A 56,195-nucleotide genomic window follows, 5' to 3' on the forward strand; every position below is an offset into this window, starting at 1 on the left:
ATGGAAGCGGTGGAAGAGGGCGGCTTCTTCAGCCGGATGTGGGATTTCGTGATGATGAAATTCCACGGGTGGTTTGGCAGCTGGTTTAGCTAAGTTTTTTGCCGGGTGACGCTGCGCTTACCCGGCCTACGTTTTTTCTCCCTCTCCTGTGGGAGAGGGGCGGGGTGCGGGCATCAGACCGCACCCTCTTAATACATTAACTTCACCTGCTGCGCCTTCGCGTGGGCCACGATCTCGTCGTCCGGGCGGCAGTCGCTGACGATGGCATCGAACTGCGCCAGCTCGCCCATTCTTGCCGAACGCACCTTGCCAAACTTGCTGTGATCGACCACCAGCACATGATACTGCGCCGCGCTTAACGCCCAGTGCTTCACCGGTAATTCTTCCAGGTTAAAGCAGGTCGCACCCTGACGCACGTTGACGCCTGCGGCGGAATAAAACGCGATATCCGGGCAGAGATTGCTGAGCGTGTCCTGCAGGTTGAGCGGCTTAAAGATGGCGTTGCTGGCGTGAAACTCGCCGCCGCAGAGGATCACCCGGCACTCCGGTTTCTCCTGAAGCGCCAGAAAGGTGTTCAGGGAGTAGCACACGGCGGTAAAAGGGATGCTGCTGTCGATGGCTTCGATAATCCACGGCGTGGTGGTTCCGCAGTCAAAAAACAGCGTCTGGTGCGGCTGTACCAGTGAGGCCGCAAGCCGGGCGGCTTTGCGTTTCTCTTCCACCAGGCGCGTCTTCTGGTCGCTGATCAGATAATGGCTGGCGCTACGCGGCTCAAGCACAATATATCCGCCGAGCAGCACGACGGGCGCGCTTTCGCTGTTCAGATCCCGACGAATGGTCATCTCTGAGACGCCGAGGAGGTTGGCGGCTTCCTTAAGATGCAGCTTATCGCTGCGCTTCAGCGCCTGTAGCAGCTGAGCAATGCGGTCATCGCGACGTGTTTCCATAGTTCCTCGGGATAAAAAAGTGAACCCCCGCAGGGCGGGGGTTCAAGTGTAACCTGTCAGGTTGGGGTTAGTCACGTATCCAGCCTTTGCGGATCGGGATAGCGAAAATGGCGCGATAAAGCGAAGACAGCGTGCGGTAGAGCGCTTCACCGAAGAGGCTCCACAGGATAGCCGCGCTCACGCAGCCAATCAGCCCCACCAGGAAACCGCCCACCATATCCAGCGGCCAGTGAACGCCCAGGTAAACGCGAGACCAGGCGATAGCCAGGGCTGCCACCATCAGGACCGCACCGGACCACAGGCGATGCCAGAACAGGAAAGCCAGCGCGAAGGTAAAGATCACCGTTCCGTGATCGCTCGGGAACGAGTCATCCGGCGCGTGGTGCAGGAAGGTATAGCCGACGCGATCGACAAAAGGACGATCGTGCGGGAACGCATGGCCGAGAATGTAGCTGACCAGGACGCTTACCCCGAGCGCCATCGCGACTTTAATCACCAGCTGGCGCTGCGCCTTCACCTGGCTGCGGGGACCCCACAGCCAGAGAATCGCAGCCAGTGCAGGCACGATACTGATCAGATCTTTTGCCAGAAAGGTGGCAAAATCGATCGACCACTCAGGCGAGGCTGGCGTGGCGTTGATCAGATAAAACAGCTGATAATTCAGATTCTCTAACATAGCGTTATCACTCTTTAGCAAACCGGGTGGAAATAAGTCCGTAGACCACCACCTGGGAAAACCAGACCCACCACCCGGCCCACAGGTTGTGAGAGAAAAAATGCGCCCCGCGCATGACCTGGCCGTAGCCCATCGCCAGACCTAACACCACGCCCAGCGCGACGAAGCACCAGGCGAGACGTGGACGCTCGCGCCAGAAGGCAAAAAACAGCCCCATCACCATAAAGCCGCTGGAGGCATGACCGCCGGGAAAACAGCGCCCCGGACCGCTGTCAGCAGGGACGGCGCTGAACAGGGGATAAGACATAGCCTTACCGCCATATTCCACCAGATCCCACGGGCAGCTGTGATGGCTCACGCTTTTCAGCACGCCTACCACCAGCGCGCCAACGCCCATCAGCAGCGCCGCCGTCACCAGCCTTGCGTTGCGCTTGTAGGCGCCGTAAAACAGCGCCACGGCACCTAAGCCGATGGCGATGTACTTCGCCAGGCGGTGGTTCAGCAGATCCAGCAGGTGGTCCTTCTGCAGCGGAAAGCTCTGCGTTGCCGCGTCATACCAAAAGCCGGTGATCCACCTGTCGAGCGCTTCACTGCGCGATAGCCACGTAAAGACCACGGCAAGGGCAATCAGTACGAAAAGCTGATAACCATAAAAGCGGGTCGGCAAGCGGTAAAGTCGTTTTGTCTTATTTGTCTGTAAGTTAGACAATTCTGAACGGCTGGAGGTGAGTGCCATAATTTGGGATCGTTGACGAGTAATCGCGCTATCATAAAAGTGTCAACTTAAGGAAACCTTAAACGAAGACGATATGTGCTTTATTTCTGTTTATCCTCGATAAATCACTATCTCGGGCTGCGGCATTTCATTAAACTCGTCGCGATTTTGTCATTATAAAGAGATTGCATGTTAAACCGTTCTTCTTCTGGTTCACGTCTGGGTCGTCAGGCGTTGCTTTTCCCTCTGTGTCTGGTGCTCTACGAATTCTCTACCTATATCGGCAACGATATGATCCAGCCCGGTATGCTGGCCGTTGTGGCGCAGTACAACGCGGGTATTGAGTGGGTGCCGACCTCCATGACCGCCTATCTGGCCGGCGGCATGTTTTTACAGTGGCTGTTAGGCCCGCTGTCGGATCGTATTGGCCGTCGTCCGGTAATGCTGACGGGCGTGGTGTGGTTTATCGTCACCTGTCTCGCCACGCTGCTGGCGCAAAACATTGAACAATTTACCCTGCTGCGTTTCCTGCAGGGGGTGAGCCTGTGCTTTATCGGCGCCGTGGGGTATGCCGCCATTCAGGAGTCGTTTGAAGAGGCTGTGTGTATCAAAATTACCGCGCTGATGGCGAACGTGGCGCTGATCGCCCCCTTACTCGGGCCGCTGGTGGGTGCCGCGTGGGTGCACGTTGCGCCGTGGGAAGGGATGTTTGTGCTCTTTGCGCTTCTCGCCGCCTTCGCGTTCTTTGGCCTGCACCGGGCGATGCCAGAAACCGCTACCCGCATCGGCGAGAAACTCTCGCTGAAAGAGCTGGGTCGGGATTACAAAGAAGTGCTGAAGAACGGCCGCTTTGTGGCGGGCGCGCTGGCGACCGGGTTCGTTAGCCTGCCGCTGCTGGCGTGGATCGCGCAGTCGCCGGTCATTATCATCAGCGGTGAAAAGCTCAGCAGCTACGAGTATGGCCTGCTGCAGGTGCCGATCTTTGGCGCGCTGATTATCGGTAACCTGGTGCTGGCACGCCTGACGTCACGCCGCACCGTGCGTTCACTGATTATCATGGGCGGCTGGCCGATTGCGGCAGGGCTGATTCTGGCTGCGGTGGCGACCGTCGCGTCATCCCACGCCTACCTGTGGATGACGGCCGGGCTCAGCCTCTATGCCTTCGGAATTGGCGTGGCCAACGCCGGGCTGGTACGCCTGACGCTGTTTGCCAGCGAGATGAGTAAAGGCACGGTGTCAGCGGCGATGGGAATGCTGCAGATGCTGATTTTTACCGGCGGTATTGAAGTGAGCAAGCATGCCTACGCGATGGGCGGCAACGGGCTGTTCAGCCTGTTTAACCTCGCCAACGGCGCGCTGTGGGTCGGCCTGATGGTGGTGTTCCTGAAAGATAAACGCGTCGGGAACGCCCTGCAACCTTAATTCTTATTCCCTCTCCCTGTTAGTGAGCACGGAACAGCCCCTCTCGATCTGGGTGAGCACGGAACAAGTCCCCTCTCCCTGTGGGAGAGGGCTAGGGTGAGGGCACCAGACCGCACGCGGTCAATTAAACGGTGCCTCCCCGTTCAACACCTTCTCAATCACGTTTAAAACGCCTTCATCGTTATTGTGTGGCGCTTCAAAACGCGCCGCCTCTTTGATGTGCGGTCTGGCATTCGCCATCGCAAAGCTGAACCCGGACTGGCGCAGCATCTCCACGTCGTTGCCGCTGTCGCCGAAGGCCACCACTTCGCTATCGTCTATGCCCCAGCGCTTTTGCAGGATCCGCAGACCGTTAGCTTTGTGCACGCCGGGGATGATGAGGTCGATACTGCCGTGACCGGTGGTGACGGGCACCATGATGTCGCTCAGCTTTTCATGCAGCAGCGCCTGAATTCGCGGAATTTCATCGTCAGACACGTTAAGCCCGAACTTAAAGAAAATATCGTTCAGATTGTCGAAATCGCTGACCATTTCGAGGCGGTGGTAATACTTCGCCGCGATATCCTTAAAGCCCTCGTCATAGCATTTCAGCGTGTACGCGCTGCTTTTCCCGCAGGCGATGATCTCAATGCCCGGAACCTCGTTTAACACGTTCGCGACGGTCTCGAAATGGGCTTTCGACAGTTCACCGTTAAAGACATCTTCACCTTCGCTCACGACCCAGCCGCCGTTTTCGGCGACGAACGCGATTTCATGCGCTATCTCCGGGAAAAAGGAGATCAGCTGGTAATACTGGTTGCCGCTGGCGACCACGAAGCGAATGCCTTGCGCCTTCATGCGGGCGTACTGCGCCAGAAAGCGCGGCCGATTGTAGGTCTTGGCATCGCTCAGAAAAGTACCATCCATGTCGACGGCGATCAGTTTAACGCTCATATCCCTTCTCCAGTGTCGTTTGATTCGTTTCCGGCTTTGCCACCGCGCGCGCCACCAGCGCCGCGATGATGACTAACCCTAACACCACCAGCATGGCGCTGCGCAGCCCGTAGTGCTCGCCGAGGAAGCCGAGCAGCGGCGGCCCGACCAGGAAGGCGAGATAGCCCGTGGTTGCCACCACGCTGACGCGCGTCGGGGCATCCGGGCCGGTGTCGCTGGCGGCTGAAATGGTCAGCGGGAAGCCGAGCGACGCGCCCAGTCCCCAGAGGATCACCGAGACGCCGGCAATCCAGTCCACATCCACAAAGATGATCATCGCGATACCCAGGCCGCCCAGCAGGGCGCTGGCGCGCACCACCGCCACGCGGCTGTAGCGGTCGATAAACCAGCAGCCGGTGAAGCGACCTACGGTCATCCCCAGCGTAAACCCGGCGTAAATCAGCGAGCCGGAGGTCGGGCTAAAGCCGTGACCGTCCACCATCAGCAGCGGCAGCCAGTCGTTGGCGGAGCCTTCGGCGAACGCCATCGCCAGCACCACCACGCCGATCAGCATCAGCTGGAAGTCGCGGTAGAAGGGCAGCCCTTTTTCGGCCGAGTGCTGTTCGTCAGCGGAGTTTTTACCGGTGCCGTCCGGGATGGCCCGGATGCCGGTCAGGATCGGAATGATGCACACCAGCGCCGCCAGCAGGATATGCAGATTCGCGCTTACGCCGGTGGCCGTCAGCGCCATCCCCACGCCCGCACCGGCCAGCGTGCCAAGGCTGTAAAAACCGTGCATCATCGGCAGCACGGTTTTATTCATCTCACGTTCGACCGCCGCCCCTTCCACGTTGATGGCAACTTCCGCCGAACCGAAGCTGCCGCCAAATACCGTCAGGCCCAGGGCGAACAGCACCGGCGAGGCAAACCACAGCGCCACGCTCAATATGCCCATCCCGAACACGGCAAAGCACATGGTGGTGCGGATCACCGCCCGAGTACCGAAGCGTTTTACCAGCCACGCGGAGCAGAGAATGCCGCTCATGGAGCCTATCGACAGGCCGAACAGCACGATGCCCATCTCGGCGGTAGAAACGGACAAAATATCGCGAATGGCGGGGGTGCGCGTGGCCCAGGAGGCCATCAGCAGGCCGGGAATGAAGAAGAACATAAACAGCGCCCACAGGCGTCGCTGCAGGGCTTTACGGGGAGAGGTCAGCGTCATTGGGGTAGCACCAGCAGTACAACAATAGCGACAACACTAGCAAGTTTGTGTACATTTGTACACAAACCACGTGAGGAATTTATGAGCAGACCACCGAACGATCCGCATCGCCGGGAGAAGATCCTGCAGGCAGCGCTCGATACCATCGCCGAACACGGCATTCACGCCGTCACGCACCGTAAAATCGCCACCTGCGCGGGCGTGCCGCTGGGGTCGATGACCTACTATTTCGACGGCATGGAGCCGCTGCTGGAGGAGGCCTTCACGTGGTTTACCCGGCAGATGTCGCAGCAGTACCGGGATTTCTTTGCGGGCGTCACCGGGCCGGAAATGGCGTGCGAATCCATCACCACCCTGATCCACAGCTCGCAGGTGACCACGCCGCACAACATGGCGCTGATGTATCAGCTCTACGCCTTTATGCACCGCAGCGCGGCGCTCAAAACGGTGATGCAGGACTGGATGAAAATGAGCCAGACCACGCTGGAGCAGTGGTTCGACCCGGTTACCACCCGCGCGCTGGACGCGTTTATCGAAGGGATGACGCTGCACTATGTCACCGACCGGGCGCCGTTAACCCGGGAGGAGATCCGGGCGATGGTGGGGAGAATTGCGGGCGAGGGTGGCCGCTAGGTTGCGCCCGCGGTCATATTGACGGTGGTTCCCGTCATAGCGCCTGCCGCATCTGAGGCCAGAAACGTAATCGTGTCTGCCACCTGTGCCAGCGTCGGCAGGCGACGCGTCAGGGTGCTTTGCGCGGCACCGCTGAGAAACTGCTCAACCGTAATCCCCATCGTCTGCGCCCTGGCGGCGAAAATGGCTCCCACATACGAACCCGCCTGCACCGCGTCGGCTATCGCGTGCGAACGCACGCACAGTACGCGAATATTGTGTGTCCCAAGTTCCGCCGCCAGCGCCCGGGTCAAGGCTTCCGTTCCCGCGCAGCCGACGATATGCCCGAGGTGGCCCGCGATCGTCATGTTCGCGGCAGGCGCGACGACGGTAATAATGACTCCACCATGCTCGCCGCCCATGCGGGGCGACACGGCTTTCGCAATGTTAAAGTAGGCGGCCAGGAAGGGATCAAAACCCTGCCTGAACTCATCGAGCGTTAACGCCTCAAGGCGTTTGCCCTGATCGTGCATAAAGCCCGTGGCGTTGACGACGATATCAATGCGGGCAAGGTCCGGGAGCTGCGAGGACTCCTCGAGCGCATCGAAAACAAACGTGCTGGCAGACCCTCCGGCGGCGCGAATACGGCTGGCGACCTGCTCCAGCCTGGCGTGGTCGCGTGCGGCGAGGTACACATCCGCCCCTTCACGCGCCAGAGCGTGCGCCACTGAACTGCCGATGGCGCCGCTGCCGCCGAAGATGACGGCGGTTTTGTTCTTAAAGCCCATAGCTGCATACCCTCACCAGGATTAACCCTCAGAAGTATGTGCCGGGTTTCGGCTGATGCAACCTGGCAGATGGGTGGGGTATGCGGCTGGAAGGCCTTACTGCGCCATTATCAACGGGTTACTTTGGCGAGATTTTTTTGCCGCTGGCGTCCACGACGGCTTCACCATCCTCTTTCGTAAACGCCCCTTTCTGCACATCCGGCAGGATGTCGAGGACGACTTCAGACGGTCGGCACAGGCGGGTGCCCAGCGGCGTCACCACGATCGGACGGTTAATCAGGATCGGGTGCTGCAGCATAAAATCAATAAGCTGGTCGTCGGTGAACTTATCGTCGGCAAGGCCGAGCTGTTCATAGGGCTCCACGTTTTTACGCAGCAGATCCCGCACTGAAATGCCCATCTTGGCAATCAGGGTGGTCAGCTTATCGCGCGACGGCGGGGTTTCCAGATAAAGGATAATCTCTGGCTCCGTGCCGCTGTTGCGGATCATCTCCAGCGTGTTGCGCGAGGTTCCGCAGGCCGGGTTGTGATAAATGGTGATGTGGCTCATATCAGTGGCTCATTACAGTGTGAAGGAGAGACGTAGCGCCAGCGCGGCGAGCGTCACAAACAGGACCGGCAGCGTCATAACGATGCCCGTCCGGAAATAGTAGCCCCAGGTGATCGTCATGTTTTTCTGCGCCAGCACGTGGAGCCAGAGCAGGGTGGCGAGGCTGCCGATAGGCGTGATTTTCGGTCCCAGATCGCAGCCAATCACGTTGGCGTAAATCATCGCTTCCTTGATCAGTCCTGTCGCCGTACTGCCCTCGATGGAGAGCGCGCCAATCAGCACCGTGGGCATATTGTTCATTATGGATGACAGAAACGCGGTGATGAACCCGGTTCCCAGCGTGGTGGCCCACAGCCCGTGTCCGGCCAGGCTATCCAGTACGCCTGTGAGAGAGTCCGTCAGCCCGGCATTGCGCAGGCCGTACACCACCAGATACATCCCCAGCGAAAAGATAACGATCTGCCACGGCGCGCCGCGCAGCACTTTTCCGGTGTTTATCGCATGTCCACGTTTTGCGACAGCGAATAAAATCAGCGCGCCGACGGTCGCGATGGCGCTGACCGGAATGCCGAGAGGTTCAAGCACAAAGAAACCGACGAGCAGAAGGAGCAGGACGATCCAGCCCGTTCTGAACGTCGGGAGGTCGTGAATGGCCCGCGCGGGCTCGCGGAGTTTTGCCAGGTCATATTCAGGGGGGATTTCCTTGCGAAAGAACAGATGCAGCATCACCAGCGTTGCGGCAATCGCGGCGATATCTACCGGGATCATCACCGAGGCGTACTCGCTGAACCCCAGCTTAAAGAAGTCTGCCGACACGATGTTGACCAGGTTGGACACAATCAGCGGCAGGCTGGCGGTATCGGCGATAAAGCCCGCCGCCATCACAAACGCCAGCGTGGCCTGCTTGCTGAACCCCAGCGCCAGCAGCATGGCGATCACGATAGGGGTCAGGATCAGCGCCGCACCGTCATTGGCAAACAGCGCCGCCACGGCTGCGCCCAGCAGCACGATATACGTAAACAGCAATCGCCCGCGACCGTTCCCCCAGCGGGCAACGTGCAGCGCCGCCCACTCGAAAAAGCCGGACTCATCCAGCAGCAGGCTGATGATGATGACGGCAATGAACGTTGCCGTGGCGTTCCAGACGATATTCCACACGACCGGAATATCGTTAATGTGAATCACGCCGCTGGCCAGCGCCAGTACGGCGCCGATAGTCGCGCTCCAGCCGATACTGAGCCCTTTGGGCTGCCAGATGACCAGTACCAGCGTAAACAGAAAAATAGCCCCTGCCAGAAACATCTTCTACTCCGTTATATCTGTTTTTGTGAATGTGTTTTGCCTAGCACGAGCCTGAAAGTCGGTTTTTCAGCTTCATGCGCGTCTCTTCCCGCAGGCAGTTCCAGCTGTTGTCGATAACGGTTGCCGCCCATGCAGGCATGTTGGGAGACAAACGGTAATGGACCCATTTCCCCTCGCGACGGTCGATAACCAGCCCGGACTCGCGCAGCAACGCCATGTGGCGCGAGACCTTAGGCTGCGACTCGGTGGTTGCGGAGCAGAGATCGCAGACGCACAGCTCGCCCGCTTCGCGGAGCAGCATGACGATGGCGAGCCGCGTTTTGTCGGAGAGGGTTTTAAAGAGCTGGAGTGGGTGGAGCATGGGCGTTCCTGCAGGTGGAATGATTTATATATGTTTAATCATATATGTTTTGATTGCAGGATAGAAGCGGAGATGAGAGGTACGGAAATTTCAGGCAACAAAAAACCCATCAACCTTGAACCAAAACGGCGGGGTTGATGGGCTCCACAAATTGGGGACATCAAAGAAAAGCAGTGGCACTAGTTATGACTGCCCCCTGATAAAAAAGTTCTGCGCGTAACGAAAATAATTTTCCCCGCGCGCAAACTTAGGAGTTATCCGAGTCCAGGCCAGATGATGATGATCAGCGTACCCGCGAGCGTCAGCAGCACGTTAGCGATAGCGTACGTGCCCGCATAACCCAGCGCCGGGATGTTGCTGCGCGCGGTATCGCTGATGATTTCCATGGCCGGCGCACAGGTACGCGCGCCCATCATCGCCCCGAACAGCAGGGCGCGGTTCATGCGCAGCACGTAGGCGCCGAACAGGAAGCAGATCACCACCGGCACCAGGCTGACGATAAGTCCGGAAACCAGCATCTGCCAGCCGACGGCGCCCAGGCTGTGGCCGATACCGCTTCCCGCGCTTAAGCCCACGCCTGCCATAAAGACCATCAGACCGAACTCTTTCACCATGTTCAGCGCGCCCTGCGGAATGTAGCCGAAGGTCGGGTGGTTGGCTCGCAGGAAGCCCAGCATGATCCCGGCAAACAGCAGCCCGGCGGCGTTACCGATGCCAAAACTGAAGTTGCTGAACTGGAAGGTGATCATCCCGATCATCAGGCCAACGATAAAGAAGGCGCAGAAGGCCAGCAGGTCGGTGACCTGGCTGTGAATGGAGATAAAGCCGATGCGGTCGGCAACGGTTTTCACGCGTCGCGCGTCGCCGCTGACCTGCAAAACATCGCCTTTGTTGAGCACGACGTTATCGTCGATCGGCATCTCAATCTGGCTGCGGATCACGCGGTTGAGGAAGCAGCCGTGGTCGGTCAGCTTCAGCTGCGCCAGACGGCGGCCCACGGCGTTATGGTTTTTCACCACGATCTCTTCGGTAACGATACGCATGTCGAGCAGATCGCGGTCGAACACCTCTTTGCCGTTACGGAAGCTCGGGTCGAGACGGGCGTGGGCGTCCGGATAACCCACCAGCGCGATGTCGTCGCCCATCTGCAGCACCGCGTCGCCGTCCGGGTTCGCCAGAATGCCGTTGCGGCGGATACGTTCGATATAGCAGCCCGTCTGGCGGTAAATCCCCAGCTCGCGCAGGTTTTTTCCGTCAGCCCATGCCACCAGCTCTGGACCGACGCGATAGGCGCGGATCACCGGGAGATAGACTTTACGTTTGGAATCGGTATCGAGACCGCGCTCGCGCGCGATTTGCTGGGCGCTGGTTTGCAGATCCTGGTGCTGAAGTTTTGGCAGGTAGCGCGCGCCGACGATCAGGCTCACCAGACCAATCAGATAGGTCAGGGCATAACCCAGGCTCAGGTGGTCGAGGGCGGTAGAAAGCTGCGCGCCGGCCATGCCGGAATGGCGCAGGGTATCACCGGCACCCACGAGCACGGGGGTGGAGGTCATGGAGCCTGCCAGCATACCGGCCGTTAACCCGATATCCCAGCCAAACAGTTTACCCAACCCTAACGCGATCAGCAGCGCGCTGCCGACCATCACCAGCGCCAGCATCAGATAATTTTTGCCGTCGCGGAAGAAAATTGAAAAAAAGTTCGGTCCCGCTTCCACGCCAACACAAAAAATAAACAGCATAAAGCCTAAGTTGAGCGCGTCCGTGTTAATGCTGAAGTGCTGCTGGCCTAATAATAAGGAGACGACTAAAACGCCAATGGAATTACCAAGTTGAACTGAACCCAGGCGCAATTTACCCAGGCAGAGGCCCAGCGCCAGTACCACAAATAATAACAGGATGTAATTCCCATTTAACAAGTCTGCGACGTTTATATTCACGGAGGCTAACTTCTTGTTTACCAGTAAGTTGTTGAATGAAAGGACTATTTGGGCTACTGTTTTCTGAGCCAGGGAACGCGTTCAACCCTCCCTGTTACCTAATTTATTCCCTAAAACATTAGCTGGCCGATAGTTTAATCGTATTAGCTACTGACAGCTACCTATTATCGCATCACCCTGTGCGTACTTTGGCAAGGATTGCCGCATTGCTTTATCTGACTGGGCGTCTACCCGACGAAGGTGTATTTGATAGAGATAAGTCAGGAGGATAGTTTGAACATTAAACGAAACTGGGCGGGGGTGATCAGCTGCTTTTTGCTGTTTACCGTCGTGTGCATGTCGCTCGCTTTTAATGTGAAGGGAGCATTCAGGGCTGCCGGACACCCGGAGCTGGGGCTGCTTTTTTTTACCCTGCCGGGAGCGGCAGCCAGTTTTCTTTCCCGTAAAGGGGAGGTGGTCAAGCCGCTTATTGGCGCAATGCTGGCGGCACCGCTGTGTCTGCTGCTGATGCGCATGCTGTATGTGTCAACGCGAAGTTTCTGGCAGGAGATGGCGTGGTTGCTGAGCGGCGTCTTCTGGTGCGCCCTCGGCGCGCTGTGCTATTTGTTTGTGTGCAGCCTGATTAAGCATCGACGGCACCACAAATAAAAACGCCCTCCGGGTGAGGGCGTCTTCGCATTACTGGGCGGCAAACAGGCCCAGATGCTCTTTGGCGTAAGCTTCAAAGTCAGTGCAACCGCCGATGTGTTTCTGATCGAGGAAGATCTGCGGTACGGTTTCAACCGGCTTGCCGACGGTTTTTTCGAGATCCGCTTTGGTGATGCCTTCCGCGTGGATGTCCACGTAGCGGAAGTTGAAGTCATCGCGCTCTTCGGTCAGTTTCTCAGCCAGCTCTTTCGCGCGCACACAGTAAGGGCACCCTGGACGACCAAAAATTACTGCAAACATTTCTCTCTCCTCAAAAAACAAGCCTGACGGCGAATAGGACATATAGTGCCCGATAACCTGCCGCCATTAAAGAAGGTTTCGCCTGTCGCTTTGATACAGTAAGGCTATGTTTCGCCAATTACACCGCGCAAATCATTGCCTATACTGGCTGCCATACGGTTTAAGCAAGACAAAGAGAGACAAGATGACGCCAACCATAGACCTGCTCACATCCCACCGTTCCATTCGCCACTTCACCGACGAGCCGATTACCGAGGCGCAGCGCGAAGCGATTATTAACAGCGCCAGGGCGACCTCCAGCTCCAGCTTTCTGCAGTGCAGCTCGATTATCCGCATTACCGACCCGGCCATGCGTGAACAGCTGGTCGCGCTGACCGGCGGGCAGAAGCATGTGGCCCAGGCCGCGGAGTTCTGGGTGTTCTGCGCCGACTTTAACCGCCACCTGCAGATCTGCCCTGAGGCCGAGCTGGGACTGGCCGAACAGCTGCTGCTGGGCGTGGTGGATACCGCGCTGATGGCGCAAAACGCCTTTACGGCGGCGGAGTCGCTGGGATTAGGTGGCGTCTACATCGGCGGCCTGCGTAACAACATTGAAAGCGTGACCGAGCTGCTGAAGCTGCCAAAACACGTCCTGCCGCTGTTCGGCCTGTGCCTCGGCTGGCCTGCGGATAACCCGGATCTGAAGCCGCGCATTCCTGCCGCGATGCTGGTGCACGAAAACCACTACCAGCCGGTCGATCAGGACGTTCTGAATCAATATGATGAAGAGCTGGCGAACTACTACCTGACGCGCGGCAGCAATAACCGTCGGGATACCTGGACTGACCATATTCGTCGCACCATCATTAAAGAAAACCGACCGTTTATTCTTGATTACCTGCACAAACAGGGCTGGGCGACGCGATAGTCCATTCCGCCTGCGCCTGCCTGCGTATATGATATGCAGGCTTTTTCCATGTCTTCAGAGAGGTGCAGGGTGAAAATTGCCATATTGTCCCGGGATGGAACGCTCTATTCATGTAAGCGCCTGCGAGACGCGGCGGCGAAACGCGGGCATCAGGTTGAGATCCTCGACCCGATGTCCTGCTATATGAACATTGACCCGGCCGCCTCGTCGATTCACTACAAAGGCCGCAAGCTGCCGCACTTTGATGCCGTGATCCCGCGCATCGGCTCCCAGATCACCTATTACGGCACCGCCGCGTTGCGCCAGTTCGAGATGCTGGGCAGCTATCCGCTCAATGAATCCGTCGCCATTTCGCGCGCCCGCGACAAGCTGCGCTCGCTGCAGCTCCTCGCCCGTCAGGGGATCGATCTCCCCGTCACGGGGATTGCCCATTCACCTGACGACACCAGCGATCTCATCGACATGGTGGGCGGCGCGCCTTTGGTCATCAAGCTGGTGGAAGGCACGCAGGGCATTGGCGTGGTGCTGGCGGAAACGCGTCAGGCGGCGGAGAGCGTGATTGACGCCTTTAGGGGCCTCAATGCCCACATCCTGGTGCAGGAGTACATCGAAGAGGCGAAAGGGCGCGATATTCGCTGCTTCGTGGTCGGCAATGAGGTGGTGGCAGCTATTGAGCGCCAGGCGAAAGAGGGCGATTTCCGCTCTAACCTTCACCGCGGCGGCGTGGCGCGGGTAGCTGATATTAGCGATCGCGAACGGGAAATTGCCGTCAAAGCGGCGCAAACCCTGGGGCTGGACGTGGCGGGCGTAGACCTTCTGCGGGCGACGCGCGGGCCGCTGGTCATGGAGGTGAACGCCTCGCCGGGGCTGGAAGGCGTAGAAAAAACCACAGGTGTCGATATTGCGGGTAAAATGATCGCATGGATCGAGCGTCATGCCACGCCGGGCTACTGTCTGAAAACGGGCGGTTAAATGGTATTGAACGCACTTTTTGCGTAATCTATACCCTAAATAATTCGAGTTGCAGGAAGGCGGCAAGGGAGTGAATCCCCTGGAGCTTACATTAGTAAGTGACTGGGGTGAACGAGCGCAGCCAACGCACATGCAACTTGAAGTATGACGGGTATATGCGAAGTTTTTAATTAAGAGGCTGCACAGCGATGGATTTACAGGTCGTACCTACACTGGATACGTTACGTCAATGGCTTGATGATGCCGGAATTACGTTCTTCGAATGCGATTCCTGCCAGGCGCTGCATCTGCCTCATATGCAGAATTTCGACGGCATTTTCGATGCCAAAATCGATCTCATTAACGACGTGATCCTTTTCTCCGCGCTGGCCGAAGTGAAGCCCTCCGCGCTGCTGGCGCTGGCCTCCGACCTGTCAGCGATCAACGCCAGTTCTTTGACGGTGAAAGCATTTCTCGACATACAGGATGATAATCTGCCAAAACTGGTCGTTTGCCAGTCTTTATTCTCCGGTGCCGGGCTGTCGTTCAAGCAGTTCTCCTGGTTTATGCGCTTGAGCGAAGAGCAAATTTCCATGGTCATGATGGAAGCCAATGCACACCATCTGCTGTATAGCGCGGAAGATGATGCAGAGAATAATGATGCATCTCCCAATTTTCTTCACTGAACCTGTCTGACTTTTGCGCAGTCGCTGCCATAGCGGCTGCAGAAAGCCATTTTTTCTGCTGCTTTTAACCTTTCTTTAAAGAATTTTTCACCTCCCTGAAGGCCGTTTCGGCTTATCACATAGACATAACCTGCATAAAAAATTGATAAAAGGCGTTTTTTCGTCTGGGCTATAGCCGGAGACACGGGCTACAGTTATTCTTGCGATGCTTAAAAAAGCGAGCGGAAGCTGCCGGGTAAAGAGGTTTCTTTTTATTTTGGGCAGAGCGACAAACTATGCATGATTATTGCATATCTTCAGATTGCACAGTTTTAGTTCGTTTGTTAACGAGCTTTCAGAAGGAATAAAGATATGATCGCCTTGAATAAAAAATGGTTATCGGGTCTGGTTGCGGGTGCTCTGATGGCCGTCTCTGCCGGCACGCTCGCTGCGGAACAAAAAACGCTGCACGTTTACAACTGGTCTGACTATATCGCGCCGGACACGGTGGCGAATTTTGAAAAAGAGACCGGCATTAAAGTAGTCTACGACGTATTCGATTCCAACGAAGTGCTGGAAGGAAAGCTGATGGCGGGCAGCACCGGGTTTGATCTCGTGGTGCCTTCCGCAAGCTTCCTCGAGCGCCAGCTGACGGCAGGCGTCTTCCAGCCGCTGGACAAGAGCAAGTTACCGAACTGGAAAAACCTCGATCCGGAAGTGCTGAAGCTGGTGGCGAAGCATGACCCGGACAACAAATACGCCATGCCTTACCTGTGGGCGACCACCGGTATCGGCTACAACGTGGATAAAGTCAAAGCGGTGCTGGGCCCGGACGTCAAGCTGGACAGCTGGGACGTGGTGCTGAAGCCGGAAAACCTTGAGAAGCTGAAAAGCTGCGGCGTCTCCTTCCTCGATGCGCCGGAAGAGATTTTCGCCACCGTGCTGAACTACCTGGGCAAAGACCCGAACAGCAGTAAAGCCGATGATTACACCGGCCCGGCGACCGATCTGCTGCTGAAGCTGCGTCCAAACATTCGTTACTTCCACTCGTCTCAGTACATTAACGACCTGGCGAACGGCGATATCTGCGTCGCGATCGGCTGGGCAGGGGACGTGTGGCAGGCGGCTAACCGCGCGAAAGAGGCGAAAAACGGCGTGAACGTCTCTTACTTCATTCCGAAAGAGGGGGCGCTGGCCTTCTTCGACGTCTTCGCGATGCCGGCTGATGCGAAGAACAAAGACGAAGCCTATCAGTTCCTCAACTACCTGATGCGTCCTGAGGTGATCGCCCACATCAGCGACCACGTTTACTACGCGAACGGTAACAAGGCCTCCGTGCCGCTGGTAAGCGAAGAAATCCGTAACAACCCGGCTATCTATCCGCCAGCGGATGTGTTCGCCAAGCTCTTCACCCTGAAAGTTCAGGATCCAAAAATTGACCGCGTGCGTACCCGCGCGTGGACCAAGGTGAAAAGCGGTAAATAACGGCGTTGGGTATTGTTGCCCGGTGGCGCTGTCGCCTACCGGGCCTGTACAACCCGTAGGCCGGGCAAGCGTTAGCGCCGCCCGGCGATGCGCACCCTGACGGTGCGTTTGCACCAGTACTGATCTATGCCGGAGAACACCCCGTGAATGACGCGATCCCCCGCCCGCAGGCGAAAGTCCGTAAAGCGCTGACCCCGCTTCTTGAAATTCGTAACCTCACCAAATCTTTCGATGGCCAGCATGCCGTGGATGACGTCAGCCTGACTATCTATAAAGGCGAGATTTTTGCCCTTCTGGGGGCTTCTGGCTGCGGAAAATCGACCCTGCTGCGTATGCTGGCCGGTTTTGAACAGCCCACCGCCGGGCAAATCATGCTTGATGGCGTGGATCTCTCCAGCGTGCCGCCGTACCAGCGCCCGATTAACATGATGTTCCAGTCCTACGCGCTGTTCCCGCACATGACGGTGGAGCAGAACATCGCCTTTGGCCTGAAGCAGGACAAGCTGCCGAAGGCCGAAATTACCGCGCGCGTGGCCGAGATGCTGAGCCTGGTGCACATGCAGGAGTTCGCGAAGCGTAAGCCGCACCAGCTCTCCGGCGGCCAGCGCCAGCGCGTGGCCCTGGCCCGCAGTCTGGCAAAACGCCCGAAATTATTGCTGCTCGATGAGCCGATGGGGGCGCTGGATAAAAAACTGCGCGACCGTATGCAGCTCGAAGTGGTGGATATCCTCGAGCGCGTGGGGGTGACCTGCGTGATGGTAACCCACGACCAGGAAGAAGCGATGACCATGGCCGGACGCATCGCGATCATGAACCGCGGGAAGTTCGTGCAGATTGGCGAGCCGGAAGAGATTTATGAGCACCCGACCACCCGCTACAGCGCGGAGTTTATCGGCTCGGTCAACGTCTTCGAAGGGCTGCTGAAAGATCGTCAGGAGGATGGCCTGGTCATCGAATCGCCGGGGCTGCAGCATCCGCTTAAGGTCGATCCGGATAACTCCGTGGTGGATAACGTGCCGGTCTACGTCGCGCTGCGTCCGGAGAAGATCATGCTCTGTGAGGATCCGCCTGCCGATGGCTATAACTTTGCCGTGGGCGAAGTGGTGCACATTGCCTACCTGGGCGATCTGTCTATCTACCACGTGCGGCTGAAAAGCGGGCAGATGCTCAGCGCGCAGCTACAGAACGAACATCGCTACCGCAAGGGGCAGCCAACATGGGGTGACGAAGTGCGCCTGTGCTGGGATGCTGACAGTTGCGTCGTGCTGACGGTATAAGGAGCTGCAAATGAGTGCACTTGAACCTCCAGCTCGCGCAGAAAAGCCGGGCGGTTTTGCCCAGTGGCTAACGCGCTTGCAGATGAACCACGGCCGCAAGCTGGTGATTGCCATGCCGTATGTGTGGCTGATCCTGCTGTTCCTGCTGCCGTTTCTGATTGTTTTCAAGATAAGCCTGGCGGAAATGGCGCGGGCGATCCCGCCCTATACCAACCTGCTGGACTGGGCCGACGGGCAGCTGACGCTGACGCTTAATCTCGGCAACTTCATGCAGCTCACCGACGATCCGCTCTATTTCGAAGCGTATCTGCAGTCGCTGCAGGTGGCGGCGATTTCGACGCTCTGCTGTCTGGTGATGGGCTACCCGCTGGCGTGGGCGGTGGCGCACAGCAAGCCGTCGACGCGCAATATCCTGCTGCTGCTGGTGATCCTGCCGTCGTGGACCTCGTTCCTGATCCGCGTTTACGCCTGGATGGGGATCCTGAAAAACAACGGCGTGCTGAATAACTTCCTGATGTGGCTCGGGGTTATCGATCAGCCGCTGACGATCCTGCACACCAACCTCGCGGTCTATATCGGCATTGTTTACGCCTATCTGCCGTTTATGGTTCTGCCGATCTACACGGCCCTGACGCGTATTGATTACTCGCTGGTGGAAGCGTCGCTCGATCTCGGCGCCCGTCCGTTAAAAACCTTCTTCAGCGTGATTGTCCCGCTGACCAAAGGCGGCATTATCGCCGGGTCAATGCTGGTCTTTATCCCGGCGGTAGGGGAGTTTGTGATCCCTGAACTGCTCGGCGGCCCGGACAGCATCATGATTGGCCGCGTGCTGTGGCAGGAGTTCTTCAATAACCGCGACTGGCCGGTGGCCTCGGCGGTAGCGATTGTTATGCTCCTGCTGCTGATCGTGCCGATCATGTGGTTCCACAAGCATCAGCAGAAACAGATGGGAGACCACGGATGAACAACTTACCGGTAGTGCGCTCCCCGTGGCGAATTGCGATTCTCGTTATCGGCTTTACCTTCCTGTATGCGCCGATGCTGATGCTGGTGATCTACTCCTTCAACAGCTCTAAGCTGGTAACGGTCTGGGCGGGCTGGTCGACGCGCTGGTACAGCGAGCTGTTCCACGACGATGCGATGATGAGCGCGGTGGGGCTGAGCCTGACCATTGCAGCCCTTGCGGCGACAATGGCGTCGGTGCTGGGCACGATCGCCGCGCTGGTGATGGTACGCTTCGGGCGTTTTCGTGGCTCAAACGGGTTCGCGTTTATGATCACCGCGCCGCTGGTCATGCCGGACGTGATCACCGGTCTCGCGCTGCTGCTGCTGTTCGTGGCCCTGGCGCACGCCATCGGCTGGCCGGCGGATCGCGGCATGCTCACCATCTGGCTGGCGCACGTCACCTTCTGTACGGCCTACGTGGCGGTTGTGATCTCCTCGCGCATGCGCGAGCTGGATCGCTCCATTGAAGAGGCGGCGATGGATCTTGGCGCGACGCCGCTGAAGGTCTTTTTCATCATTACCCTGCCGATGATTATGCCGGCGGTGATCTCCGGCTGGCTGCTGGCGTTTACGCTGTCGCTGGACGATCTGGTTATCGCCAGCTTTGTCTCCGGACCGGGCGCGACGACGCTGCCTATGCTGGTCTTCTCCAGCGTGCGCATGGGAGTCAACCCGGAGATCAACGCCCTGGCTTCCATCATCCTCGGCGTGGTCGGAATTGTCGGATTTATCGCCTGGTATTTGATGGCGCGCGCGGAAAAACAGCGCGTGCGCGATATCCAGCGTGCAAGACGCGGCTGAAGGATTTAAAATTTCCAGTGAAGTGCCGCGCATGACGCGGCACTGTTTTTCAGGGAAGTAAAACATTGGGATTATTAAAAAAATCACGTACTACGCACGCGCGTCCTAACGTACCTGCTCTGGTTCAGGTGGCGGCGCTCGCCATTATTATGATCCGCTGCCTGGACGTGCTGATGATTCTGAACACCCTGGGCGTGCGCGGCATCGGTGAATTCATTCACCGCAGCGTGCAGACGTGGAATCTGACGCTGGTCTTTTTGAGCAGCCTGGTGCTGGTGTTTATCGAGATCTACTGCGCGTTTTCGCTGGTCAAAGGGCGCAACTGGGCGCGCTGGGTCTATCTGCTGACGCAAATTACCGCCGCCAGCTATCTGTGGGCCGCCTCGCTGGGATACGGTTACCCGGAGCTGTTCAGCATTGCCGGGGAATCCAAACGCGAGATCCTGCGCGCGCTGTTTATGCAAAAATTGCCGGATATGCTGGTGCTCTGTCTACTCTTCGTTCCGGCCTCAAGCCGGCGGTTCTTCCGCCTGCAATAATGTGTATAATCGCAGCCCTCGTGATTCTTAAGGTTTTCATATGCAGTGCGCACTCTATGACGCCGGACGCTGCCGCTCCTGTCAGTGGATAGAACAGCCGGTCTCTCAACAACTCACCGCCAAAATGGCCGACCTGCAACAGCTGCTGGCAGCACACGCGGTGGGCGAGTGGTGCGCACCCGTCAGCGGCCCGGAGCAGGGCTTTCGTAATAAGGCCAAAATGGTGGTCAGCGGCAGCGTTGAAAAACCGCTGCTGGGAATGCTGCACCGAGACGGCACGCCGGAAGATCTGACCGGCTGCCCGCTGTATCCCGCCTCGTTTGAACCCGTCTTTGCCGCGCTGAAACCGTTTATCGCGCGTGCAGGATTAACGCCTTACAGCGTCGCCCGCAGGCGCGGTGAGCTGAAATACCTTCTGCTGACGGAAAGCCAACTCGACGGCGGCATGATGCTGCGCTTCGTGCTGCGTTCGGAAGCCAAGCTGGAGCAGCTGCGCGCGGCGCTGCCGTGGCTGCAGGAACAGCTGCCGCAGCTGAAGGTCATTACCGCAAATATTCAGCCGGTGCATATGGCGATCATGGAAGGGGAGAAAGAGATTTTCTTCACCGACCAGCACGCGCTGGCCGAAAGCTTCAACGGCGTGCCGCTGTGGATCCGCCCGCAAAGCTTCTTCCAGACCAACCCGACCGTGGCAAGCAGCCTGTACGCCACCGCCCGCGACTGGGTTCGTGCGTTAAACGTCCATCATATGTGGGATCTCTTCTGCGGCGTGGGCGGCTTTGGTCTGCACTGCGCCACGCCAGAGATGCAGCTCACCGGCATTGAGATCTCTGCCGAAGCGATTGCCTGCGCGAAACAGTCCGCCGCCGGGCTGGGGTTAACGAATCTGCACTTCCAGGCGCTGGATTCCACGCAGTTTGCGACCGGCCAGGGCAACGTGCCGGAGCTGGTGCTGGTCAACCCGCCGCGCCGCGGCATCGGCAAGGCGCTGTGCGACTACCTGAGCCAGATGGCACCCGAGTACATCGTCTATTCCAGCTGTAACGCCCAGACCATGGCGAAAGACATCGCCAGCCTGCCGGGCTACCGCATTGAACGCGTTCAGCTTTTCGATATGTTCCCGCATACCGCGCATTACGAAGTGCTGACGTTGCTCGTGAAATCTTAAACAAAATGTGAACTCTTCCCCCGCTCGAAATCAGGTAAGCTTACGTCATAAGAGATGAATAAAGGCTTACCCATGAAGCAGATCCTGCTGGTGGAAGACGACCACGATATCGCGGCGCTTCTGCGACTCAATTTAGAAGACGAAGGCTACGCCATCACCCACGAGCCCGACGGGGGCAAGGCCTTACTGCGTCTTGAAAAACAGCCGTGGGATGCGGTGATCCTCGACCTGATGCTGCCCAGCGTTGACGGTCTGGAGATTTGCCGCCGCATCCGTCAGATGACGCGCTACCTGCCGGTGATCATCATCAGCGCCCGCAGCAGCGAGACCGACCGCATTACCGGGCTGGAAACCGGCGCCGATGATTATCTGGCGAAGCCATTCTCGGTGCAGGAACTCATTGCGCGCATCAAAGCGCTGTTCCGCCGCCAGCAGGCGATGGGGCAGGCGCAAACCGACGGTCAAATTCAGGCCCACGGTCTGACCATCGATCCGCTGGCGCGCAGCGTGCTGCTTCACGGCCAGGTGGTGGATCTCACCCCGCGCGAATTCGAGCTGCTGTACTTCTTTGCCCGTCATCCTGGCGAGGTCTTTTCGCGTCTGGCGCTGCTGGAGCAGGTCTGGGGCTATCAGCACGAAGGCTATGAGCACACTGTTAACACCCATATCAACCGCCTGCGCATCAAGATTGAGAAGGACGCCGCCGAGCCGGAGATTATTCGCACCGTCTGGGGCAAGGGCTATAAATTTGCGGAGCCAAATCATGATGCGCCGCTTTAGCCTGGGCCAGCGACTGACGCTGCTGTTTATCCTGCTGATGATGCTCTGCGCCACCGTCGCCTGTGCGGTACAACTCTACACCAGTACGCAGTACGGCAACGCGATGGTGCAGCGGCTGTCGGGCGGGCTGGCACAGCAGATAGTCCTGCGTGAACCGATTCTGGACGCGCAGGGCAGGGTCGACCGAACGGCGCTCAAGCCGCTGTTCGATCGGCTGATGACCTTTAATCCGAGCGTTGAGCTGTACGTTGTCTCCCCGGACGGCGATATCCTGGCCGATGCCGCACCGCCGGGCCACATTCAGCGGCAAAAAATCGATCTGGCCCCGGTTCAGACCTTCCTGAGCGGTACCGCCATACCGGTTCTGGGCGACGATCCTCGCAGTCAAAATAAAAAGGTCTTTAGCGCCACGCCGCTGCGGCAGGACGGCGAGCTAAAAGGCTATCTGTACATTATTTTGCAGGGCGAAGAGTCAAACGCCCTGGCTGAAATGGCCTGGCATAAGGCGCTGTGGAGCACGGTACTGTGGTCATTGCTGTGGGTCGCGCTGTTTGGCCTGCTGGCAGGTTTACTGGTCTGGTACTGGGTCACGCGCCCGGTAAAACAGCTGACGGTGGAGGTCGCCGGGCTGGAGCAGGACAGCATCAGCGCTATCAGACAGCTGGCGGCGCAGCCGTTGGACGCGGCGGCCAGGGATGAAGTGGCGATCCTGCGCAACAGCTTTATCGAGCTGGCACGCAAAATCACCCGCCAGTGGGACCAGCTGGCCGACAGCGATCGCCAGCGCCGGGAGTTTATCGCCAACATTTCGCACGATCTCCGTACGCCGCTGACCTCGCTGCTGGGCTATCTGGAAACCCTGTCGCTAAAATCCGCCACGCTGACGCCGCAGGAGCACCAGCAGTATCTCGCCACCGCGCTGCGTCAGGGGCAAAAAGTCCGTCATCTATCGCAGCAGCTGTTCGAGCTGGCGCGCCTTGAGCACGGCGGCATTAAGCCGCAGCGCGAGCGTTTCGCGATGGGGGAGTTGATTTCCGACGTGGCGCAGAAGTTTGAGCTCACCGCCCGCACGCGCGAAGTGAATCTGCATATTGACGTGCCGGGACCGCTGCCGCTGATTAACGCCGACGTGTCGATGATCGAACGCGTGGTGACCAACCTGCTCGATAATGCGATGCGCCATACGCCATCTGGCGGGGAAATTCGTCTGGCGGTCTGGCAGGAGAATGAACGGCTTCAGGTCGAAGTGGCTGACAGCGGAACGGGCGTGGATGCCTCGCTGCGCGACGATCTGTTCCAGCGGCCATCGGCGTTGAACACCCAGGCATCGCGGGAGAATCGCGGCGGGCTGGGGCTGTTAATCGTGAAACGTATGCTGGAGCTGCACGGGGGTGGGATCAGGCTGATGGAGTCGGTGAGCGGGGCGCGGTTCAGGTTCTTTGTGCCGTTGTGAGAGAGTGCCGGGTGGCGGCTTCGCCTTACCCGGCCTACAGACTACCACCCCCGTAGGCCGGGCCACCCGGCAAAAAAATCTTACTGCGGGAACCACTGCTCGCTGATTTTCTGATACGTACCGTCAGCTTTAATCGCTTTCAGCGCGCCGTTCAGTTTTTCCAGCAGGGCCTTGTTATCCGGACGTACCGCGATGCCCAGACCCGTGCCGAAGTACTGCGGATCGGTCACTTTCTCGGTTGCGGTGCCCAGCTGCGGATTGGTTTTCAGCCATTCGTTCACCACGGCGGTATCGCCGAACACGCCGTCGATGCGGCCATTTTTCAGGTCGATAATCGCGTTCTGGTAGCTGTCATAAGCCACGGTTTTTACTTCAGGATGTTTGTCCTGGAGGTATTTCTGGTGCGTGGTGCCGTTTTCCATCCCGATGCGTTTGCCTTTCAGCTGATCGAAAGAGGTATAGGCGCCTTTCTTCGCAATCACGACCGCCGAGTTGGCGTAGTACGGGTCGGTGAACGCAACCTGTTTGCTGCGCTCAGGCGTGATGTCCATCCCGGAGATCACCGCGTCGTATTTTTTGAATTTCAGCGACGGGATCAGGCTGTCGAAGGCATGGTTGGTAAAGGTGCAGTCGGCCTGCATTTGTTTGCACAGCGCTTTTGCCAGGTCAATGTCGAAGCCCACGATCTGGTTGCTGGCATCCAGCGATTCAAACGGCGGATAGGTGGCGGACACGCCAAAATTGATTTTATCAGCTGCGGATGCGCCAGCGGCGAAGGTGGCGAGTAATGCGGCCAGAACTAACTTTTTCATTGTAATACTCCCGTCTGTCTTATTTATGCGCCGTGTCTGCGGCATGGATGTACAATGCCATTTAATGAATTTATATGCAATAAAAATGATTAAGTATTATTTTTATGGCAAAAAAAAGCGGATAACCAGAAAGTTACCCGCTTTGATTAATCACATTTATGCACTTCTTGCCGGGCAGCGCTGCGCTTACCCGGCCTACGATCTGCGCTCAAACGCCAGCGCTTTACGCTCGATCAGGCGCATCATCAGCGTCAACAGGCCGTTAACCACCAGGTAAACCACGCCTGCCGCACCGAACACCATCACGTCATAGGTGCGCCCGTACAGCAGCTGTCCGTGACCCATCACCTCCATCAGGGTGATGGTGTAGGCCAGAGAGGTACTTTTGAACACCAGCACCACTTCGTTGGAGTAAGAGGAAAGCGCGCGCTTAAAGGCGTACGGCAGCAGGATCGCCAGCGTGTCCTTCTTGCTCATGCCCAGCGCTCCGCAGGACTGCCATTGTCCTTCCGGAATGGCGCGGATCGCGCCGTAGAACAGCTGGGTGGTATAGGCCGCACTGTTCAGCGAAAGGGCTATCAGGGCACACAGCCACGGTTCAGAAAGCAGATGCCAGATAACCGGATACTCCTGCAGCGACGGGAACTGGCCCGGGCCATAGTAAATCAGGAAGATCTGCACCAGCAGCGGCGTACCGGTAAACAGGGTGATGTAGCCGCGCACAATCCACACCAGCACCGGCGTTTTCAGCGTCAGGATGATGGTGAAGATAAGGGCCAGGATCAGCGCCACGATAATGGACGCCACGGTCAGCGTCAGGCTGGTGTGCAGCCCTTTCATCAGCTCGGGGAAATATTCAAGCATCAGCCTGGTCTCCGTTCAAAGCGCGTCGCACGCAGGTCAATACGCTTGAGGATGTACTGACTGAGCAACGTGATCACCAGGTAGATAGCCGCCGCCACAATGTACCAGGTAAAAGGCTCCTGGGTGCGGGTGGCGATGCTTTTGGTTTGCAGCATCAAATCGTTAACGCTGATCAGGCTCACCAGCGCGGTATCTTTCAGCAGCACCAGCCACTGGTTGCCGAGGCCCGGCAGGGCATGGCGCCACATCTGCGGCATGACCAGACGGAAGAAGATCGCTGATTTCGACAGACCTAACGCCTGACCCGACTCCCATTGACCCTGCGGCACGGCTTTCAGCGCACCGCGCAGGGTTTGCGACGCGTACGCGGAGTAGAGCAGGGAGAGGGCAATCACGCCGCACAGGAACGGGCTGACGTCGAAGTTTTCAATCTGCATCTGCACCGGGATCTGCGCAAAGCCAAGATTGATCGTGAAGCCGTCCGACAGCGTCAGCAGCAGCTGTGAGGAGCCGAAATAGATAAACAGGACCACCAGAATTTCCGGAAGCCCACGCAGCACGGTGACCAGCGCGGAGCCTGTCCAGGCGACGGGGAACCATTTCGCGGATTCCCACACCGCAAAGAACATCGCCAGCACGAGGCCGATAATCAGTGCGCAAACGGCAAGGCCGACGGTCATCCCGGCGGCGCTTGCTAAAGGAAAAATTTCATTCATCAGGAATTACTTCTGGAACCATTTTTTGTAGATGGTTTCGTAGGTGCCGTCTTTCTTCACTTTTTCCAGCGCAGCGTTGAATTTCTGCTGCAGCTCAGTGTTGCCCTGACGAACGGCAATCCCCAGACCGGTACCGAAGTAATCCTTATCGGTCACTTTGTCGCCCACTGGCGCCAGTTTATCGTTGGCTTTCAGCCACTCGGTCACGACCGCGGTATCACCAAATACGCCGTCGATACGGCCATTTTGCAGATCCAGCTTCGCGTTCTGGTAGCTGTCATACGGAACGGTGGTGATTTCCGGATGTTTATCCATGATGAATTTCTGGTGCGTGGTGCCGTTCTGCACGCCAACTTTTTTGCCTTTCAGCTGATCGACAGAGGTGAATTTACCTTTCTGACCAATGAACAGGGCGGAGTTGTCGTAGTAAGGGGTGGTGAACAGCACCTGCTTTTCACGCTCCGGGGTGATGTCCATACCGGCCATCACGGCGTCGATACGGCGGAACTTCAGGCTTGGGATCAGGCTGTCGAACGCCTGGTTGCTGAAGGTACAGGTCGCGTCGATCTCTTTACACAGGGCGTTAGCCAGGTCCACGTCGAAGCCAACAATTTTGTTGTTCGCATCAATGGACTCAAACGGAGGGTAAGAGGCTTCCGTGGCGAAACGAATGGTCTGAGCTGCGGTAGCGGAAAGGGTAACGCCAGCAAGCAGCACGGCAAGTAATACTTTTTTCATTATATTTCCCCTGACACAATCAATGAGATAAATAGTTTTTGAAGGCATCGGTTTGCGGGTTCGCGAAGCAGCTCGCATCACCTTGCTCAACGATATACCCGTTTTCCATGTAGACCACACGGCTGGCGGTTTTACGCGCCACTTCCACTTCGTGGGTGACGATAACCTGAGTAATATTGGTTTCCGCCAGCTCGCGAATGATGCTGACGATCTGGGCGGTGATTTCCGGGTCCAGCGCCGCGGTCGGTTCATCAAACAGCAGTACCGCAGGCTCCATCATCAGCGCGCGGGCAATGGCTACGCGCTGCTGCTGGCCACCGGAAAGGTGCAGCGGATAGCGGTCGCTGTAAGGCTTAAGGCGCAGACGATCCAGCAGCTTTTCAGCGCGCGCGATCGCCTGATCCTTGCTTAACCCCAGCACGCGGCACGGCGCTTCAATCAGGTTTTGCAGGACGGTCAGATGCGGCCAGAGATTGTATTGCTGGAAGACCATGCCGACGTTTTGACGCAGTTCGCGAATCGCTTTATCAGACGGCGTTTTCGCGAAGTCAAAATGGTTACCGGCAATTGCCAGCGTACCTGAACGGGGCATCTCAAGCAGATTAAGGACACGCAGAAGGGAGCTTTTGCCTGCACCGCTTGGGCCAAGCAAAACCAGCGTTTCGCCTTCCGGGCAGTTCAGCGTGATGTCAAACAGCGCCTGGTGTGCGCCGTAGAAGCAGTTAATGCCGTTTAGTTTAATACTCATCGGGGCAGTCTTTACTCATCCAGGCAATCTATAGCAATTGAGGCCGCAGATAGTACCGTTGACAGAATAGTTATGCAATATTTATGCGTTAAAAGTTAAATATAACCCGTGTTTCCTCTTAAACATAGCACAAAATAGCGAACGGTAAGGTCGGCGAGAATAAATGTCGGCATTCCGCATGAAATGCCGCACATTTTACGGGGGTTACCGGGTTGTATCGGCGGGTTTAGCGATTCTCAATCGACTGGCGAAGCGTGCCTGCCGGGGCATGAACGCTGCCGCCAACGTAGCGCACGTCGTCTACCGCCCAGCACTGTCCTTCACGGATCATCAGTACTTCATCCTGCCAGGTTTGGGTTCCCTGCGTCAGCTTAACGCGCAGCGGAATATTACGCGCATCCGTGTTCGGGATGGTTGACGCGCTGGCCACTTCGGCGCTGTCCGGCAGCGTGGTGCGGCTGGAGAACGGATCGGATTTCAGCAGGGCGTTATGCTGCGGATCGCGGGTAGCGTCGTTAAGCAGTTTTGCCAGACCGTCGCTCAGATACGGGCGCAGGCCGGTGAGATCGTTGCTGCGGTGCTGAATGCGATAATCATAGAACTGCTGCGCCACGGCGTCCGGGCCACCCTCAATGCAGGGGCCGCTGCGGGTACCGATATCCTTAAAGGCTGGCGTGACCGTGGTGGTACAGGCGCTGAGCACCAGCGCGCAGGGCACCAAAAGTGTTAAAGCAGAATAGCGCATGTTGATTTCCTTATTTATTAACTATCCTTTCAATCATAGCGTAACGAACCGATAATGCTGTGCCTAAGGCATTGAACGCTAAAGAAGGAGAGAAACCATGCAGTTTTCAACAACGCCAACCCTGGAAGGGCAGACAATAACCGAGTATTGCGGTGTGGTCACCGGCGAAGCCATTCTCGGCGCCAATATCTTCCGCGACTTTTTTGCCGGTATCCGCGATATCGTTGGCGGCCGCTCGGGCGCATACGAAAAAGAGCTGCGTAAAGCGCGCGAAATCGCCTTTAAAGAGCTTGGCGAGCAGGCGGAAGCCCTCGGCGCTGATGCGGTCGTGGGGATTGATATCGACTACGAAACGGTCGGAAAAGATGCCAGCATGCTGATGGTGAGCGTAAGCGGTACGGCGGTGAAAACCCTCCGATGAGGCGTTCGCTTGCCTCGCTCCTGCTGGCGCTGCTGCTGGCAGGGTGTGCCACTGAAAAAGGGATCATCGATAAAGGCGCCTACGAGCTGGACACGCGCCATCAGGCGCAGGCGGCTTACCCGCGTATAAAGGTGCTGGTGATCCACTACACCGCGGATGACTTTGACAGCTCGCTGGCCACGCTGACGGATAAGAACGTCAGCTCTCACTATTTGATCCCGGCTAAACCCCCTGCACCGGACGGTAAGCCGCGCATCTGGCAGCTGGTACCCGAAAGCGAACTGGCCTGGCATGCGGGCATCAGTTTCTGGCGCGGCACCAACCGGATTAACGATACGTCTGTCGGCATTGAGCTGGAGAACCGCGGCTGGCAAAAAACGTCGGGCGTTAAGCATTTTACGCCGTTTGAGCCGGCGCAAATTGCGGCGCTGGTGCCGCTCGCCAAAGACATTATTACCCGCTACAACATCAGACCTGAAAATGTGGTAGCTCATTCGGACATCGCCCCGCAGCGCAAAGACGATCCCGGCCCGCTGTTCCCGTGGCGTGAGCTGGCGCAGCAGGGGATTGGGGCATGGCCCGACCCGGCGCGGGTGGCGTTTTACCTGAACGGCAAGCCGCGCGACGAGCTCGTGGAGCCGAAGGTGCTGCTCGATCTGCTGGCGCGCTACGGCTATGAGGTGACCGATAACATGACGAACGCGCAGCAGAAGCGCGTGATCGTCGCGTTTCAGATGCATTTTCGCCCGGCGCGCTGGGACGGCGTGGCCGATCGCGAAACGCTGGCTATCGCGGAGGCGCTGCTGGAGCGCTACGGGCAGGGGTAATCCTTCGGATTACCCGACTTCACCTTTATAGGGTCTTCTTTTGGACTGCTTTTTTAATCACATTCACGTCGTAAATGTTTTATAGTTTCCTCAGTCGAAATTACTCGCAAACGTGGTTGACAATATATCAGCACGACAAATAAGAAATACGGATGTTCTGAAGTCTTAGCTTTACTTTACATTTGTTAAATGGACTACGCATTTATGCGCTGTGATTGCACACGTTCACCTTTTTCAATTTAATATTAATAGGTATAACAATGTTAAGTATCTACAGTAAAAATAGCCGTCCACAAGCAGAACTTGACGCCCTTATTGCGGCAACTGAAGGTTTTGAAGAAAGAACCTTACGCAAATGGCAGCGTATCAGTACCGATAATAACGAAGATATTCATTTTATCGTGAGCGGTGAAGTTGAATTCCGCCGCGAGTCGGATGAATTGTGTATGTTCACCTTACAGAATAAATGTATTTTTGGTCTCTCCTCTATTTATTACAACTCAACGCATATGTACGGCCTGGTTCGTGCCAATACCGTGGTGCGCACCATTAAAAAAGATGATTTTGTCCGTCTGATAAGCGAAAAAAACCTGTGGGAAGCCTTGAGTAAAGTCCTCTCCTGGTACGTTTGCCTGCTCAGCAAGCGTGACGAAGTGCTGGTGGCCCGCAGCGCGTACTCGATTGTTCGCGAGTTCTTGCTGGAAATTAACGAACTGATTGTGCACCATCAGCGCGATATCAATATTTATGACTATATTCAGGAATATACCAGCCTGGCCCGCAGTACCATTATAAAAATTCTCGCCGACCTGAAGAAAGGTAATTATATTCAGGTTGAGAAAGGCCGTCTTATGTCTTTATCAGCATTGCCGGAGAAATATTAATCGCTATTTATCTCCTTTTTAACTGAAAGGAGGGCTATGTTTCATTACATTATTTGCCTGCGTTCCTGCCGTGGATTCATCTACAGGAGGCGCGGGCATTTTCCCTTGCGAATAATCTTTTTCCTGCTCTTTTAACGCCTTCATCAATAATGTCTTGATCGCCCCGTCATCTACTGTCTGACCGGTATTATCCCGTTCGGGGATAGCAGAATGGCTCACTTCTGTCCCTGGCAATGTATCCCGGGAAATATTATGCGGCATTTCACCGTCGGGCGCCTGCTGCCAGTCGGCATCGCCGCTATCAATGGGCATCTCCTGCAGCGGCGGCATCTCTTTTGTTACCGGTTCTGGCTTTGGTTCAGGCTGCGGGAACGGTTTACTGACATAGACATAATGCATATCCGATAGCGTCGTTTCTGGCTTAACGGCGCTCGCTGTTATTGGCTCAGGTGCCGGATGGCGCAGATCCCAGTAGAGATGAGCATAGAGTCCCGCAGCGATCGTCATCACTATTCCCACCACCCAGAGCAGGGTGGCGCAGACCGCTTTTTTCAGCGAGGGGCGCCGGTAAGAAAACCAGACCGGTGCGTTCAGGGTATAGCTGCGCTGGGCAGCCAGAGTAATCGTCGACATTATGAATGTTTCTCCTGCGCGGTGGGGGTCGCAGATATATTTGCGGACTGAATAAGTACGCTTGGCGTAGTCCGGGTTTCACGCATTAACTGCATCAATGTATCTTCACCCGCAATCCCGTCCACGTGCAGATGCATTTTCTGCTGAAACTCGCGGGTACGTTGCATCAGTTCGGCCGTCCACGCCTTTGTATGGGTTTCGGGTAGATTCAGCGCCAGGCTAAGCTGCTGATCCATCCAGCCCAGATCTTTGGCGCTGCTTTCGGCGCTCACGGCATCTTTCCCCTGCGGCGTAAGGCGGTGCAATTGGGTGTAATTGCCGGTCGCATGCTGGTTAAACCAGCTGCGGCTCACCTGCCAGGTGCGATTATTCATCAGCAGATCCAGCGAGTTATCATCTACTCTGGCCACCACGGCATAGTTCAGGTGATCGCCAGTTTTGATCTCGCCGATCCACGGGTAACCCTCTTTTGCCAGCTCCTCGACCGGAGCGCTGCCCTCCTTACACATCAGGTTGACCTGCCCGGCGTTCTGGCAGAGCGCCTCTTCCATCGTGGCGTCATAACCCCACATGGTATAGAGCTGATGCATCGCATCGGGCTTATTCACTACTTCATTATCAATAACCGGCACCGCTGGGGCGTCGGTTTTTGGCGCCTGCGGTTTCCAGCTGGCCATCACGGGCAGCTGTACCGGCAGTCTGGCGGTAATGGTGGGCATCAATGTCCAGCCGCAGGCGGCAAACAGTACGGAGGCAAAAAGGCCCATAACGGCAAGGCGTTTGCCCTTCGGTTTCGCCGGCAGAACTTCTCCTGCGGCGAGGCGCAGATGGCGCGGCGATACCTGCGCTGAACGCTCGGTCCAGGCGGCTAGCATCGCAAGGTGCGCCAGCTCGTTGAGTTTGCCTGTCTGTCCTTTGGTCAGAACATGCATCCTGCGCATGCGGGCCCGGGTGAACGGCGTCGCGTCGCTGCCATGCGCTTCACACTGGGCCTGAACATAGCTCAGGGACTCGCGGCAGGTGAGGGGCCGGAGCGTGTGATGCGTATGAAGATATTCACGCAACCCGCACTGCTGGAGGGCGGCTTCCTGGTCGGCCGATCCCATCAGCACAACCGACAGAGGCACATCCAGCTCCTGCGCGCGGGTTAACAACATGGACAGTGCCTCATGGCAATTCGCTTTCATCGACTGAATATGCGAAATGACCAGCACTTTACGCGTGGTTTTGCGGGACAACATCTCGTCCTGCCACTGACGCAGCACGGCATCAATAGCCTGGATCCGGGTTTTGCTCTCTTTAGTGGTGGCGTTGAGTTTATAGAGCAGGCCGCTGGCGCTGAGTTTTGGGAAGGCGTTAATGGCAAGCAGCGTGCCGTCATGCTTTTTCAGCGCATCGCAAAACTGCGACGCGAGATAGCTGTCGTCGCTAAAGAGCGCAGTGACGCCTGTTGTCTGGCACTTCTCTTTCAGCAAACCGAACACATCCTGATGATACGGAACAAAAAAATCACCTGACATCCGGGTGATAGCCCGGAAAGGCTGGGTAGTGAAATTAAAATGGCGCATATACATAGCGTATTACCGTCTCTTTGATTCATAGCAAGGAGCCGGAAAAGTAAAGGATACAGGCGGAAGGGGCAATTTGAATGCAGGATAAAAATATTCTGTCTGCGCCTCTATCATAGGTTTTTTTAACGATCAATCTTTTTCTAAATTATTGTTAGCGGAAGTGTGAATAGTCGGGAGTGAGGATACACATTAGTATTTACGCCACTTACTCATACAGCCCTGTGCTGTGAATTACTGACTGGCAGAAAGGCTCGTTAAAAAATGCGGATGTCATTTGTTACTCAATTGATTATGCCCTGCGTCATGTTTGTGCTGCTTATATTCTGCGGCCAGCAAGGGTATATGGTTTATAAAGATTATAAAAAAGTGACGAACAGGTTGTCTGATTCAAAAAAGACTATGCAAAAAAAAAGTCACGATGAAACCCAGTTTGTACTTTTTACGCCGGCGGTAATGCCAGCGAAACAGCCAGCGGCGGTGAAAAAGCCGCTCAGTGCGGAAATCGAAGGTATTCTCAGCAGCGATGAAGCCTGGCTGTCCTTTGCGGTGATAAAAACTCCCGCTGGACAAAAGAGCTATCGCGAGGGCGAAATGCTCGCCGGTTTTGACAATGCCTATATTGCCGAAATTCATCCTGATAATGTGGTGGTGAATTATGAAGGCGCGCCGCAGGTTATTTCAATTAAAAAACCAGACTATTTCAAAGGCGGCGTTGACAGCGCCCCGGTAACCAAATCGAAGAAAGATGCAGGGTTAGATAATCTGCATCTGGATGATTATCTGGTGTTAAAACCAATAATCGAAAAAGGCCAGCTGGAAGGCTACAACATTAATCCACGCAATGCGTCGCCTTTCTACAGCCATGCTGGCCTGGAAAAAGGTGATGTGGTGGTAAAAGTTGACGATGTGGATATGACTAAAGAGGCGCAGGCAAAAGAGATTGTTGCCCGCTGGTCAAAAATGAAAGAAGCGGATGTCGTTATCCGGCGTCACGCTCACCTTGAAAATATTCGGGTCAATGTTCTTAACAATTAATAAGTGTACAGACATGAAGAAATTTCCATGGGCGTGCGTAGCGCTGACCGCATTGTCGTTATATTCAGGTTCGCTGTTCGCGGCGAACTTTAGCGCCAGTTTTAAAAATACCGATGTCCGCGAATTTATCGATACCGTCGGGCGTAACCTCAATAAAACCATTCTGGTCGATCCTTCCGTTCAGGGAACGGTGTCGGTTCGCACCTACAACGTACTGACGGAAGATGAATATTACCAGTTCTTCCTGAGCGTGCTGGATCTCTATGGTCTGTCGGTGATTCCGATGGATAACGGGATGGTGAAAGTCGTGCGCTCGTCGGTAGCGCGCATGTCGGGCGCACCCATTGCCGACAGCAAAAACCCAGGCAAAGGCGACGAAGTCATCACCCGCGTGGTGCGGATGGAGAACGTTCCGGTACGTGAGCTGGCCCCCCTGTTGCGTCAGCTGAACGACGCCTCCGGCATCGGCAACGTGGTCCATTTTGAACCGTCAAACGTGCTGCTGTTAACCGGCAAAGCCTCGGTGGTTAACCGCCTGGTGGATCTGGTGCAGCGTGTGGACCAAAGCGGCGTCCAGCGCCGTGAAATCGTGCCACTGCGTTTTGCCTCGGCCAAAGAGCTTTCTGACATGTTGAACAACCTCAACAACGAAGAGCAGAAAGGGCAAAACGCCCCGCAGCTGGCGACCAAAGTGGTTGCCGACGATGAAACCAACAGCCTGGTGATCAGCGGCAGCCCGGAGGCGCGTCAGCGCACCCGGACGCTGATCTCCCAGCTCGATCGCGAGCAGAACAACGAGGGCAACACCCGCGTCTTCTACCTGAAATACGCCAACGCCAGCAAAGTTGTGCCGGTGCTGACGGGGATCGGCGAGCAATTGAAGGATAAAGCGGGCGGTGGCAAGAGCAAAGCCGCGCCGATGGCAGGCGATCTGAATATTTCCGCCGACGAGTCTACCAATTCGCTGGTGATCACCGCTCAGCCAAACGTTATGAATTCGCTGGAAAAAGTGATCGACAAGCTGGATATCCGCCGTCCGCAGGTGCTGGTGGAGGCGATCATCGCCGAAGTTCAGGACGGTAACGGTCTGGATCTGGGCGTGCAGTGGACCAGTAAACACGGTGGGGTTCAGTTTGGTTCGACCGGCCTGCCGATCAGCCAGATCAAGAAGTCAAAAGTCATTGGCAGCTATACGGGCCTGGCGACCGGTTTCTTTAACGGCGACTTTGGCGCGCTGATGACGGCGCTGTCCACTAACGGCAAAAACGACATTCTGTCGACGCCGAGCGTGGTGACGCTGGATAACAAAGAGGCGTCGTTCAACGTCGGTCAGGACGTTCCGGTCCTCTCCGGTTCGCAGACCACCAGCGGCGATAACGTCTTTAACTCGGTGGAACGTAAAACCGTCGGTACGAAGCTGAAAATCGTACCGCAGATCAACGATGGCGACATGATCCATCTGAAGATCGAGCAGGAGGTTTCCAGCGTGGATAACACCTCGACGGCCGATGCCAGCCTGGGCCCAACGTTCAACACCCGCACCATCAACAACGAAGTGATGGTCCACAGCGGGCAGACGGTGGTGCTGGGTGGGTTGATGGAAAACGTCACCAAACAGTCGGTCTCGAAAGTGCCGTTGTTGGGCGATATTCCGGTTGTGGGTCAGCTGTTCCGCTATACCTCCCAGGACAGCGCCAAACGTAACCTGATGGTGTTTATCCACACCACCGTACTGCGCGACGACGACAACTACGGCGCGGCGTCGAAAGAAAAATATGAGCAGATCCAGGCGCGTCAGCAGCAGCGTATGGAAGAGCACAAGCTGGGCATCGTAGAGAATGCGGATTCACCGATGCTGCCAGTCTATCCGTCCCAGAGCCATGCCGCGCCGGTGAGCGCCAGTGCGCCGGTGTCGTCCCGCAACCCGTTTAAAGAGTAAGGCGCAAGCGACATGACCGAGATGAGTAATGCGCTCTGTACCAGCACCTGGGCGAAAGAGAACGGGGTCCTGTTCTATAACGATGAGGTTTATATCCGCGAGGATGCGCAGGCGTATGCCCTGCTGGAGATGCGCCGCGTGCTGGGGCGCTCCTATGCCCCGACGATCCTGACGGCGGAAGCGTTTGACGAACTGCTGACCAACATCTGGCAGCAGAACAGCGGCGTCTCGCAGCAGCTGGTGGACGACATGGACGCCGATATTGACCTGATGGCGTTAACCGAGGAGATCCCTGACAACGAAGATCTGCTCGATAACGACGAGAACTCGCCGGTGATCCGCCTGATCAACGCCATTATGGGCGAAGCGGTGAAAGAGGGGGCCTCCGATATTCATATCGAGACCTTCGAGCGCACCCTGAGCATTCGTTTTCGCGTTGACGGCGTGCTGCGTCCGGTGCTGCAGCCGGCGCGCAAGCTCGCGCCGCTGCTGGTGTCGCGTATCAAAGTGATGTCCAAACTGGACATCGCCGAAAAACGCCTTCCCCAGGACGGTCGTATCTCGCTGCGCATTGGTCGTAAGGCCATTGACGTGCGCGTCTCCACTATCCCGTCTCAGTACGGCGAACGCGTGGTGATGCGTCTGCTGGACAAAAGCAACCTTAAGCCGGACATCAACAAGCTCGGTCTGATTGACGAAGAGCTGGTGAAGTTAAAGGGACTGATTGAACGTCCGCACGGCATCATCCTGGTGACCGGCCCGACCGGTTCGGGGAAAAGTACCACCCTGTACGCGCTGCTGTCGGCGCTTAACGGCCATGAACGCAACATTCTGACCGTGGAAGATCCGATCGAGTATGAACTGGAAGGGGTAGGGCAGACCCAGGTCAACCCGCGCGTGGACATGACCTTTGCGCGCGGACTGCGCGCCATTCTGCGCCAGGACCCGGACGTGGTGATGATCGGGGAAATTCGTGACGGGGAAACCGCGCAAATCGCGGTACAGGCCTCGCTCACCGGTCACCTGGTGATGTCCACGCTGCACACCAACAGCGCCGCGGGCGCTATTACCCGTCTGCGTGATATGGGGCTGGAGTCATTTTTAATCGGTTCGTCGCTGCTTGGCGTCATTGCCCAGCGTCTGGTGCGTCGGCTGTGTCCGCACTGTCGCACGACCAGTCCGCTGGATGACAATGAGAAAGCGCTGTTCACCTTTATGGAAACGCCGCCGAAAGCGATTTATCGCGCCGTGGGCTGTGAACAGTGTCGCCAGAGCGGCTACCAGGGACGCGCAGGCATCCATGAATTTCTGGTGGTCGACAGCGCCATGCGCCGTGCGATCCATGAAGACAAAGATGAGATGTCCATCGAAACGCAGCTTTTCAAAGAGGCCTACAGCCTGCGTGAAAACGGTCTGCTGAAGGTGATCTCCGGCGTGACCTCGCTGGAAGAGGTGATGCGCGTCACCGCCGAGCGCGGGGGGGATGCGTAATGGCCTGGTATGCGTGGTCCGCGACGGACGCTGCGGGGAAAACTCAGCGCGGCACCCTTCAGGCCGAAGGGCCAAAGCAGGTGCGCCAGATGCTGCGCGAACAGAAGCTGATGCCAGTGAACATTGCGCCGACCAGCGATCCGGCGGCGGGAAAAAACGCCCGTAAAGGGGCAAAACTGTCGATTCCGGTGCTGTCGATGTTTACCCGACAGCTCGCGACGCTGGTCAATGCCGCGCTGCCGCTGGAGAGTGCGCTGAAGGCGATTGCGAAGCAGACGGAAGATAAAACCCTGGCGGCGATGGTGACCGAGATCCGCGACAAGATTGTAGAAGGTCACACGCTGTTCGACGCCTTCAGCCAGTTTCCGCGCAGCTTCGACAAGCTCTACTGCACCCTGGTAATGGCCGGTGAAAAGACCGGTCATCTCGGTGGCGTGCTGGAAAAGCTCGCCGAGTACAACGAGCAGCGCCAGAAGATGAAAAGCAAGCTCACCCAGGCGATGGTCTACCCCATTACCCTGACGGTGGTGGCGATCGCGGTGATCTCCATTCTGCTGGTCGCCGTGGTGCCGCAGGTCATCGACCAGTTCACCCACATGAAACAAGAGCTGCCGGTAACCACCCGCACGCTGATTGCGGTGAGCGATTTTTTACAGGCTTGGGGCATCGTTATCGCCAGCGGCCTGTTCGGGGCGTCGGCGAGCTTTAAATTTTGGATAAAAGTAGAAAAGAACCGGTTTGTTTACCATCGGTGGCTGTTGCTAAAGTCACCGCTGAAAAAACTGGTCTGCGCCATCAACAGCGCGCGCTACATCCGTACGCTGAGTATTTTGCAGGCCAGCAGCGTTCCGCTGCTGGAAGGGATGTACATCGCGATGGACGGGATTGAAAACCTCTATGCCCGGCAGGTGCTTGAGCAGGCGGCGGACACCGTGCGCCAGGGGGCATCCCTCTACAACGCGCTGGAACAGGCGAGAATTTTTCCACCCACCATGCTCTACATGGTGGCCTCCGGGGAGGAGAGCGGCGAGCTGGGCTCGCTGATGGATCGTGCGGCGGAAAACCAGGAATCTGCATTACAGCATCGAATTACGTTAACGCTGTCGGTATTTGAACCGGCACTGGTAGTAACTATGGCGACCGTTGTTTTATTTATCGTTCTTTCAATATTACAACCGCTTCTTCAACTTAATAATATGGTGGGTTAATCATGTCTTTGAAAAAAAATAGCCTGAAGCGTCAGGCGGGGTTCACGCTGCTCGAATTAATGGTAGTTATCGTTATTCTCGGTGTGCTGGCCAGTATGGTTGTGCCTAATTTAATGGGCAATAAAGAAAAAGCCGATATTCAGAAAGCGACCAGCGATATTGTGGCGCTGGAAGGTTCGCTGGATATGTACAAACTCGACAACCATCGCTATCCGACCACCGAGCAGGGGTTGCAGGCGCTGGTGACCAAACCTGAAATTGCGCCTGTTCCGAAAGGCTACCGTGACGATGGCTATATTCGTCGCCTGCCGCAGGACCCATGGGGCAATGACTATATTCTGGTCAGCCCGGGCGAGCATGGCGCTGTCGATATTTTCTCAGCCGGTCCGGATGCAGAAGCTAATACTGCCGACGATATCAGCAACTGGTCTTTTGATAAAAAAGCTAAGTAATGAATAAGCAACGTGGATTTACCCTGCTGGAAATTATCGTGGCGCTGGTGATATTCGCCCTGAGCGCCATGATGGTGGTCACCACCATTCCATCACGCAGCGGCGCAGATACATTTGGTCAGCAGCTAAAATCCCTCGTTGAATATGGTTCTGACCGTGCGGTAATGGACGGAAATATTGTCGGGCTGGTGATGACCTCGTCAGAATTTGAACTGGTGACGCAGGTTGTAAATAACGGCGAGCGCCACTGGGCACCGTTAAAGTCGGGGCGGATCGCCACACGCGGCGAGTTTCCTGAGGAGATGCATGTCTCCCTCTCATCGCGAACGCTGGCGGCCACGCTGGACGATGAACCGCAAATCATTTTTTTGCCGGACGGCGAGCTTAGCCGCTTCACGCTCAGCCTCGAAAGCCTGGATAAAAAGCAGCGCTTTCACGTGACGTCACAGGGCTCTGTTCCCGTGGTGGTGGAAAACGATGACTAAACGCAAAACCAAAGAGCAGGGGATGACCCTGCTGGAAGTGATGGTGGCGCTGGTGATTTTCTCCACCGCGGCGCTGGCGCTGATGAACTCCGTCACCCTTAACGTGCGCTTTACCCACAGCCTGTCGGAAACGCTGCAGGCCGGATGGGTGGCGGAAAATCAACTGGCGCAAGCGCAGCTGGCTCAGACCGACTTCCCGGACGCCGAGCAGGTGGGTACCGAAACCATGGGCGGACAAACCTGGACCTGGCATATCCAGCGGGTGAAAACCGCCGAAAATACCTTTGCCGATGAGGTACGGGTTTACAGCGAAGCAAGCGATGCGCAACCGGTGGTGGCGCTTCAGCTCGCCGAACCGGAGGTGGATCGTGAGTAAGGTGCAGCGTCAGCAGGGCTTTACCCTGCTGGAAATTATGATTGCGCTGGCCATCTTCGCGGTGATCAGCATTCTCGCCTGGCAAACGCTCGACGGCGCGATGCGCACCTCGACGGCCAGCGACGAGGCGGCGACAAAAGTGACGGCGCTTCAGCGCACGTACAACCTCCTCTCGCGTGACTTTTATCAGCAACAGGCGCGCGCGCCGCGCAACAGCGGCGAGGTGTTCGTCCAGCAGCAGAATGGTGTGGAAATGACAACCCTGAACGGCATCAGCGGCCAGGTGCAGCTGGAGCGGGTTAGCTGGACGTTAAAGGACAAGCGCCTGTGGCGCAACGTCTGGGCTGCTATCGACGGTCCCGCCAGCGCGCAGCCGGAAGAAGTGCCGATTCTGAGCGATGTGAAAGAGATGAAATGGCGCTTCTGGCACGAAGGTTGGCAGGAAAAATGGACCGACATCGCCCATCAGCCTGATGGCGTTGAGCTGAATCTGACCATGGAAAACGGCGAAACCTGGCGCTGGGTTTTTCTCACTCCCGGCGATATGCCTGAGATCCAGACCGCGCCAAAAGAGACGAATGCGGACCCGGCGCAGCCGGCAGCGGAGCATGCGGCCCAGCCCGTAACAACCCCGCAGCCCGATACGGCAGCCGATCCAGGAGTGAGTTCATGAGCGGCAAAACAGCGCGAAAAGAGCGTGGCGTGGCGCTGCTGGTGGTGCTGATCCTGCTGGTGATGATGTCCGCCCTGGCGGCGAAAATCAGTCAGCAGTTCTGCCGCCACCTGCAAAAAACGCATTATCAGGTCAGCCAGCAGACGCTGCGCTGGGCCATTGCCCGTCAACAGAAGGTACTGGAAAACGTGTTGCAGAAAGCGGCCAGTTCAGAAGGGGCGGGGCTGTCGCCGCAAGGTGACTGGGCACAGCCGCTGAAAACCCACGGGGATAATTACACCGTGGTGAGTCAGGTGGAGGATGCCCGGACCTGCTTTAACGTCAATAGTCTGCTGGGCGGGGACGCGGCGCCAGCGGCCCCGGCCGACCCAACTGCGCTGCCGGAAAAACCGGTCAAAGAGCAGATTATCGAACAGCTGCTGGCTGAAAGTGGCGTCGGTACGCTGGCGGCAGAAGAGATTTACCAGCAGCTGGTGGATTATCTTGACGCCGACGACGTGACGGCGAAACAGGGCCAGGAGGTCGACGCCTGGGCGAGCGTGACGCCCGCCCGCGGTCCGGCGAATCAAATGATGCGCACCATCAACGAAATCAGACTGCTGCCCGCCTTTCCGCAGGCAGCGTGGCCGAAGGTCGGCAAGCTGCTGTGCGCCTTGCCGGATACGGATGGCACCATAAATGTCAATACCTTAACACGCGAACAGGCGCCGCTGCTGGCGGCGGTTTTTACCGGCGTGCTAAACACGGACGACGCTGCCCGCCTGATCGATTCACGCCCGGAGGAGGGGTGGGCGTCGCTGGAGGCATTCAGCAAAGTGCTGGAGAGCAACTATCCGCAGACCAAAGATATCCTGGCGCAGATTCAGGACAGGGTTGCGGTCATCAGTCGCTATTTTCGGGTGGAAACCACCGGCAATACCGATGATTTAACGCTGCGCGTCGTCAGCCAGCTTCACGTTGACAGTGAGGCTGGCAAGGTCGTGACCTGGCAACGCCGCTACCGAATGGTTGAATAAGATAAGTAGATGATAATGAAAAAGGTGCTTTTTATTCGTCCCGACACCCGTGAGGACGGCAAAATCTGGTGGTGTGAATCCGGTAACGATCGGGTGGAATATCTGACGGGCTGGAGCGCACTGAGCGAACTTTCCTGCCACCCGCTTTCTCAGCAGGTGTGCCTGCTGCTGCCGGCGAGCGAGACGATCTTTCGTCATTTTACCCTGCCGAAAAAAGGACTTTCCGCCCAGACGGCGCAGTTCTCGTGGATGGCGGAAGAGACGCTGCTCGGCGAGGTAGATACGCTGCACTGGACGGTGCTGAACAAAAAGGGGCCGGAGGTGGATGCCGTGGCCATCGAGGCTGAACGTCTGCGCCACTGGCTGGAGCTGTTCGCTCAGGCGGGGCTCACGGTGGCCCAGGCGCTGCCGGATGCCTGGCTGCTGCCGGTGAGCGAAGGGGGCACGACGCTGGTGAGCCTGGAGGAGAGCTACTGGCTGCGTTTTTCCCCCGGCAGCGCTGGCGAAGCCGATACGGTCCTGCTGCCGCTGCTGTTGAGTAAATGCCGGGCGGGTGAGGTGTGCTGCTACGGCGATGCGCCGCAGGAGGTACAGGTGGATGAACGGCTGGCGTGGCAGCATCCGCTGGTGCTGATCCAGCCCCAGTGGCAGGGCTGTCGTATCAACATGCTGCACGGGGAGTTTTCCGGGCGCAGCGCCAGCGGTCCGCGTTTTCGCCATGCGAAAACGGCCCTCGCGGCGGCGGCGCTGCTTTGCGTCGGCCTGCTGATCGGCCCCCGCGTTGGTATGGCGTGGATGCTCACGCATCAGCAAAACGAGATCCACCGGGAGATGACCACCGTAGCGCAGCACTATTTCCCGACCCTGCGCCAGACCAGCAACCTGAAATACTACGTTGGGCAAAATATCAGCAAGGCGAAGAAAGGGATCTTCCTGCAGCTCGAAGCGCTGAATCAAATCAGGCAGTCATTGCCGTCGCTGGAGATCAATAACGTGGAATATGACGAAAAGCAAAATCAGCTGACGCTGAATGTGAAATCCATGGATAAACAGACCCTGCAGGATTTTGTCGCCCGCAGCGCCGAAACCTTTGAATTTACGATGCAGCCGATTTCCGGCGAGGCGCCTTATACCGCCATTATTACCGGGAGCTATAAATGAAAACGCAAATAGCCCAGTTAAAAAACCGCTGGCAACATTACAGTCCACGCGAGCGTAATTTATTTAAACTCTGCGGCGGGGCACTCTGCTGCGCGATGGTTTATTACGGCGCGATGATGCCGCTCGATACTCTCATCAAAAATAACGAGGCCGTGTTATTTAAGCAGAAGCAGACGCTGAACTGGATGCGCCAGGAAATTGATAAAAACCATCTCCAGTCCAGAATCGTCAATACCCCGAACCCGCGCAGCGTGGTGGAAGAAAGTGCCAAAGTCGTGCACCTCGCGTTGACAAACGTGCGTCAGGAAGAGCAGTCGCTGACCTTTGATGTCGAGCGCGTCAGCGTTTCTGCCCTGCAAAACTGGCTGCGTGAGATGAACGTCTCTTCCGGTATCCATCTGGAGAAACTCGCGTTGACGCCGGTGGATCGTCAGAGTGACGTAAAAGCGCACATTACGCTGAGCTGGGCGAAAACCGCATGAACCCACTAATGCTGTTGCAGCAGGCGAATCTGCCGGGTCTGTGCGTCATGAGCGGAGCGCTGGGCGCGATCCTCGGCAGTTTCCTCGGCGTCGTGGCGGAGCGTATTCCGCCGCTGGTAATGGAAGAAGAGGGGGCAGGCAATCTGCTGTTTCCCGCCTCCCACTGCCCGGAATGCCACCACGCCCTGAGCGCGTGGGAAAATATTCCCATCATTAGCTGGTGTGCGCTGCGCGGCCGCTGCCGCCACTGCCATAGCGCGATTCCGCTGCGACTGCTGGTGGTGGAAGTCTGTAGCGCTCTCTTCTTTGCCGCCAGCGCCGCGCTGGCGCCGTCGTTTTTGGCGCTGATCGCGCTGTGGGTGATGTGGAGTCTGCTGCTGCCGCTGGTGGTGATCGACGCGCGCCATATGCTGCTGCCGGACTGTCTGACCCAGCCGCTGCTGTGGACGGGGCTGATGTTCCATGCCCTGTTCCGTACGCTACCGCTGACCGATGCTATCTATGGCGCAGTGGCGGGATATCTCTCGCTCTGGCTGGTTTACTGGGCATTCCGCCTTCTGACCGGCCGGGAAGGATTAGGCTATGGTGATTTTAAGCTGCTGGCGGCGCTGGGCGCCTGGTGCGGCTGGCAAGCGTTACCCTCTATCGTGCTGATCGCGGCGCTGGGGGGCATTATCATGCATTGCCTGTTAAAGCCCTTTGAGAATAAAAATAACCTTATTTCCTTTGGTCCATATATTGCATTTTCCGGGCTGGTTGTATTTATCGCGCAAATCCCACGTCTCATCTTTTAAATAATGCAGTCAAGTTTTTTTTGAAATTTTTTCATCGGGGGAATGAAAGGCGAAAATAAATTCCCCACTGTATTCTTCTCTACGCAATAAAACATTTGTCGAAGTTTATGAGTGGAGGAAGGTACAGCGCAATAATAAGCAGGTCTTTCGCGAACCAGAAACGTTCACGATTAATTTATCAGTAAATAACGTTTGTCCATGTTTAATGGAAAAACATGGGTATTTAATTTCACAAATCGTATTATCAGGATCAAATAATGAAATTTCTGAAGCCTAAATATCTGGCACTCTTCGTTGCAGCGGCTGCAAGCCCGGTGTTCGCAGCCGTGCCGGGTAAAGCAACTATCGCCAGCGGTAATGATAAGTTTGCCATTGTCGAAGTTGATCAGTCTGCTTCTGCTTACAACAGCCTCGTCAAAGTCCATGATGGCGCCGATGTAAAAGTGCAGTGGGATGTCTGGAGCGGCGCGGCGCCGACTTCAGCGAAAGTGTTGCTCGACGGCAAAACCGTCTGGACCGGTGCAGGCAGCATGTCCGGCACGGCAACATTTAAAGTGACCAAAGGCGGTCGCTATCAGGAAACGGTTGAACTCTGCAACGCCAGCGGGTGCAGCACCAGCGCCAGCAAACTGATTATCGTCGCGGATACCGACGGTAGCCATCTGCTGCCGCTTAACACCACCATGCAGGAAAATAATAAAACCCTCTCTAAGCACACCGATAAAGTGGTCGGTGCCTATTTCCCTGAGTGGGGCGTTTATGACCGTAATTTCCCGGTGGATAAAATCCCGGCGGCTAACCTTAACCACATTCTGTATGGCTTCATTCCAATCTGCGGCGGCGATGGCATCAATGACAGCCTGAAAACCATCGAAGGGGGTAACAGCTTCGAAGCGCTGAAGCGCGCCTGTGCGGGCCGTCAGGACTTCCAGGTGGCGATTCACGACCCGTGGGCCGCACTGCAGAAGCCTCAGGCTGGCGTAAGCGGCTGGGACGATCCCTACAAAGGCAACTTCGGCCAGCTGATGGCAATGAAGAAAGCCAATCCAGGGCTGAAAGTGCTGCCGTCTATCGGTGGCTGGACCCTCTCCGATCCGTTCTTCAAAATGCATGACAAAGCGATCCGCGATCGCTTCGTGGCTTCCGTGAAAGATTTCCTGAAAACCTGGAAATTCTTCGACGGCGTGGACATCGACTGGGAATTCCCGGGCGGCGGCGGTCAGAACGAAACGCTGGGCAACCCGCAGCAGGATAAAGAGACGTATACCGCACTGATGCGCGAACTGCGCGCCATGATGAATGAACTGTCAGCCGAAACCGGCCGTACCTTTGAACTGACCTCAGCAATCGGTTCAGGCAGCGACAAAATTGAAGACGTTGATTACACCACTGCCCAGCAGTACATGGATCACATCTTCCTGATGAGCTACGACTTCTACGGCGGCTGGAGCAATACCGATCTGGGTCACCAGGCGGCACTGCGTGCGCCGGCGAACAAACCGGATACCAATTACACCACCGAAAACGGCGTCAATGCGCTGCTGGCGCAGGGTGTACAGCCCGGCAAAATTGTCGTGGGGACGGCCATGTATGGTCGCGGCTGGACCGGCGTTCACGGTTACAGCAATAACAACCCGTTCACCGGTACGGCAACGGGCATGGTGAAAGGGACCTGGGAACCGGGCGTGGTTGACTATCGTCAGATCGTTAACGAGTACAAAGGCAAACCGGGCTGGGAATACAACTATGATGCTACCGCTGAAGCGCCGTATCTGTTTAACAAAACCACCGGCGATCTGATCACCTACGAAGATGCGCGTTCCGCAACGGCGAAAGGTCAGTATGTGCTGGCGAAAAACCTGGGCGGTCTGTTTGCCTGGTCTATCGACTCCGATACCGGAGACATTCTGAACGCGATGAATGAAAGCCTGACAGGCGGCGGCGCTGCGCCGGTTGATCCGGTAGTGACCAACCATGCGCCGGTGGCGACTGCCGCTGACCAGAGCGTAACCGGTCCGGCGACGGTGACCCTGGATGGCTCGGCTTCCACCGATCCGGATGGCGATGCCATTACCTACAAGTGGACGCAGATCTCTGGCCCGTCGGTGACCCTCACCAACAGCACCAAAGCGAAAGCGACCTTCAACGTTGCCGCTGTCACCAGTAACCAGACTCTGGCGTTCCGCCTGACGGTCACTGATGCGAAAGGGTTGAGCAGCACCGCTGACGTCCAGGTCGTGAACAAAGCGCCGAAAGCAAACCAGGCGCCGGTCGTGAACCAGATGGAAGCCGTGACGCTGGAAGCGGGCCAGAGCTACTCTCTGCACGCTCAGGCTAACGATCCTGATGGCGACGCGCTGACCTACTCCTGGAGCGTTCCTGCGAATATGCAGGCGACAGGCGCAGACACCGCGAACCTGAACATCACCGCACCGGACGTGGACGCGGAATCAACGTACACGCTGACCGTGGTGGTAAGCGATGGCAAGTCCAGCGTACAGACTAACGTGCAGGTGACGGTAACGCCTAAAGCGGCGGAAACGCCGTCTGACGAAGGCAATACCCCTTCCGATGAAGGCAACACGCCGTCTGACGAAGGTAACACCCCATCCGATGAAGGCAACACGCCGTCTGACGAAGGTAACACCCCATCCGATGAAGGCAATACGCCGTCTGACGAAGGTTCTGCCACCAGTAGCTGCGATAAGCCTGTTGACGCCAACGCCAGCAAATACGCTGCCTGGAGTGCAAGCAAGGTTTACAACGCGGGCAATACCGTCAGCTTCGACAACCTGGTCTGGAAAGCAAAATACTGGACTCAGGGCAACCAGCCGGGCTTCGGCGTGGATGCATGGGAGCTGGTAAGTCAGGTGAAATTCAACTGGCGCTCCGACGTGGTCTATAACGGCGGCGACACCACTACCTACAATGGTTACTCCTACACCGCGAAATGGTGGACGAAGGGTGATAAACCCGGTAGCAGCGATGTATGGGTGAAAAAAGGCCCTGCGGCTGACTGCCAGTAAGTCACAGCCATAACGATGCGGGTAAGTAACTTGCCCGCCATCACGGTCCACGTCCCGCGACGGACGTGGACCGTAAATCAGGAAACAGCGCGATAAGCGCGTAAGGAGACAATGAAAAAGAGCCGGACTGAAAATGAAAACGTTATTTTTATTGTTGCTGATAATAAGCCATAGCGTCTTTGCCAACTGCTGGGATAAAGCCGCCAGTTATTACCATGTGGATCCTTATCTGTTGTATGCCATTGCTAATGTTGAATCGGGAATGAATCCCAATGCGATTGGACAGAATAATGATGGAACGCGTGATGTCGGCCTGATGCAGATTAATAGTTCACATTTTTCCGAGCTGGAGCGAAAAGGCATTAATGAGTACCGGTTAATTACCGAGCCCTGCACCTCGATTATGGTTGGCGCATCGATATTATCCGGAATGATTAAAGTTTATGGCTATAACTGGGAGGCGGTCGGCGCCTATAACGCGGGTCTGAAAAAAGAGAATTACCCGCAGCGCATGGTCTATGCCCGTAAGGTCTGGAATAAATATCAGAAGTTAAAACGTAGCACCCGTAACCGTTATTATTATTGATTTTTGTTTTTTGAAGAGTACCGACTGGTGTTCTTCATAAAACGAAAACTGCTCCCGGGTTTATTTATTAAATGATTAATAAATAAACCGCGAAACAATTAACTTTTATAGACCCTTAATATAATTATGAGGACCATTGACATGAACAAAAGAACATTACTCAGTGTTCTTATTGCGGGCGCATGTGTTGCACCGTTTATGGCTCAGGCAACCCAGCTGCAGGCCAGCAGCGAACCTTACACCGTTAAGGCCAGCGATCTGCAGAAGAAAGAGCAGGAGTTGACCAACTTCCCGCTGATGGCTTCAGTGAAGTCAACCATCCGCACGCTGGACAACAGCCTGGTGGAACAAATTGAGCCGGGTAAATCGACAAACCCGGAAAACGTCAAGCGCGTGGAAGGGATTATCAAGGCCAGCGACTGGGAATATCTCTTCCCACTGCGTGCGCCGGAATATACCTACAGCAACTTCCTGAAAGCGGTCGGTAAATTCCCGGCACTGTGCCAGACCTATACCGATGGTCGTAACAGCGATGCCATCTGCCGTAAGTCTCTGGCAACCATGTTCGCGCACTTCGCGCAGGAAACTGGCGGCCACGAGTCCTGGCGTCCGGAAGCCGAGTGGCGTCAGGCGCTGGTTTACGTGCGTGAGATGGGCTGGAGCGAAGGTCAGAAGGGCGGCTATAACGGCGAATGTAACCCGGATGTCTGGCAGGGTCAGACCTGGCCGTGCGGTAAAGACAAAGATGGCGATTTCGTTAGCTACTTTGGTCGCGGCGCGAAACAGCTCTCCTATAACTACAACTACGGCCCGTTCTCTGAAGCGATGTACGGCGACGTCCGCGTACTGCTGGACAAACCTGAGCTGGTGGCGGACACCTGGCTGAACCTTGCTTCCGCGATCTTCTTCTTCGCCTACCCGCAGCCGCCAAAACCGAGCATGCTGCAGGTTATCGATGGCACCTGGCAGCCGAACGATCACGATAAGGCGAATGGTCTGGTTCCGGGCTTCGGCGTGACCACGCAGATCATCAACGGCGGCGTGGAGTGCGGTGGCCCGACTGAGATCGCCCAGTCTCAAAACCGTATCAAATACTACAAAGAGTTTGCCAACTACCTGAAGGTGCCTGTTGCGTCTAACGAAGTGCTGGGCTGCGCCAACATGAAGCAGTTCGACGAAGGCGGTGCCGGCGCGCTGAAGATCTACTGGGAACAGGACTGGGGATGGAGCGCGGATACCCCGTCAGGCCAGACCTACTCTTGCCAGCTGGTGGGTTACCAGACGCCATTCAGCGCCTTTAAAGAGGGTGACTACACCAAATGCGTGAAGCATTACTTCAACGTCAACGTGGTGGGTGAAGACGGCACTTCCGACGGCGGTAGCGTCACGCCAGCTCCGACCCCGACCCCGACCCCGACCCCGACCCCTGTCGACCCAACGGACGAAGGCAACACCACGCCGGTGCCGGACGATAACACCCCGGCTCCGGAAGATAATACGCCAGCGCCGGTAAACCATGCGCCGATAGCAAAAATCGCCGGTCCGGTGGGGGCGGTTGAAGCGGGTAAATCTGTTTCTCTGAATGCGTCTGGCTCGACCGACGAAGACGGTAACCACCTGACTTATACCTGGACGGCTCCGAACGGCCAGACCGTAAGCGGCGATGATAAAGCGATTATTACGTTCAATGCACCGGAAGTGGCGGCGGCGACGCAGTACCCGATCAACCTTACCGTCAGTGACGGCGAGCTGAGCAGCACTACCACCTATACGCTGAACGTACAGGCTAAGCAGACCAACGGCGGCCAGACCGGGACTTACCCGACCTGGACCTCCAAAACCAAATGGAAAGCAGGCGATATCGTTAACAACCGCGGCCAGCTGTTCCAGTGCAAACCTTATCCGTACAGCGGCTGGTGCAATAACGCGCCATCCTACTACGAGCCAGGTAAAGGGATTGCATGGCAGGACGCGTGGACTGCGCTGTAATCAGCAAAACAGCAAAATGACAAACGGCAACCTTCGGGTTGCCGTTTTTTTCTCATCGTAAAAATGCAGGACCCGATCTACCGATGCAACTTCCCGTGATCCCGCAGCCACGCTGCCGTAAGCGTAATCCCTTCATCCAGCGTTACGATCGGTTTGTACCCAAGCTCGTTCTCCGCCCGCGAAATATCCAGCGTGAAATCAAAGTTAAGCTTCGATACGCCGTAATGCGTCAGAGCAGGCTCTTTGGCCGATTTACTGCCAAAACGCTCCATGCTGCGGGCAATCATATCCAGCATTGGGTAAGGGACTGAACGGATGCGGCAGTCGATCTGCAGCTCGTCAATTAAACGCTGCACAATGCTGCGCAGCGTGCAGGGTTCGCCGTTCGTGATGTTGTAGGCGCGACCGGAGATCAGCTTATCGCAGTCCGGCTGGCTTGCCAGCCACATGGCGTGAACGGCGTTTTCGTAATAGGTCATATCCACCAGCGCATCGCCGCCGCGCGGCAGCAGCACGCTGCCGTAGTGGTGCATCATCTGCGCCAGGCGCGGAATAAACACTTTGTCGTGCGGCCCGAACAGGCTCTGCGGACGTAAGACCGTAAAACGGGTGTGCGGGTTCGACTGTGCCAGCAGGTCTATTACCTCTTCACTGGCCGCCTTGCTGCGGGCAAACTCGCAGGCAAAGCGAGCCGGACGGAAATCTTCCTGTACGTCACGATGGTGGTGATAGTCGAAATAGAGTGAAGGTGACGAGATATGAATAAAGTTACGCACGCCCCAGGCAACGGCCCATTCGCCCAGACGGCGGGTTGCCCGCACGTTGGCGAGATCGAAGGCTTCCTGGGTACCCCACGGTGAGGTGAAGCTGGAGCAGTGCCACAGCGTGTCGATACCGGCGAGCATCACTTTCGCCTGAGAGGAGACCAGCTCCGTCAGGTCAGCATGGACGAACTCCGCGCCCATTTTTTGCAGCAGTTTTCCCATCGCTTCGTTGCGACCGGTAGCCCTGACGCTGATGCCCTTGTTGCGCAGAAATTCGACCGCATTTCGGCCTAAGCCGCTGGTCGCCCCGGTAACCAGTACCTTCATATCAATCCACTGTGTTGAAAAGAATTTCGTGCGCATTCTTTCGTGAATTACGGCGCTATGCAATGGGAAAGGTGAAAGAAAGAGAGTTTTATTTAGATCTTTTCCGTCTTTTGTTCTGCCCGTTGCGCAATCCGCTTTGCCATCCCGCGGAAGATAAACAGGTGGGCGGGGATCATCAACAGCCAGTAGAACAGACCCGGCATTCCGTGGGGATGCCACCAGGCGCGGACGTCCAGTTCACGACAATTGCCTTTGTCTTTCAGGGTAAAGCAGAGTCGGCCCAGCCCCGGGGCTTTCATACCGAACAGCAGCGTCAGCTGTTTTTCCGGCTCGACGATGATGACCTTCCAGCTATCGACCGCGTCGCCCACCTCAAGATACGGGCGTGCCGGACGGCCTTTTGCCAGCCTGTGCCCCACCAGCAGATCCATTGCTCCGCGCGTTTGCCAGAGGATATTACCGAAGAAATAACCGTCTTTGCCGCCAATCTGGTTCACCACCTCCCACAGCGCGGCCAGGCTGGCGTGGGTTTTCACCGTGCAGCCCGCCTGTTTCGGGTAATAGCCGTACTCCGGCCGCCAGCGGGCAAACGCCTGGGCGTCGTAACCCCAGTCGCTGGAGTTCACCAGCTGCTCTTCTTCTTTCAGCGTATTGCGCACGGCATCGTCAAAGCGGAACAGGTCCTGGGGAATGAGTGCCCGCAGTTCGCGATCGTCCGCCAGTAAATCGTGTTTGAGCCCCTGGATCAGCGCTTTGGCGGTCGTCGGCGGCACGGAGGTGATCACATTCAAAAACCACACCGAGATCCAGCGGGTCGGGAAGGGAATGGGGATCAGCCAGCGGCGGCGGCCGCTGACGCGCATGAAATGTTCAAACTGCTCCTGATAGCTCAGCACTTCAGGACCTGCCGCCTCGAGCACGCGGTGTTGCTCCGCCGGGCGATCCAGCAGGGCCACCAGATAATGCAGTAAATTCTCCAGCGCAATCGGCGTGGTGCGCGAGCGCACCCAGCGCGGCGGCGTGAGTACCGGCAGGTTGTAGACCATATCGCGCATCACTTCGAAGGCGGCGGAGCCTGCGCCAACGATGATCCCGGCGCGCAGTTCGGTGACGGGGATATTCGCCCCGCGTAGGGTGTCAGCCGTCAGCTGGCGGGCGCGCAGGTGATCGGACTGCTCGTGTTCGGGCGCCTGGAGCGAGCTTAAAAAAATGACCTGCTTCACCGGGGTTTGCAGCAGGGCATCGCGGACGTTCATCGCCACCTGACGCTCGTGGGCGATGAAATCCCCGCCTTCGCCCATGCTGTGCACCAGGTAGTAAAGCGTGTCGACCCCTTCCAGCAGGGCGGGAAGTTCCTTCGGCCAGTTGAGGTCAACGCTGTGGCAGGTGACGCCAGGCAAACTGAGCTTTTGCAGGCGTTCGGTGTTGCGTGCCGCTGCCAGCACCTGGTGTCCCTGCTGGCTTAACGCCGCGGTGAGATGCTGACCGATGTACCCGCTGGCGCCGAGCACCAGAATTCGTTGCGGCACGTGATGCTCCTTATCGCTGTAAAAACGCCTGCCAGTGTTTCACCACGTCCGCCAGCTGTTCGCGGCTCACGTCGAGATGCATGACCAGGCGCACGACGGGTGAGGCGTTGATCAGCACGCCACGTGATTTCATAAATTCACCCAGCGCGGCGGCGCGGTCATCGCCCACGCGTACGAACAGCATGTTGGTGTCGTGGCGCATCACGTCGGCGCCAATCTCGCGCAGCTGCGCCGCCATCCACGCGGCGTTGTCGTGATCGTCCTTCAGGCGCGCCACGTTGTTTTTCAGGGCATACAGCCCGGCAGCCGCCAGAATACCCGCCTGACGCATGCCGCCGCCGGTCATTTTACGCCAGCGGTTGGCGCGCTTGATGTAGTCCGCGTCGCCCACAAGCAGAGAGCCCACCGGCGTGCCCAGCCCTTTTGAGAGGCAGATGGTGAACGAGTCGCAGTATTGCGCAATCTCTTTCAGCTCGCAGCCATACTCCACGACGGCGTTAAAGATACGCGCGCCGTCAACGTGCAGGCCGAGCCGGCGCTCGCGGGTGAATTCCCACGCTGCTTTCAGGTATTCGCGCGGCAGCACTTTGCCGTTGTGGGTGTTTTCGAGGCTGAGCAGTCGGGTGCGGGCGAAGTGAATATCGTCAGCTTTGATTTTCGCCGCGACTTTATCGAGCGGCAGGGAGCCGTCCGGCGCGGCGTCAATCGGCTGCGGCTGAATGCTGCCGAGCACCGCCGCGCCGCCGGCTTCGTAGAGATAGTTATGCGCGCCCTGGCCGACGATATACTCTTCCCCGCGCTCGCAGTGGCTGAGCAGCGCCACCAGGTTAGCCTGCGTGCCGGTTGGCAGAAACAGGGCCGCTTCCTTGCCGCTCAGCTCTGCCGCGTAACGCTGCAGTTCGTTGACCGTTGGGTCATCGCCGTAAACGTCATCCCCGACCGGGGCGGCCATCATCTCTTCGAGCATGGCGCGGCTCGGGCGGGTTACGGTATCGCTGCGTAAATCAATCATTTCACATCCCTTTATTTTAAGAGGTCATGCGAAATGTTTTACCTGAGCCAGTTGGTTTTTGCCAGTTCGATCACCTCGTCGCCGCGCCCGCTGATGATGGCGCGCAGCATATACAGGCTAAAGCCTTTGGCCTGTTCAAGCTTGATCTGCGGCGGGATCGCCAGCTCTTCTTTGGCGACGACGACATCCACCAGCACCGGACCGTCGATGGAAAATGCGCGCTGCAGGGCTTCGTCCACCTCTGAGGCTTTCTCCACGCGAATACCGGTGATGCCGCAGGCCTCGGCGATGCGTGCGAAGTTGGTGTCGTGCAGCTCGGTGCCGTCCGTGAGATAGCCTCCGGCCTTCATCTCCATCGCCACGAAGCCCAGCACGCTATTGTTAAAGACCACGATTTTCAACGGGAGCTTCATCTGCACCACCGACAGGAAATCCCCCATCAGCATGCTGAACCCGCCGTCGCCGCACATCGCCACCACCTGACGCTCCGGGGCCGTCGCTTTTGCGCCCAGCGCCTGCGGCATGGCGTTGGCCATCGAGCCGTGGTTGAACGAGCCGAGCAGGCGACGCTTGCCGTTCATCTTCAGATAGCGTGCCGCCCAGACGGTTGGCGTGCCCACGTCGCAGGTAAAGATGGCGTCGTCGTCCGCGAAATGGCTGATCTGCTGCGCCAGATACTGCGGGTGAATCGCTTTGTCGCTCGGTTTGGCGAGGTCGTCCAGCCCCTTGCGGGCGTCGCGATAGTCGCTCAGGGCTTTATCAAGGAACTTGCGGTCCGTTTTTTCTTCCAGCAGCGGCAGCAGGGCGGCAAGCGTGGACTTGATATCGCCCACCAGCGCCATATCGACCTTGCTGTGCGCGCCGATGCTGGCCGGGTTGATATCAATCTGAATGATTTTCGCATCCGTCGGGTAGAACGCGCGATACGGGAATTGGGTGCCGAGCAGGATCAGCGTGTCGGCGTTCATCATGGTGTGGAAGCCGCTGGAGAAACCGATCAGACCGGTCATCCCCACATCAAAGGGGTTGTCGTACTCGACGTGCTCTTTGCCGCGCAGGGCGTGAACAATGGGGGCCTTAAGCTTACCGGCGAATTCAAGCAGCTCCTTGTGCGCGCCCGCGCAGCCGCTGCCGCACATCAGGGCGATATTGCTGGAGTAACGCAGCAGCTGAGCCAGCTTTTTCAGCTCCTCTTCCGCAGGCGTCACCACCGGCTGCGGGGCGTGATACCAGTGGGTGCTGGCCCCTTCAGGCGCGGCCTTGAGGGCCACATCGCCCGGGATAACGACCACAGAAACGCCGCGGTTCAGCACGGCTTTGCGCATGGCGATCGCCAGCACCTGCGGGATCTGCTCCGGGGATGAAACCAGCTCGCAATAGTGGCTGCATTCACGGAACAGCTCCTGCGGATGCGTCTCCTGAAAATAGCCGCTGCCGATTTCGGAAGAGGGGATATGGGCGGCAATCGCCAGCACCGGCACGTGATTACGGTGACAGTCAAAGAGGCCGTTGATCAGATGCAGGTTACCCGGCCCGCACGATCCGGCGCAGACGGCCAGTTCCCCCGTGATCTGCGCTTCAGCGCCTGCGGCGAAGGCGGCAACCTCTTCATGGCGGGTGGGCATCCATTCGATGGTCTTCATCTTGTTGAGGCTGTCGCTAAGTCCGTTCAGGGAATCGCCGGTTACGCCCCAGATACGTTTCACGCCAGCCTGTTCGAGCGTTTTCGCTATATATGCAGCCACGGTTTGTTTCATGGTTGTCCGTCTCCTTTTTGTGATATCGCTTACAAGCTTAGAAGAAAGTCTCCGTATTGCCCGTCGCATGCCCCCAATTAAAAGGTGCTTTTCATGCGCAATTATTCGGCATAATCTGGTGCTACCTCAGTAAAAACAGGAATTATTTCAAATGGTTAAATCATTGTTAATCGCTGTTAATGAAAAGCTATCGTGCGACGATCTTGGCAAACTCTTGTTACGACTTGCCGTCGGCGGGCTGATGCTTTTTCACGGTTTGCACAAGCTTTTTGGCGGCGTGGGCTTTATCAGCGGCATGCTGGTGGAAAAAGGATTGCCGGGATTTATCGCCTACGGGGTGTTAGTTGGCGAAGTGGTGGCGCCGATCCTGATTATTGTCGGGCTCTTTACGCGTCCGGCCGCGCTGGTGCTGGCCTTTACGATGATTGTGGCGTGGCTGATGGTGGGAATGGGGGAAACGCTCGCCCTCGATAAGGTAGGCGCATGGGCGATTGAAAGCCTGGTGTACTTCTTTATCGGCTCGCTGGCGGTCGCGTTTTTAGGGGCGGGGCGGTTTGCGCTGGGTAAAGCGCCCGCGTGGCGGTGAGGTTGTTGTAGGTCGGGTAAACGCAGTGTCACCCGACAAAAAGCCCGGTGGCGCTGACGCTTACCGGGCCTACGATCGAACGCTTACCGTTTATGCGAGGACCAGATCGCCCTGTGGATGGCATGAGCATGCCAGCACGTAACCCTCGGCAATTTCCGCGTCGGACAGCGTCATGGTGCTGGTGACGGTGTACTCCCCGGAAACCACCTTCGTCTTACAGCAGCCGCACACGCCCGCACGACAGGCAGCCACTACCGGCACCTTGTTGCTTTCCAGCGCCTCCAGCAGCGTGGTCCCCACGCGGCCAAAGAAGGTCTGCGCAGGCTGCAGTTTGGTGAAGGTAATGCCGCTGGTTGCCGCTTCCGCCACCGGCGTGAAGAACTGCTCTTTGAAGAAGCGGGTCACGCCAAGCGCTTTCACTTCTTTCTCCACGATATCCATGTACGGCGCCGGGCCGCAGGTCATCACGGTGCGGTTCGCGATATCCGGCACGCTTTGCAGCAGCTCGCGGCTCAGGCGACCGGGCACAAAGCCGTGGGTCGCGTTGTGCTCCGCCACCAGCGTCACCGGATAATCACGCCACTCCCCGGCAAAGATCACATCTTCCGGGGAACGGACGCTGAAGATCGCCTGCACGTTGGCCTGCGGGCGGTTCTTCGCCAGCCAGCGGCGCATCGACATAATTGGCGTTACGCCACAGCCCGCCGCCAGCAGCAGGAATTTATCGTCCGTCTTATCGTCACAGGTGAATTCCCCCTGCGCGTCGGACAGCCAGATATAATCCCCGCGCTTGACGTCCCGCGTCAGCCACTGAGAGCCCGCGCCGTCGTCAATGCGGCGGACGGTGAGCGTAATGTACTCGCTCACGCCCGGCGTGGAGGAGATCGTGTAGGCGCGCAGCGTATCCGCCGAATTGCGAACGCTGACCAGCGCGTACTGGCCTGCACGGTACGGATAGTAGTCATGGCACAGCAGCGACAGCGTCCACACATCCGGCGTCTCCTGATGGATGTGATGAACCTGCATCCGCCACGGACATTGTGAGGTTGGCATGGTCATGAATTACTCCTTACGCGCTCAGCAGCTGTTTCATATCATCTTCAACGTTGGTCACGGAAC

The 56,195-nt window shown here is 57.0% G+C and carries 59 protein-coding genes (2 of these 59 cut by a window edge); 34 read left to right on the forward strand and 25 right to left on the reverse strand.

Annotated elements, in window-relative coordinates:
• Positions 1-93: the 3' portion of a serine-type D-Ala-D-Ala carboxypeptidase gene (gene dacC, locus NI40_RS06645; protein ID WP_032661393.1), read on the forward strand. It extends 1,113 nt beyond the left edge of the window; the window shows 93 of its 1,206 coding nt (coding positions 1,114-1,206); its start codon lies off the left edge, out of view; its stop codon occupies positions 91-93.
• 95 nt (positions 94-188) lie between these two features.
• On the opposite strand, the gene deoR is transcribed toward dacC, so the two are convergent.
• The 3 genes from deoR to NI40_RS06660 form a co-directional block, all read right to left on the reverse strand.
• Positions 189-947, reverse strand: a complete 759-nt coding sequence (gene deoR, locus NI40_RS06650) for a DNA-binding transcriptional repressor DeoR (protein WP_008503427.1) — start codon at positions 945-947, stop codon at positions 189-191.
• A 67-nt stretch (positions 948-1,014) separates the two neighbouring features.
• Complete coding sequence (gene ybjG / locus NI40_RS06655) at positions 1,015-1,623, reverse strand: undecaprenyl-diphosphate phosphatase (RefSeq protein WP_039261467.1); 609 nt, start codon at positions 1,621-1,623, stop codon at positions 1,015-1,017.
• 7 nt (positions 1,624-1,630) lie between these two features.
• Positions 1,631-2,359 (reverse strand): phosphatase PAP2 family protein, encoded by a 729-nt coding sequence (locus tag NI40_RS06660; RefSeq protein WP_039261468.1) that lies wholly within the window; start codon positions 2,357-2,359, stop codon positions 1,631-1,633.
• 168 nt (positions 2,360-2,527) lie between these two features.
• On the opposite strand from NI40_RS06660, the gene NI40_RS06665 reads away from it, so the two are divergent.
• Entirely contained in the window at positions 2,528-3,760 is a 1,233-nt protein-coding gene (locus NI40_RS06665) for an MFS transporter (RefSeq protein WP_039261470.1), read from the forward strand.
• 120 nt (positions 3,761-3,880) lie between these two features.
• Here the strand turns inward: NI40_RS06665 and NI40_RS06670 are convergent, their stop codons facing one another.
• Together NI40_RS06670 and NI40_RS06675 are read right to left on the reverse strand one after the other, a co-directional pair.
• Positions 3,881-4,693 carry a Cof-type HAD-IIB family hydrolase gene (locus NI40_RS06670; protein ID WP_033145033.1) on the reverse strand — a complete coding sequence of 271 codons (813 nt, stop codon included), beginning with the start codon at positions 4,691-4,693 and terminating at the stop codon, positions 3,881-3,883.
• Positions 4,683-5,897 carry an MFS transporter gene (locus NI40_RS06675; RefSeq protein WP_039261473.1) on the reverse strand — a complete coding sequence of 405 codons (1,215 nt, stop codon included), beginning with the start codon at positions 5,895-5,897 and terminating at the stop codon, positions 4,683-4,685. The genes NI40_RS06670 and NI40_RS06675 overlap by 11 nt, the downstream gene beginning before the upstream one ends.
• 81 nt (positions 5,898-5,978) lie before the next feature.
• On the opposite strand from NI40_RS06675, the gene NI40_RS06680 reads away from it, so the two are divergent.
• Complete coding sequence (locus NI40_RS06680; protein ID WP_039261475.1) at positions 5,979-6,530, forward strand: TetR/AcrR family transcriptional regulator; 552 nt, start codon at positions 5,979-5,981, stop codon at positions 6,528-6,530.
• Here NI40_RS06680 and NI40_RS06685 read toward each other — a convergent pair.
• From NI40_RS06685 to NI40_RS06705, 5 genes are all read right to left on the reverse strand, one after another.
• A complete protein-coding gene (locus NI40_RS06685; protein WP_039261477.1) occupies positions 6,527-7,297 on the reverse strand; it encodes an SDR family NAD(P)-dependent oxidoreductase in 771 nt (256 codons plus the stop codon). The two genes, NI40_RS06680 and NI40_RS06685, sit on opposite strands and share 4 nt — an antisense overlap.
• A gap of 118 nt (positions 7,298-7,415) precedes the next feature.
• On the reverse strand, positions 7,416-7,847 hold the full coding sequence (arsC, locus tag NI40_RS06690) for a glutaredoxin-dependent arsenate reductase (protein ID WP_039261479.1): 432 nt from the start codon (positions 7,845-7,847) through the stop codon (positions 7,416-7,418).
• Between the two features lie 12 nt (positions 7,848-7,859).
• Complete coding sequence (locus tag NI40_RS06695) at positions 7,860-9,149, reverse strand: arsenic transporter (protein ID WP_039261482.1); 1,290 nt, start codon at positions 9,147-9,149, stop codon at positions 7,860-7,862.
• A 40-nt stretch (positions 9,150-9,189) separates the two neighbouring features.
• The gene (locus NI40_RS06700; protein ID WP_039261484.1) at positions 9,190-9,510 is read right to left on the reverse strand and encodes a metalloregulator ArsR/SmtB family transcription factor; all 321 of its coding nucleotides are present in this window, start codon (positions 9,508-9,510) and stop codon (positions 9,190-9,192) included.
• Between the two features lie 254 nt (positions 9,511-9,764).
• On the reverse strand, positions 9,765-11,450 hold the full coding sequence (locus NI40_RS06705) for an aspartate:alanine antiporter (protein WP_014169303.1): 1,686 nt from the start codon (positions 11,448-11,450) through the stop codon (positions 9,765-9,767).
• A 273-nt stretch (positions 11,451-11,723) separates the two neighbouring features.
• Between NI40_RS06705 and NI40_RS06710 the strand changes: the two genes are divergently transcribed.
• Positions 11,724-12,098, forward strand: a complete 375-nt coding sequence (locus NI40_RS06710) for an inner membrane protein YbjM (protein WP_033145040.1) — start codon at positions 11,724-11,726, stop codon at positions 12,096-12,098.
• A 30-nt stretch (positions 12,099-12,128) separates the two neighbouring features.
• Here the strand turns inward: NI40_RS06710 and NI40_RS06715 are convergent, their stop codons facing one another.
• A complete protein-coding gene (locus tag NI40_RS06715) occupies positions 12,129-12,398 on the reverse strand; it encodes a GrxA family glutaredoxin (RefSeq protein ID WP_006809455.1) in 270 nt (89 codons plus the stop codon).
• Between the two features lie 184 nt (positions 12,399-12,582).
• Between NI40_RS06715 and nfsA the strand changes: the two genes are divergently transcribed.
• From nfsA to NI40_RS06770, 11 genes are all read left to right on the forward strand, one after another.
• Complete coding sequence (gene nfsA, locus NI40_RS06720) at positions 12,583-13,305, forward strand: nitroreductase NfsA (RefSeq protein ID WP_033145041.1); 723 nt, start codon at positions 12,583-12,585, stop codon at positions 13,303-13,305.
• Between the two features lie 69 nt (positions 13,306-13,374).
• Positions 13,375-14,277 carry a 30S ribosomal protein S6--L-glutamate ligase gene (rimK, locus tag NI40_RS06725; protein WP_033145042.1) on the forward strand — a complete coding sequence of 301 codons (903 nt, stop codon included), beginning with the start codon at positions 13,375-13,377 and terminating at the stop codon, positions 14,275-14,277.
• A gap of 188 nt (positions 14,278-14,465) precedes the next feature.
• Entirely contained in the window at positions 14,466-14,942 is a 477-nt protein-coding gene (locus tag NI40_RS06730; protein ID WP_014169308.1) for a YbjN domain-containing protein, read from the forward strand.
• A 351-nt stretch (positions 14,943-15,293) separates the two neighbouring features.
• The gene (potF, locus tag NI40_RS06735; RefSeq protein WP_023335062.1) at positions 15,294-16,406 is read left to right on the forward strand and encodes a spermidine/putrescine ABC transporter substrate-binding protein PotF; all 1,113 of its coding nucleotides are present in this window, start codon (positions 15,294-15,296) and stop codon (positions 16,404-16,406) included.
• Positions 16,407-16,549: 143 nt separating this feature from the next.
• The gene (potG, locus tag NI40_RS06740; protein ID WP_024907855.1) at positions 16,550-17,683 is read left to right on the forward strand and encodes a putrescine ABC transporter ATP-binding subunit PotG; all 1,134 of its coding nucleotides are present in this window, start codon (positions 16,550-16,552) and stop codon (positions 17,681-17,683) included.
• 10 nt (positions 17,684-17,693) lie between these two features.
• A complete protein-coding gene (gene potH / locus NI40_RS06745) occupies positions 17,694-18,647 on the forward strand; it encodes a putrescine ABC transporter permease PotH (protein WP_039261490.1) in 954 nt (317 codons plus the stop codon).
• Positions 18,644-19,489: a putrescine ABC transporter permease PotI gene (potI, locus tag NI40_RS06750; protein WP_029739447.1), complete on the forward strand. Its 846-nt coding sequence runs from the start codon at positions 18,644-18,646 to the stop codon at positions 19,487-19,489. The genes potH and potI overlap by 4 nt, the downstream gene beginning before the upstream one ends.
• A gap of 65 nt (positions 19,490-19,554) precedes the next feature.
• Positions 19,555-20,028 carry a YbjO family protein gene (locus NI40_RS06755; RefSeq protein ID WP_023310935.1) on the forward strand — a complete coding sequence of 158 codons (474 nt, stop codon included), beginning with the start codon at positions 19,555-19,557 and terminating at the stop codon, positions 20,026-20,028.
• A gap of 40 nt (positions 20,029-20,068) precedes the next feature.
• Complete coding sequence (gene rlmC / locus NI40_RS06760; RefSeq protein ID WP_039261492.1) at positions 20,069-21,196, forward strand: 23S rRNA (uracil(747)-C(5))-methyltransferase RlmC; 1,128 nt, start codon at positions 20,069-20,071, stop codon at positions 21,194-21,196.
• Positions 21,197-21,268: 72 nt separating this feature from the next.
• The gene (locus NI40_RS06765; RefSeq protein WP_033145045.1) at positions 21,269-21,976 is read left to right on the forward strand and encodes a response regulator transcription factor; all 708 of its coding nucleotides are present in this window, start codon (positions 21,269-21,271) and stop codon (positions 21,974-21,976) included.
• A complete protein-coding gene (locus tag NI40_RS06770; protein WP_039261494.1) occupies positions 21,960-23,429 on the forward strand; it encodes a sensor histidine kinase in 1,470 nt (489 codons plus the stop codon). The genes NI40_RS06765 and NI40_RS06770 overlap by 17 nt, the downstream gene beginning before the upstream one ends.
• An 80-nt stretch (positions 23,430-23,509) precedes the next feature.
• On the opposite strand, the gene artJ is transcribed toward NI40_RS06770, so the two are convergent.
• From artJ to NI40_RS06800, 6 genes are all read right to left on the reverse strand, one after another.
• A complete protein-coding gene (gene artJ / locus NI40_RS06775) occupies positions 23,510-24,241 on the reverse strand; it encodes an arginine ABC transporter substrate-binding protein ArtJ (RefSeq protein WP_021240923.1) in 732 nt (243 codons plus the stop codon).
• Between the two features lie 195 nt (positions 24,242-24,436).
• Positions 24,437-25,105 carry an arginine ABC transporter permease ArtM gene (gene artM / locus NI40_RS06780; RefSeq protein WP_033145048.1) on the reverse strand — a complete coding sequence of 223 codons (669 nt, stop codon included), beginning with the start codon at positions 25,103-25,105 and terminating at the stop codon, positions 24,437-24,439.
• The gene (artQ, locus tag NI40_RS06785) at positions 25,105-25,821 is read right to left on the reverse strand and encodes an arginine ABC transporter permease ArtQ (RefSeq protein WP_023310941.1); all 717 of its coding nucleotides are present in this window, start codon (positions 25,819-25,821) and stop codon (positions 25,105-25,107) included. The genes artM and artQ overlap by 1 nt, the downstream gene beginning before the upstream one ends.
• Positions 25,822-25,827: 6 nt before the next feature.
• Positions 25,828-26,559 (reverse strand): arginine ABC transporter substrate-binding protein ArtI, encoded by a 732-nt coding sequence (artI, locus tag NI40_RS06790; protein ID WP_008500032.1) that lies wholly within the window; start codon positions 26,557-26,559, stop codon positions 25,828-25,830.
• Positions 26,560-26,578: 19 nt separating this feature from the next.
• Positions 26,579-27,307, reverse strand: a complete 729-nt coding sequence (gene artP, locus NI40_RS06795; RefSeq protein ID WP_023310942.1) for an arginine ABC transporter ATP-binding protein ArtP — start codon at positions 27,305-27,307, stop codon at positions 26,579-26,581.
• Between the two features lie 226 nt (positions 27,308-27,533).
• Positions 27,534-28,052 carry a lipoprotein gene (locus tag NI40_RS06800; protein ID WP_023310943.1) on the reverse strand — a complete coding sequence of 173 codons (519 nt, stop codon included), beginning with the start codon at positions 28,050-28,052 and terminating at the stop codon, positions 27,534-27,536.
• Between the two features lie 97 nt (positions 28,053-28,149).
• Here NI40_RS06800 and NI40_RS06805 point away from each other — a divergent pair, with 97 nt between their 5' ends.
• The 3 genes from NI40_RS06805 (at position 28,150) to NI40_RS06815 (ending at position 30,184) form a co-directional block, all read left to right on the forward strand.
• Positions 28,150-28,473 carry a heavy metal-binding domain-containing protein gene (locus NI40_RS06805; RefSeq protein WP_023310944.1) on the forward strand — a complete coding sequence of 108 codons (324 nt, stop codon included), beginning with the start codon at positions 28,150-28,152 and terminating at the stop codon, positions 28,471-28,473.
• Entirely contained in the window at positions 28,470-29,300 is an 831-nt protein-coding gene (locus tag NI40_RS06810; RefSeq protein WP_039261499.1) for an N-acetylmuramoyl-L-alanine amidase, read from the forward strand. The genes NI40_RS06805 and NI40_RS06810 overlap by 4 nt, the downstream gene beginning before the upstream one ends.
• 260 nt (positions 29,301-29,560) lie before the next feature.
• Positions 29,561-30,184 (forward strand): helix-turn-helix domain-containing protein, encoded by a 624-nt coding sequence (locus tag NI40_RS06815; protein WP_039261502.1) that lies wholly within the window; start codon positions 29,561-29,563, stop codon positions 30,182-30,184.
• Positions 30,185-30,202: 18 nt separating this feature from the next.
• Here the strand turns inward: NI40_RS06815 and NI40_RS06820 are convergent, their stop codons facing one another.
• Positions 30,203-30,817, reverse strand: coding sequence for a hypothetical protein (locus tag NI40_RS06820; RefSeq protein ID WP_039261504.1), 615 nt, complete (start codon positions 30,815-30,817; stop codon positions 30,203-30,205).
• Positions 30,817-32,391 (reverse strand): ExeA family protein, encoded by a 1,575-nt coding sequence (locus tag NI40_RS06825; RefSeq protein ID WP_039261507.1) that lies wholly within the window; start codon positions 32,389-32,391, stop codon positions 30,817-30,819. The genes NI40_RS06820 and NI40_RS06825 overlap by 1 nt, the downstream gene beginning before the upstream one ends.
• A 300-nt stretch (positions 32,392-32,691) precedes the next feature.
• On the opposite strand from NI40_RS06825, the gene gspC reads away from it, so the two are divergent.
• From gspC to NI40_RS06900, 15 genes are all read left to right on the forward strand, one after another.
• Positions 32,692-33,423, forward strand: a complete 732-nt coding sequence (gene gspC / locus NI40_RS06830; RefSeq protein ID WP_039261509.1) for a type II secretion system protein GspC — start codon at positions 32,692-32,694, stop codon at positions 33,421-33,423.
• A 13-nt stretch (positions 33,424-33,436) separates the two neighbouring features.
• The gene (gene gspD, locus NI40_RS06835) at positions 33,437-35,362 is read left to right on the forward strand and encodes a type II secretion system secretin GspD (protein WP_039261511.1); all 1,926 of its coding nucleotides are present in this window, start codon (positions 33,437-33,439) and stop codon (positions 35,360-35,362) included.
• 12 nt (positions 35,363-35,374) lie between these two features.
• Positions 35,375-36,853 (forward strand): type II secretion system ATPase GspE, encoded by a 1,479-nt coding sequence (gspE, locus tag NI40_RS06840; RefSeq protein WP_023310951.1) that lies wholly within the window; start codon positions 35,375-35,377, stop codon positions 36,851-36,853.
• Entirely contained in the window at positions 36,853-38,061 is a 1,209-nt protein-coding gene (gspF, locus tag NI40_RS06845; RefSeq protein ID WP_039261514.1) for a type II secretion system inner membrane protein GspF, read from the forward strand. Before gspE ends, gspF begins: the two co-directional genes overlap by 1 nt.
• 2 nt (positions 38,062-38,063) lie before the next feature.
• Positions 38,064-38,513, forward strand: a complete 450-nt coding sequence (gspG, locus tag NI40_RS06850) for a type II secretion system major pseudopilin GspG (protein WP_072210895.1) — start codon at positions 38,064-38,066, stop codon at positions 38,511-38,513.
• The gene (gene gspH / locus NI40_RS06855; RefSeq protein WP_023310954.1) at positions 38,513-38,998 is read left to right on the forward strand and encodes a type II secretion system minor pseudopilin GspH; all 486 of its coding nucleotides are present in this window, start codon (positions 38,513-38,515) and stop codon (positions 38,996-38,998) included. Before gspG ends, gspH begins: the two co-directional genes overlap by 1 nt.
• Positions 38,991-39,374, forward strand: coding sequence for a type II secretion system minor pseudopilin GspI (gene gspI / locus NI40_RS06860; RefSeq protein ID WP_023310955.1), 384 nt, complete (start codon positions 38,991-38,993; stop codon positions 39,372-39,374). The genes gspH and gspI overlap by 8 nt, the downstream gene beginning before the upstream one ends.
• Positions 39,367-40,047, forward strand: coding sequence for a type II secretion system minor pseudopilin GspJ (gene gspJ, locus NI40_RS06865; RefSeq protein WP_039261518.1), 681 nt, complete (start codon positions 39,367-39,369; stop codon positions 40,045-40,047). The genes gspI and gspJ overlap by 8 nt, the downstream gene beginning before the upstream one ends.
• Positions 40,044-41,063, forward strand: coding sequence for a type II secretion system minor pseudopilin GspK (gene gspK / locus NI40_RS06870; RefSeq protein WP_039261521.1), 1,020 nt, complete (start codon positions 40,044-40,046; stop codon positions 41,061-41,063). Before gspJ ends, gspK begins: the two co-directional genes overlap by 4 nt.
• 15 nt (positions 41,064-41,078) lie before the next feature.
• Positions 41,079-42,224, forward strand: a complete 1,146-nt coding sequence (gene gspL, locus NI40_RS06875; protein WP_039262120.1) for a type II secretion system protein GspL — start codon at positions 41,079-41,081, stop codon at positions 42,222-42,224.
• Positions 42,221-42,706, forward strand: a complete 486-nt coding sequence (gene gspM, locus NI40_RS06880) for a type II secretion system protein GspM (RefSeq protein ID WP_039261524.1) — start codon at positions 42,221-42,223, stop codon at positions 42,704-42,706. Before gspL ends, gspM begins: the two co-directional genes overlap by 4 nt.
• Positions 42,703-43,500: a prepilin peptidase gene (locus NI40_RS06885; RefSeq protein ID WP_039261527.1), complete on the forward strand. Its 798-nt coding sequence runs from the start codon at positions 42,703-42,705 to the stop codon at positions 43,498-43,500. Before gspM ends, NI40_RS06885 begins: the two co-directional genes overlap by 4 nt.
• 257 nt (positions 43,501-43,757) lie before the next feature.
• The gene (locus NI40_RS06890; RefSeq protein ID WP_039261530.1) at positions 43,758-46,526 is read left to right on the forward strand and encodes a glycosyl hydrolase family 18 protein; all 2,769 of its coding nucleotides are present in this window, start codon (positions 43,758-43,760) and stop codon (positions 46,524-46,526) included.
• A gap of 133 nt (positions 46,527-46,659) precedes the next feature.
• Positions 46,660-47,112, forward strand: a complete 453-nt coding sequence (iagB, locus tag NI40_RS06895) for a type III secretion system invasion protein IagB (RefSeq protein ID WP_029739471.1) — start codon at positions 46,660-46,662, stop codon at positions 47,110-47,112.
• 141 nt (positions 47,113-47,253) lie between these two features.
• Positions 47,254-49,101 (forward strand): chitinase, encoded by a 1,848-nt coding sequence (locus NI40_RS06900; protein ID WP_039261532.1) that lies wholly within the window; start codon positions 47,254-47,256, stop codon positions 49,099-49,101.
• Positions 49,102-49,178: 77 nt separating this feature from the next.
• Here the strand turns inward: NI40_RS06900 and NI40_RS06905 are convergent, their stop codons facing one another.
• From NI40_RS06905 to poxB, 4 genes are all read right to left on the reverse strand, one after another.
• The gene (locus NI40_RS06905) at positions 49,179-50,192 is read right to left on the reverse strand and encodes an NAD-dependent epimerase/dehydratase family protein (protein WP_033146514.1); all 1,014 of its coding nucleotides are present in this window, start codon (positions 50,190-50,192) and stop codon (positions 49,179-49,181) included.
• Positions 50,193-50,284: 92 nt separating this feature from the next.
• Positions 50,285-51,721 (reverse strand): SDR family oxidoreductase, encoded by a 1,437-nt coding sequence (locus tag NI40_RS06910; protein WP_039261535.1) that lies wholly within the window; start codon positions 51,719-51,721, stop codon positions 50,285-50,287.
• A gap of 10 nt (positions 51,722-51,731) precedes the next feature.
• Positions 51,732-52,733: a low-specificity L-threonine aldolase gene (gene ltaE / locus NI40_RS06915; RefSeq protein WP_033145067.1), complete on the reverse strand. Its 1,002-nt coding sequence runs from the start codon at positions 52,731-52,733 to the stop codon at positions 51,732-51,734.
• Between the two features lie 38 nt (positions 52,734-52,771).
• Entirely contained in the window at positions 52,772-54,490 is a 1,719-nt protein-coding gene (gene poxB / locus NI40_RS06920; protein WP_039261536.1) for a ubiquinone-dependent pyruvate dehydrogenase, read from the reverse strand.
• Between the two features lie 151 nt (positions 54,491-54,641).
• Between poxB and NI40_RS06925 the strand changes: the two genes are divergently transcribed.
• A complete protein-coding gene (locus tag NI40_RS06925; protein ID WP_033145069.1) occupies positions 54,642-55,076 on the forward strand; it encodes a DoxX family protein in 435 nt (144 codons plus the stop codon).
• Positions 55,077-55,166: 90 nt separating this feature from the next.
• Here NI40_RS06925 and hcr read toward each other — a convergent pair whose 3' ends face one another.
• Both hcr and hcp read right to left on the reverse strand, forming a co-directional pair.
• A complete protein-coding gene (gene hcr / locus NI40_RS06930) occupies positions 55,167-56,135 on the reverse strand; it encodes an NADH oxidoreductase (RefSeq protein ID WP_039261537.1) in 969 nt (322 codons plus the stop codon).
• Between the two features lie 10 nt (positions 56,136-56,145).
• A protein-coding gene (gene hcp / locus NI40_RS06935) for a hydroxylamine reductase (protein ID WP_033145071.1) crosses the window boundary here: on the reverse strand, positions 56,146-56,195 show its 3' portion. It continues 1,603 nt past the right edge of the window; the window shows 50 of its 1,653 coding nt (coding positions 1,604-1,653); its start codon lies off the right edge, out of view — the gene reads right to left on this strand; its stop codon occupies positions 56,146-56,148.

Origin of the sequence: Enterobacter sp. E20 (assembly GCF_000801755.2) — a bacterium.
GTDB lineage: Bacteria > Pseudomonadota > Gammaproteobacteria > Enterobacterales > Enterobacteriaceae > Enterobacter > Enterobacter asburiae_B.

Bases quoted from the DNA above. Each gene is read 5' to 3' on its own strand.
- NI40_RS06905 (WP_033146514.1), bottom strand. From the start codon at position 50,192: ATGAAGGTACTGGTTACCGGGGCGACCAGCGGCTTAGGCCGAAATGCG.
- deoR (WP_008503427.1), bottom strand. From the start codon at position 947: ATGGAAACACGTCGCGATGACCGCATTGCTCAGCTGCTACAGGCGCTG.
- arsC (WP_039261479.1), bottom strand. From the start codon at position 7,847: ATGAGCCACATCACCATTTATCACAACCCGGCCTGCGGAACCTCGCGC.
- potF (WP_023335062.1), top strand. From the start codon at position 15,294: ATGATCGCCTTGAATAAAAAATGGTTATCGGGTCTGGTTGCGGGTGCT.
- hcr (WP_039261537.1), bottom strand. From the start codon at position 56,135: ATGACCATGCCAACCTCACAATGTCCGTGGCGGATGCAGGTTCATCAC.
- artJ (WP_021240923.1), bottom strand. From the start codon at position 24,241: ATGAAAAAGTTAGTTCTGGCCGCATTACTCGCCACCTTCGCCGCTGGC.
- gspM (WP_039261524.1), top strand. From the start codon at position 42,221: ATGAAAACGCAAATAGCCCAGTTAAAAAACCGCTGGCAACATTACAGT.
- NI40_RS06815 (WP_039261502.1), top strand. From the start codon at position 29,561: ATGTTAAGTATCTACAGTAAAAATAGCCGTCCACAAGCAGAACTTGAC.
- NI40_RS06675 (WP_039261473.1), bottom strand. From the start codon at position 5,897: ATGACGCTGACCTCTCCCCGTAAAGCCCTGCAGCGACGCCTGTGGGCG.
- gspG (WP_072210895.1), top strand. From the start codon at position 38,064: ATGTCTTTGAAAAAAAATAGCCTGAAGCGTCAGGCGGGGTTCACGCTG.
- gspC (WP_039261509.1), top strand. From the start codon at position 32,692: ATGTTTGTGCTGCTTATATTCTGCGGCCAGCAAGGGTATATGGTTTAT.
- NI40_RS06660 (WP_039261468.1), bottom strand. From the start codon at position 2,359: ATGGCACTCACCTCCAGCCGTTCAGAATTGTCTAACTTACAGACAAAT.
- gspL (WP_039262120.1), top strand. From the start codon at position 41,079: ATGAAAAAGGTGCTTTTTATTCGTCCCGACACCCGTGAGGACGGCAAA.
- nfsA (WP_033145041.1), top strand. From the start codon at position 12,583: ATGACGCCAACCATAGACCTGCTCACATCCCACCGTTCCATTCGCCAC.
- artM (WP_033145048.1), bottom strand. From the start codon at position 25,105: ATGCTTGAATATTTCCCCGAGCTGATGAAAGGGCTGCACACCAGCCTG.
- NI40_RS06770 (WP_039261494.1), top strand. From the start codon at position 21,960: ATGATGCGCCGCTTTAGCCTGGGCCAGCGACTGACGCTGCTGTTTATC.
- rlmC (WP_039261492.1), top strand. From the start codon at position 20,069: ATGCAGTGCGCACTCTATGACGCCGGACGCTGCCGCTCCTGTCAGTGG.
- artQ (WP_023310941.1), bottom strand. From the start codon at position 25,821: ATGAATGAAATTTTTCCTTTAGCAAGCGCCGCCGGGATGACCGTCGGC.
- artP (WP_023310942.1), bottom strand. From the start codon at position 27,307: ATGAGTATTAAACTAAACGGCATTAACTGCTTCTACGGCGCACACCAG.
- NI40_RS06820 (WP_039261504.1), bottom strand. From the start codon at position 30,817: ATGTCGACGATTACTCTGGCTGCCCAGCGCAGCTATACCCTGAACGCA.
- gspH (WP_023310954.1), top strand. From the start codon at position 38,513: ATGAATAAGCAACGTGGATTTACCCTGCTGGAAATTATCGTGGCGCTG.
- poxB (WP_039261536.1), bottom strand. From the start codon at position 54,490: ATGAAACAAACCGTGGCTGCATATATAGCGAAAACGCTCGAACAGGCT.
- NI40_RS06890 (WP_039261530.1), top strand. From the start codon at position 43,758: ATGAAATTTCTGAAGCCTAAATATCTGGCACTCTTCGTTGCAGCGGCT.
- NI40_RS06885 (WP_039261527.1), top strand. From the start codon at position 42,703: ATGAACCCACTAATGCTGTTGCAGCAGGCGAATCTGCCGGGTCTGTGC.
- NI40_RS06810 (WP_039261499.1), top strand. From the start codon at position 28,470: ATGAGGCGTTCGCTTGCCTCGCTCCTGCTGGCGCTGCTGCTGGCAGGG.
- gspK (WP_039261521.1), top strand. From the start codon at position 40,044: ATGAGCGGCAAAACAGCGCGAAAAGAGCGTGGCGTGGCGCTGCTGGTG.
- NI40_RS06685 (WP_039261477.1), bottom strand. From the start codon at position 7,297: ATGGGCTTTAAGAACAAAACCGCCGTCATCTTCGGCGGCAGCGGCGCC.
- gspD (WP_039261511.1), top strand. From the start codon at position 33,437: ATGAAGAAATTTCCATGGGCGTGCGTAGCGCTGACCGCATTGTCGTTA.
- gspI (WP_023310955.1), top strand. From the start codon at position 38,991: ATGACTAAACGCAAAACCAAAGAGCAGGGGATGACCCTGCTGGAAGTG.
- NI40_RS06730 (WP_014169308.1), top strand. From the start codon at position 14,466: ATGGATTTACAGGTCGTACCTACACTGGATACGTTACGTCAATGGCTT.
- NI40_RS06805 (WP_023310944.1), top strand. From the start codon at position 28,150: ATGCAGTTTTCAACAACGCCAACCCTGGAAGGGCAGACAATAACCGAG.
- ybjG (WP_039261467.1), bottom strand. From the start codon at position 1,623: ATGTTAGAGAATCTGAATTATCAGCTGTTTTATCTGATCAACGCCACG.
- NI40_RS06680 (WP_039261475.1), top strand. From the start codon at position 5,979: ATGAGCAGACCACCGAACGATCCGCATCGCCGGGAGAAGATCCTGCAG.
- gspF (WP_039261514.1), top strand. From the start codon at position 36,853: ATGGCCTGGTATGCGTGGTCCGCGACGGACGCTGCGGGGAAAACTCAG.
- NI40_RS06715 (WP_006809455.1), bottom strand. From the start codon at position 12,398: ATGTTTGCAGTAATTTTTGGTCGTCCAGGGTGCCCTTACTGTGTGCGC.
- NI40_RS06695 (WP_039261482.1), bottom strand. From the start codon at position 9,149: ATGTTTCTGGCAGGGGCTATTTTTCTGTTTACGCTGGTACTGGTCATC.
- potI (WP_029739447.1), top strand. From the start codon at position 18,644: ATGAACAACTTACCGGTAGTGCGCTCCCCGTGGCGAATTGCGATTCTC.
- potH (WP_039261490.1), top strand. From the start codon at position 17,694: ATGAGTGCACTTGAACCTCCAGCTCGCGCAGAAAAGCCGGGCGGTTTT.
- iagB (WP_029739471.1), top strand. From the start codon at position 46,660: ATGAAAACGTTATTTTTATTGTTGCTGATAATAAGCCATAGCGTCTTT.
- NI40_RS06665 (WP_039261470.1), top strand. From the start codon at position 2,528: ATGTTAAACCGTTCTTCTTCTGGTTCACGTCTGGGTCGTCAGGCGTTG.
- NI40_RS06900 (WP_039261532.1), top strand. From the start codon at position 47,254: ATGAACAAAAGAACATTACTCAGTGTTCTTATTGCGGGCGCATGTGTT.
- NI40_RS06700 (WP_039261484.1), bottom strand. From the start codon at position 9,510: ATGCTCCACCCACTCCAGCTCTTTAAAACCCTCTCCGACAAAACGCGG.
- ltaE (WP_033145067.1), bottom strand. From the start codon at position 52,733: ATGATTGATTTACGCAGCGATACCGTAACCCGCCCGAGCCGCGCCATG.
- artI (WP_008500032.1), bottom strand. From the start codon at position 26,559: ATGAAAAAAGTATTACTTGCCGTGCTGCTTGCTGGCGTTACCCTTTCC.
- NI40_RS06765 (WP_033145045.1), top strand. From the start codon at position 21,269: ATGAAGCAGATCCTGCTGGTGGAAGACGACCACGATATCGCGGCGCTT.
- gspE (WP_023310951.1), top strand. From the start codon at position 35,375: ATGACCGAGATGAGTAATGCGCTCTGTACCAGCACCTGGGCGAAAGAG.
- NI40_RS06925 (WP_033145069.1), top strand. From the start codon at position 54,642: ATGGTTAAATCATTGTTAATCGCTGTTAATGAAAAGCTATCGTGCGAC.
- NI40_RS06670 (WP_033145033.1), bottom strand. From the start codon at position 4,693: ATGAGCGTTAAACTGATCGCCGTCGACATGGATGGTACTTTTCTGAGC.
- NI40_RS06825 (WP_039261507.1), bottom strand. From the start codon at position 32,391: ATGTATATGCGCCATTTTAATTTCACTACCCAGCCTTTCCGGGCTATC.
- NI40_RS06800 (WP_023310943.1), bottom strand. From the start codon at position 28,052: ATGCGCTATTCTGCTTTAACACTTTTGGTGCCCTGCGCGCTGGTGCTC.